This is a genomic window from Nonomuraea sp. 10N515B (assembly GCF_052245915.1).
Classification (GTDB): domain Bacteria; phylum Actinomycetota; class Actinomycetes; order Streptosporangiales; family Streptosporangiaceae; genus Nonomuraea.
Genome location: NZ_JBQQBQ010000057.1, coordinates 1 through 56,536 on the forward strand (window position 1 = coordinate 1; position 56,536 = coordinate 56,536).

Annotated in this window: 54 protein-coding genes and 5 pseudogenes; 32 read left to right on the forward strand and 27 right to left on the reverse strand. The window is 69.4% G+C overall.

Features of this window, described 5'->3' with window-relative positions; translation table 11 throughout:
* From ACTWQA_RS46705 to ACTWQA_RS46720, 4 genes are all read left to right on the forward strand, one after another.
* Positions 1-216 (forward strand): GyrI-like domain-containing protein (locus ACTWQA_RS46705; RefSeq protein ID WP_443165297.1); only part of this gene is annotated, 216 nt, incomplete at its 5' end.
* Positions 213-728, forward strand: a complete 516-nt coding sequence (locus ACTWQA_RS46710; protein ID WP_443165298.1) for a hypothetical protein — start codon at positions 213-215, stop codon at positions 726-728. The genes ACTWQA_RS46705 and ACTWQA_RS46710, both read left to right, overlap by 4 nt.
* Before the next feature lie 176 nt (positions 729-904).
* Positions 905-1,093, forward strand: coding sequence for a DUF5999 family protein (locus tag ACTWQA_RS46715; protein WP_305918780.1), 189 nt, complete (start codon positions 905-907; stop codon positions 1,091-1,093).
* A gap of 348 nt (positions 1,094-1,441) precedes the next feature.
* Positions 1,442-3,808 carry an ATP-binding protein gene (locus ACTWQA_RS46720; protein WP_443165299.1) on the forward strand — a complete coding sequence of 789 codons (2,367 nt, stop codon included), beginning with the start codon at positions 1,442-1,444 and terminating at the stop codon, positions 3,806-3,808.
* A gap of 196 nt (positions 3,809-4,004) precedes the next feature.
* Here the strand turns inward: ACTWQA_RS46720 and ACTWQA_RS46725 are convergent, their stop codons facing one another.
* Positions 4,005-4,535 carry a hypothetical protein gene (locus ACTWQA_RS46725; protein ID WP_443165300.1) on the reverse strand — a complete coding sequence of 177 codons (531 nt, stop codon included), beginning with the start codon at positions 4,533-4,535 and terminating at the stop codon, positions 4,005-4,007.
* A 555-nt stretch (positions 4,536-5,090) separates the two neighbouring features.
* Here ACTWQA_RS46725 and ACTWQA_RS46730 point away from each other — a divergent pair.
* Positions 5,091-5,342 carry a helix-turn-helix domain-containing protein gene (locus tag ACTWQA_RS46730; protein ID WP_443165301.1) on the forward strand — a complete coding sequence of 84 codons (252 nt, stop codon included), beginning with the start codon at positions 5,091-5,093 and terminating at the stop codon, positions 5,340-5,342.
* 64 nt (positions 5,343-5,406) lie between these two features.
* Here the strand turns inward: ACTWQA_RS46730 and ACTWQA_RS46735 are convergent, their stop codons facing one another.
* The gene (locus tag ACTWQA_RS46735; RefSeq protein WP_443165302.1) at positions 5,407-6,360 is read right to left on the reverse strand and encodes a radical SAM protein; all 954 of its coding nucleotides are present in this window, start codon (positions 6,358-6,360) and stop codon (positions 5,407-5,409) included.
* 152 nt (positions 6,361-6,512) lie between these two features.
* Between ACTWQA_RS46735 and ACTWQA_RS46740 the strand changes: the two genes are divergently transcribed.
* From ACTWQA_RS46740 to ACTWQA_RS46760, 5 genes are read left to right on the forward strand one after another with little or no spacing between them, the layout of a single operon-like run.
* Positions 6,513-6,836 (forward strand): DMT family transporter, encoded by a 324-nt coding sequence (locus ACTWQA_RS46740; RefSeq protein ID WP_443165303.1) that lies wholly within the window; start codon positions 6,513-6,515, stop codon positions 6,834-6,836.
* Positions 6,833-7,414, forward strand: a complete 582-nt coding sequence (locus ACTWQA_RS46745; protein ID WP_443165304.1) for a TetR/AcrR family transcriptional regulator — start codon at positions 6,833-6,835, stop codon at positions 7,412-7,414. The genes ACTWQA_RS46740 and ACTWQA_RS46745 overlap by 4 nt, the downstream gene beginning before the upstream one ends.
* A 20-nt stretch (positions 7,415-7,434) precedes the next feature.
* Positions 7,435-7,998, forward strand: a complete 564-nt coding sequence (locus tag ACTWQA_RS46750; protein WP_443165305.1) for a GNAT family N-acetyltransferase — start codon at positions 7,435-7,437, stop codon at positions 7,996-7,998.
* Positions 7,995-8,291 carry a DUF952 domain-containing protein gene (locus ACTWQA_RS46755; RefSeq protein WP_443165306.1) on the forward strand — a complete coding sequence of 99 codons (297 nt, stop codon included), beginning with the start codon at positions 7,995-7,997 and terminating at the stop codon, positions 8,289-8,291. Before ACTWQA_RS46750 ends, ACTWQA_RS46755 begins: the two co-directional genes overlap by 4 nt.
* Positions 8,292-8,333: 42 nt before the next feature.
* A complete protein-coding gene (locus ACTWQA_RS46760; protein WP_443165307.1) occupies positions 8,334-8,708 on the forward strand; it encodes a nuclear transport factor 2 family protein in 375 nt (124 codons plus the stop codon).
* Between the two features lie 74 nt (positions 8,709-8,782).
* Here ACTWQA_RS46760 and ACTWQA_RS46765 read toward each other — a convergent pair whose 3' ends face one another.
* Positions 8,783-8,953 carry a hypothetical protein gene (locus ACTWQA_RS46765; RefSeq protein WP_443165308.1) on the reverse strand — a complete coding sequence of 57 codons (171 nt, stop codon included), beginning with the start codon at positions 8,951-8,953 and terminating at the stop codon, positions 8,783-8,785.
* 464 nt (positions 8,954-9,417) lie between these two features.
* Here ACTWQA_RS46765 and ACTWQA_RS46770 point away from each other — a divergent pair, with 464 nt between their 5' ends.
* Positions 9,418-9,672 (forward strand): hypothetical protein, encoded by a 255-nt coding sequence (locus ACTWQA_RS46770; RefSeq protein WP_443165309.1) that lies wholly within the window; start codon positions 9,418-9,420, stop codon positions 9,670-9,672.
* A 326-nt stretch (positions 9,673-9,998) separates the two neighbouring features.
* Here ACTWQA_RS46770 and ACTWQA_RS46775 read toward each other — a convergent pair whose 3' ends face one another.
* From ACTWQA_RS46775 to ACTWQA_RS46790, 4 genes and pseudogenes are all read right to left on the reverse strand, one after another.
* Positions 9,999-11,012: an NAD(P)/FAD-dependent oxidoreductase gene (locus ACTWQA_RS46775; RefSeq protein WP_443165310.1), complete on the reverse strand. Its 1,014-nt coding sequence runs from the start codon at positions 11,010-11,012 to the stop codon at positions 9,999-10,001.
* A gap of 4 nt (positions 11,013-11,016) precedes the next feature.
* Complete coding sequence (locus ACTWQA_RS46780; RefSeq protein ID WP_443165311.1) at positions 11,017-11,538, reverse strand: isoprenylcysteine carboxyl methyltransferase family protein; 522 nt, start codon at positions 11,536-11,538, stop codon at positions 11,017-11,019.
* A 34-nt stretch (positions 11,539-11,572) separates the two neighbouring features.
* Positions 11,573-12,037, reverse strand: coding sequence for a 3-oxoacyl-[acyl-carrier-protein] synthase III C-terminal domain-containing protein (locus ACTWQA_RS46785; protein ID WP_443165349.1), 465 nt, complete (start codon positions 12,035-12,037; stop codon positions 11,573-11,575).
* A pseudogene (locus ACTWQA_RS46790) lies at positions 12,038-12,634 on the reverse strand (type III polyketide synthase); the annotation flags it as partial.
* 112 nt (positions 12,635-12,746) lie between these two features.
* Here ACTWQA_RS46790 and ACTWQA_RS46795 point away from each other — a divergent pair.
* Complete coding sequence (locus ACTWQA_RS46795) at positions 12,747-13,634, forward strand: UbiA family prenyltransferase (protein WP_443165312.1); 888 nt, start codon at positions 12,747-12,749, stop codon at positions 13,632-13,634.
* 22 nt (positions 13,635-13,656) lie between these two features.
* Here ACTWQA_RS46795 and ACTWQA_RS46800 read toward each other — a convergent pair whose 3' ends face one another.
* Positions 13,657-14,922 carry an NAD(P)/FAD-dependent oxidoreductase gene (locus ACTWQA_RS46800; protein WP_443165313.1) on the reverse strand — a complete coding sequence of 422 codons (1,266 nt, stop codon included), beginning with the start codon at positions 14,920-14,922 and terminating at the stop codon, positions 13,657-13,659.
* Positions 14,923-14,963: 41 nt separating this feature from the next.
* Positions 14,964-15,554: a hypothetical protein gene (locus ACTWQA_RS46805; RefSeq protein ID WP_443165314.1), complete on the reverse strand. Its 591-nt coding sequence runs from the start codon at positions 15,552-15,554 to the stop codon at positions 14,964-14,966.
* Positions 15,555-15,745: 191 nt separating this feature from the next.
* On the opposite strand from ACTWQA_RS46805, the gene ACTWQA_RS46810 reads away from it, so the two are divergent.
* From ACTWQA_RS46810 to ACTWQA_RS46830, 5 genes are all read left to right on the forward strand, one after another.
* Positions 15,746-17,722, forward strand: coding sequence for a sensor histidine kinase (locus ACTWQA_RS46810; RefSeq protein ID WP_443165315.1), 1,977 nt, complete (start codon positions 15,746-15,748; stop codon positions 17,720-17,722).
* On the forward strand, positions 17,719-18,399 hold the full coding sequence (locus tag ACTWQA_RS46815; RefSeq protein ID WP_443165316.1) for a response regulator: 681 nt from the start codon (positions 17,719-17,721) through the stop codon (positions 18,397-18,399). The genes ACTWQA_RS46810 and ACTWQA_RS46815 overlap by 4 nt, the downstream gene beginning before the upstream one ends.
* A 582-nt stretch (positions 18,400-18,981) precedes the next feature.
* Entirely contained in the window at positions 18,982-20,697 is a 1,716-nt protein-coding gene (locus tag ACTWQA_RS46820) for an enoyl-CoA hydratase-related protein (protein ID WP_443165317.1), read from the forward strand.
* 16 nt (positions 20,698-20,713) lie between these two features.
* Positions 20,714-22,243: a helix-turn-helix domain-containing protein gene (locus ACTWQA_RS46825; protein WP_443165318.1), complete on the forward strand. Its 1,530-nt coding sequence runs from the start codon at positions 20,714-20,716 to the stop codon at positions 22,241-22,243.
* A gap of 168 nt (positions 22,244-22,411) precedes the next feature.
* Positions 22,412-23,554, forward strand: coding sequence for a tyrosine-type recombinase/integrase (locus ACTWQA_RS46830; protein ID WP_443165319.1), 1,143 nt, complete (start codon positions 22,412-22,414; stop codon positions 23,552-23,554).
* A 631-nt stretch (positions 23,555-24,185) separates the two neighbouring features.
* Here the strand turns inward: ACTWQA_RS46830 and ACTWQA_RS46835 are convergent.
* The 3 genes and pseudogenes from ACTWQA_RS46835 to ACTWQA_RS46845 form a co-directional block, all read right to left on the reverse strand.
* A pseudogene (locus ACTWQA_RS46835) lies at positions 24,186-24,494 on the reverse strand (group II intron maturase-specific domain-containing protein); the annotation flags it as partial.
* Between the two features lie 30 nt (positions 24,495-24,524).
* Positions 24,525-24,716, reverse strand: coding sequence for a hypothetical protein (locus ACTWQA_RS46840; RefSeq protein WP_443165320.1), 192 nt, complete (start codon positions 24,714-24,716; stop codon positions 24,525-24,527).
* 429 nt (positions 24,717-25,145) lie between these two features.
* Positions 25,146-27,581, reverse strand: a complete 2,436-nt coding sequence (locus ACTWQA_RS46845; protein ID WP_443165321.1) for a hypothetical protein — start codon at positions 27,579-27,581, stop codon at positions 25,146-25,148.
* On the opposite strand from ACTWQA_RS46845, the pseudogene ACTWQA_RS46850 reads away from it, so the two are divergent.
* From ACTWQA_RS46850 to ACTWQA_RS46865, 4 genes and pseudogenes are all read left to right on the forward strand, one after another.
* Positions 27,577-27,777: pseudogene (locus ACTWQA_RS46850) on the forward strand (transposase); the annotation flags it as partial. The gene ACTWQA_RS46845 and the pseudogene ACTWQA_RS46850 overlap by 5 nt on opposite strands.
* A 123-nt stretch (positions 27,778-27,900) precedes the next feature.
* On the forward strand, positions 27,901-29,895 hold the full coding sequence (locus ACTWQA_RS46855) for a hypothetical protein (protein ID WP_443165322.1): 1,995 nt from the start codon (positions 27,901-27,903) through the stop codon (positions 29,893-29,895).
* Positions 29,896-29,994: 99 nt separating this feature from the next.
* A complete protein-coding gene (locus tag ACTWQA_RS46860; RefSeq protein WP_443165323.1) occupies positions 29,995-30,273 on the forward strand; it encodes an isochorismatase family cysteine hydrolase in 279 nt (92 codons plus the stop codon).
* Positions 30,274-30,462: 189 nt separating this feature from the next.
* Positions 30,463-31,815 (forward strand): MFS transporter, encoded by a 1,353-nt coding sequence (locus ACTWQA_RS46865; protein ID WP_443165324.1) that lies wholly within the window; start codon positions 30,463-30,465, stop codon positions 31,813-31,815.
* A gap of 369 nt (positions 31,816-32,184) precedes the next feature.
* Here the strand turns inward: ACTWQA_RS46865 and ACTWQA_RS46870 are convergent, their stop codons facing one another.
* From ACTWQA_RS46870 to ACTWQA_RS46880, 3 genes are all read right to left on the reverse strand, one after another.
* Positions 32,185-32,466 carry a DUF4158 domain-containing protein gene (locus tag ACTWQA_RS46870; RefSeq protein ID WP_443165325.1) on the reverse strand — a complete coding sequence of 94 codons (282 nt, stop codon included), beginning with the start codon at positions 32,464-32,466 and terminating at the stop codon, positions 32,185-32,187.
* A gap of 340 nt (positions 32,467-32,806) precedes the next feature.
* The gene (locus ACTWQA_RS46875) at positions 32,807-33,304 is read right to left on the reverse strand and encodes a GNAT family N-acetyltransferase (protein WP_443165326.1); all 498 of its coding nucleotides are present in this window, start codon (positions 33,302-33,304) and stop codon (positions 32,807-32,809) included.
* Positions 33,305-33,458: 154 nt separating this feature from the next.
* Entirely contained in the window at positions 33,459-34,400 is a 942-nt protein-coding gene (locus ACTWQA_RS46880) for an RNA polymerase sigma-70 factor (protein ID WP_443165327.1), read from the reverse strand.
* Between the two features lie 211 nt (positions 34,401-34,611).
* Between ACTWQA_RS46880 and ACTWQA_RS46885 the strand changes: the two genes are divergently transcribed.
* The 3 genes and pseudogenes from ACTWQA_RS46885 to ACTWQA_RS46895 form a co-directional block, all read left to right on the forward strand.
* On the forward strand, positions 34,612-35,376 hold the full coding sequence (locus ACTWQA_RS46885; protein ID WP_443165328.1) for an SDR family NAD(P)-dependent oxidoreductase: 765 nt from the start codon (positions 34,612-34,614) through the stop codon (positions 35,374-35,376).
* 341 nt (positions 35,377-35,717) lie between these two features.
* Positions 35,718-36,380 carry a Tn3 family transposase gene (locus ACTWQA_RS46890; RefSeq protein ID WP_443165329.1) on the forward strand — a complete coding sequence of 221 codons (663 nt, stop codon included), beginning with the start codon at positions 35,718-35,720 and terminating at the stop codon, positions 36,378-36,380.
* Positions 36,377-36,445: pseudogene (locus tag ACTWQA_RS46895) on the forward strand (hypothetical protein); the annotation flags it as partial. The gene ACTWQA_RS46890 and the pseudogene ACTWQA_RS46895, both read left to right, overlap by 4 nt.
* A gap of 280 nt (positions 36,446-36,725) precedes the next feature.
* On the opposite strand, the pseudogene ACTWQA_RS46900 reads toward ACTWQA_RS46895, so the two are convergent.
* Together ACTWQA_RS46900 and ACTWQA_RS46905 are read right to left on the reverse strand one after the other, a co-directional pair.
* Positions 36,726-37,329 (reverse strand): annotated as a pseudogene (locus ACTWQA_RS46900) (response regulator).
* 53 nt (positions 37,330-37,382) lie between these two features.
* A complete protein-coding gene (locus ACTWQA_RS46905; RefSeq protein WP_443165330.1) occupies positions 37,383-38,606 on the reverse strand; it encodes a sensor histidine kinase in 1,224 nt (407 codons plus the stop codon).
* A gap of 441 nt (positions 38,607-39,047) precedes the next feature.
* On the opposite strand from ACTWQA_RS46905, the gene ACTWQA_RS46910 reads away from it, so the two are divergent.
* The 6 genes from ACTWQA_RS46910 (at position 39,048) to ACTWQA_RS46935 (ending at position 44,246) form a co-directional block, all read left to right on the forward strand.
* Entirely contained in the window at positions 39,048-40,049 is a 1,002-nt protein-coding gene (locus ACTWQA_RS46910) for a hypothetical protein (RefSeq protein WP_443165331.1), read from the forward strand.
* A 233-nt stretch (positions 40,050-40,282) separates the two neighbouring features.
* Positions 40,283-41,206, forward strand: coding sequence for an ABC transporter ATP-binding protein (locus tag ACTWQA_RS46915; RefSeq protein ID WP_443165332.1), 924 nt, complete (start codon positions 40,283-40,285; stop codon positions 41,204-41,206).
* Positions 41,203-41,985 carry an ABC transporter permease subunit gene (locus ACTWQA_RS46920; protein ID WP_443165333.1) on the forward strand — a complete coding sequence of 261 codons (783 nt, stop codon included), beginning with the start codon at positions 41,203-41,205 and terminating at the stop codon, positions 41,983-41,985. Before ACTWQA_RS46915 ends, ACTWQA_RS46920 begins: the two co-directional genes overlap by 4 nt.
* Positions 41,986-42,005: 20 nt before the next feature.
* Positions 42,006-43,190, forward strand: coding sequence for an alpha/beta hydrolase family protein (locus ACTWQA_RS46925; protein ID WP_443165334.1), 1,185 nt, complete (start codon positions 42,006-42,008; stop codon positions 43,188-43,190).
* Between the two features lie 76 nt (positions 43,191-43,266).
* Positions 43,267-43,770, forward strand: coding sequence for a hypothetical protein (locus tag ACTWQA_RS46930; RefSeq protein ID WP_443165335.1), 504 nt, complete (start codon positions 43,267-43,269; stop codon positions 43,768-43,770).
* A gap of 23 nt (positions 43,771-43,793) precedes the next feature.
* Positions 43,794-44,246: a tyrosine-type recombinase/integrase gene (locus ACTWQA_RS46935; protein ID WP_443165350.1), complete on the forward strand. Its 453-nt coding sequence runs from the start codon at positions 43,794-43,796 to the stop codon at positions 44,244-44,246.
* 129 nt (positions 44,247-44,375) lie between these two features.
* Here ACTWQA_RS46935 and ACTWQA_RS46940 read toward each other — a convergent pair whose 3' ends face one another.
* The 7 genes from ACTWQA_RS46940 to ACTWQA_RS46970 form a co-directional block, all read right to left on the reverse strand.
* The gene (locus tag ACTWQA_RS46940) at positions 44,376-44,921 is read right to left on the reverse strand and encodes an NUDIX hydrolase (RefSeq protein WP_443165336.1); all 546 of its coding nucleotides are present in this window, start codon (positions 44,919-44,921) and stop codon (positions 44,376-44,378) included.
* 244 nt (positions 44,922-45,165) lie between these two features.
* Positions 45,166-46,368 (reverse strand): Ig-like domain-containing protein, encoded by a 1,203-nt coding sequence (locus tag ACTWQA_RS46945; RefSeq protein ID WP_443165337.1) that lies wholly within the window; start codon positions 46,366-46,368, stop codon positions 45,166-45,168.
* 123 nt (positions 46,369-46,491) lie between these two features.
* Positions 46,492-48,705 (reverse strand): SF1B family DNA helicase RecD2, encoded by a 2,214-nt coding sequence (gene recD2 / locus ACTWQA_RS46950; protein ID WP_443165338.1) that lies wholly within the window; start codon positions 48,703-48,705, stop codon positions 46,492-46,494.
* Positions 48,706-49,395: 690 nt separating this feature from the next.
* Positions 49,396-49,890, reverse strand: coding sequence for a hypothetical protein (locus tag ACTWQA_RS46955; RefSeq protein ID WP_443165339.1), 495 nt, complete (start codon positions 49,888-49,890; stop codon positions 49,396-49,398).
* Between the two features lie 106 nt (positions 49,891-49,996).
* A complete protein-coding gene (locus tag ACTWQA_RS46960; protein ID WP_443165340.1) occupies positions 49,997-50,191 on the reverse strand; it encodes a hypothetical protein in 195 nt (64 codons plus the stop codon).
* A gap of 8 nt (positions 50,192-50,199) precedes the next feature.
* Entirely contained in the window at positions 50,200-50,457 is a 258-nt protein-coding gene (locus tag ACTWQA_RS46965) for a hypothetical protein (RefSeq protein ID WP_443165341.1), read from the reverse strand.
* Between the two features lie 183 nt (positions 50,458-50,640).
* Positions 50,641-51,318, reverse strand: a complete 678-nt coding sequence (locus ACTWQA_RS46970) for a hypothetical protein (RefSeq protein WP_443165342.1) — start codon at positions 51,316-51,318, stop codon at positions 50,641-50,643.
* A gap of 281 nt (positions 51,319-51,599) precedes the next feature.
* Between ACTWQA_RS46970 and ACTWQA_RS46975 the strand changes: the two genes are divergently transcribed.
* Entirely contained in the window at positions 51,600-52,169 is a 570-nt protein-coding gene (locus ACTWQA_RS46975) for a hypothetical protein (RefSeq protein ID WP_443165343.1), read from the forward strand.
* A gap of 59 nt (positions 52,170-52,228) precedes the next feature.
* Positions 52,229-53,581 (forward strand): pentapeptide repeat-containing protein, encoded by a 1,353-nt coding sequence (locus tag ACTWQA_RS46980; protein ID WP_443165344.1) that lies wholly within the window; start codon positions 52,229-52,231, stop codon positions 53,579-53,581.
* A gap of 163 nt (positions 53,582-53,744) precedes the next feature.
* Here the strand turns inward: ACTWQA_RS46980 and ACTWQA_RS46985 are convergent, their stop codons facing one another.
* The 3 genes from ACTWQA_RS46985 to ACTWQA_RS46995 are packed head-to-tail and all read right to left on the reverse strand — an operon-like array spanning position 53,745 to position 56,429.
* Positions 53,745-54,452, reverse strand: a complete 708-nt coding sequence (locus ACTWQA_RS46985; protein WP_443165345.1) for a trypsin-like serine peptidase — start codon at positions 54,450-54,452, stop codon at positions 53,745-53,747.
* Entirely contained in the window at positions 54,406-55,221 is an 816-nt protein-coding gene (locus ACTWQA_RS46990; protein ID WP_443165346.1) for a hypothetical protein, read from the reverse strand. Before ACTWQA_RS46990 ends, ACTWQA_RS46985 begins: the two co-directional genes overlap by 47 nt.
* A gap of 14 nt (positions 55,222-55,235) precedes the next feature.
* Entirely contained in the window at positions 55,236-56,429 is a 1,194-nt protein-coding gene (locus ACTWQA_RS46995; RefSeq protein ID WP_443165347.1) for a radical SAM/SPASM domain-containing protein, read from the reverse strand.
* Positions 56,430-56,536 lie beyond the last annotated feature (107 nt).

Below are 56,536 nucleotides of genomic sequence, written 5' to 3' on the forward strand. Positions count from 1 at the left end.
GTGCAGGTTCTGCCCGGTGGTGTGTTCGCCTGTGCGACGCATGTCGGGCCTTATGAGCAGATTTCGTTGACGGCGCATGCCGTGCTGGCGTGGTGTGCCGAGCGGCGGCATGCGGTGGCTGGTCCGATCCGCGAGGTGTACGTGTCGGATCCGGCGCTCACCTCGCCGGAGGAGCTGACGACGGACGTGATGGTCGCGATGGAGGAGGAGCAATGATCCCTGAGCTGGTGACGCATGGTGCGGTGACGCGGTTGTGCGTGTCGGGTGTGGGGGAGCCGGGCGGTGCCGAGCACGGTGCGGCGATCCGGGCGCTGTATGCGGTGGCCGGGCCGATGGGCGGGCCGGGTGGGCCGCTGGAGGGCCTGTGGTGGGTGGAGGACGAGCGGCCGGGGCTGGAGGTGGAGCGGGAGTCGTGGCGCTGGCACCTGCTGCTGCCGCCGGCGGGGCCGGTGGAGGCGGGGGCGCTGGAGCGGGCGCGGGAGGCGGCGCGGGGCTCGGGGGCGGCGGTGGATCGGGTGCAGGTGGTGACGTTCACGGAGGGGTTGTGTGTGGAGGTGGTTCACGAGGGGCCGTTCAGTGAGGAGCATGTGTCGCTGGCGGTGATGGAGGAGTTCATGGCCGGGAAGGGCCTGGTGCCTCACGGGATGCATCACGAGGTGTATCTGACGGCGTTCGACGCTTCGCTTCCGCGGACGGTGTTGCGTCAGCCGGTGCGCGCGGCCGGCTGACGCTGGCGGGTGGAGGGTCGTCTCGGGTGGGGGCGGCCCTCCGCTTACGTACGTGACATAGGTACCTATATGGGGATTTATCACCTCTTTCTGGGGGTGGGTGCGGAGGCATTCTGATGGTGTGACCCGCGAGAAGGCGGGGAGCGAGGGAATCGGAAAGTTCGAGGATTCGCGTCATGTGCCAGCATCTGCCTCCATGCCCGCCCGCCGACGCCGCCGGCCGCGAGGCCGCGCGTCTGGTCGCCTACCACCCCGAGCAGGGATGGGGTCTGCTGTGCAACGGGGTGGTGTTCTTCGACGACACCGGCGAGCTGCTGCCCGATGGGCGCAGCGTCGTGCCCGTACCGGTGCTGACCGCGGCATGAGGCCGCCCACCTCGTCCGGGGCGCCGCCGGCGTCCCGGACGTTCTCCTCCACGGCGCTCTTGGCGCCCGCGGCTCTGGACGCGTGAGGTCCCCCTGCTCACGCGCACAGGGCGGCCCGATGCGCCGCGGGCCGGCCGCACGCGCGCGGCACGGATCCTCCCTCGCGATCCGTGCCGCGCGCCCTGCGGAGGCTGGTCAAGGCGGGGTCGCGGCATGCCCATGGGAGGCAAAAACTTCCTGTGGGTTTTTAGCGTGAACTGCCCCGGAAAACGGCCGGGACATAACCTGGGGGCGACGACGGGGTCACGGCGCCATGGTGACCCGCCAGGCCGCGTCGTGAAAGGCGCCATGACAACGGTGACGAACAGCGCCTCCCGGGGGCAGCACAGCGGCAGCCTCCCGGCCGAGGTGACGAGTTTCGTGGGACGTCGGCAGGAGGTGGCCGAGGTCCGGCAGCTGCTGTCCGTCTCGCGGGCGGTCACGCTGACCGGCGTCGGCGGAGTCGGCAAGACACGCCTGGCGCTGCGCGTCGCCCACGAGGTGCGGCGCGCCTTCCGCGACGGCGTGTGGCTGGTGGAACTGGCCGCGGTGGAGAAGCCGGACATGCTGACCCGGGCCGTGGCCGAGGCGCTGGAGATCCGCGACCACAGCACCACGCCGCCGATGCGGGTCCTGACCGACCACCTGCGCGACAAGCAGGCCCTGATGATCCTGGACAACTGCGAGCACGTCGTGGGCGAGTGCGCCGTGCTGGCCGACACCCTGCTGCGCGCCGCACCCGAGCTGCGCATCCTGGCCACCAGCCGGCACGTGCTGGGCATCGCCAGCGAGCACGCGGTGCCGGTGGCGCCGCTGCCGCTGCCCAACGGCAACGGCAACACGCCGCTGGAGACGCTGGCGCAGACGGACGCGGTGCAGCTGTTCACCGAGCGGGCCCGTGCCGTGGTGCCCTCGTTCGCCGTCACCGACGACAACCGCGACATCGTCTCCGGCATCATCCGCCGCCTGGACGGCCTGCCCCTGGGGATCGAGCTGGCCGCCGTGCGGCTGCGCGCCCTGTCGGCCAAGCAGCTGCTGGAGCGGCTGGACGACCGGTTCCGGCTGCTGACCGGCGGGTCGCGGGCGGTGCTGCCGCGCCACCAGACGCTGCGCGCCCTGATCGACTGGAGTCACGCCCTATGTTCGGAGGAGGAACGGCTGCTATGGCATCGAGCCTCGGTGTTCGCCGGGAGCCTGGACCTGGAGGGGGCCGAGACGGTCTGCTGCGGGAGCGGCATCGACCGCGAGGACGTCCTCGACCTGGTGATCGGCCTGGTGGACAAGTCCGTGCTGATTCGAGAAGACCATCCGGGCGGCGTCCGCTACCGGATGCTGGAGACACTGCGCCAGTACGGCCGCGAGCGGTTGCGCGAGCGCGGCGAGGAGACGCGGCTGCGGCGGCGGCATCGCGCTTATTATCGCGACCTGGCCGGCCGTGCCCGTGCGGAGGTGTTCGGGCCGGAGCAGGTGGCCTGGTTCACCCGGCTGCAGCTGGAGCACGCCAACCTGCGCAGCGCCCTGGACGGCTGGCTGACGACGCCGGCCGATGCCACGGCCGGGCTGAGCATGGCCGCCGATCTGCTGTATCACTGGATCACCAGTTATTACCTAGGTGAGGGACGGGCCTGGCTGGAGCGGGGACTGGCCACCGTTTCCTCACCTGACGACGTACGCGGCCGCGCGTTGTGGGCCGGCGGCTGGCTGGCCGTCATCCAGGCCGACCTGCCGGCCGCGCAGGCCATGCTGGAGGAGTGCCGGCGCATCGGCGAGCGCCTGGATGACGAGGCGCTGCTGGGGTACGCCGAGCTGTTCTCCGGCATGGTCGCCATGTACCAGGAGCGCCCCCAGGACGCGATCGGCTGCTACGAGCGGGCCCTGCAATGCCATCGCGCCACCGGCGACCCGGTCGGGCTGGCCCTGTCGCTCATCCGGCTGTCGCTGGCCCGCTCGTTCCTGGGCCAGTCGCAGGCGGCCATCGCCACGGCCGAGCAGGCCCTGGCGGTGTGCGAGGCCCACGGGGAGGGCTGGCACAAGGCGTACACGATGATGGCGCTGGGGGTGGAGGTGTGGCGTCAGGGGGACCTGCCGCGAGCCACCGAACTGGAGCGTCAGAGCCTGGCGTTCAACCGGTCGCTCGGCGACCAGCTGGGCGTGGGGATCACGATCGAGGTGCTGGCCTGGATCGCCGCCACGCAGGGCCTGTTCGAGCGGGCCGCGCGGCTGCTGGGCGTGCTGGAGAGCGTGTGGAGCCTGGTCGGGGCGCCGCTGTCGGGGTACGGGCATCTGGCCCGCTATCACGACGAGTGCCGGGCGCGTACACGTCAGGCGCTGGGGGAGGGGGCCTTCGCGGCGGCGGTGCGGCGGGGCGCCCGGCTGCCGTATGAGGAGGCGGTGGCGTACGCGCTGGCCGAGGACAATCCCGGCGGCGCGGAGACCAGGGAGGCGCCGGAGGCCAAGGGGGAACAGGCGCCGCTGACGCGCCGCGAGCGGGAGATCGCTCAGCTGGTGGCGCAGGGGATGACGAACAAGGAGATCGCGGCCTCCCTGGTGATCGCCCAGCGGACCGCGGAGGGCCACATCGAGCACATCCTGACCAAGCTCGGGTTCAGCTCCCGCGCTCAGATCGCGGTGTGGGTGGGCGAGCAGGCCCGCGCCGACGACGACGCGGCGTCGTGATCAGGCACCGGTTCCGGTGGCAGCATAGGGGGCCGGAACCGGCCATCGGGCGTGCTCGTGGCCCGGGCCGGCTGCCGATCAGTACGGCAGTGCCCGCCCTGACGGGGTCCGCAGGTCCAGGCCGAGCCGGATGCGGGGTTTCTTGGTGGTGCGGATCTGAATTCTGCGCACGGTACGGGTGACTCCCTTTCCACGGTCAGTGCTGCGGCGTCAGACGCAGCTCGAACCAGACGACGGTGCCGGCGGCGCCCCAGCAGCACGCCAGCCGGTCCAGGTCGGCGCAGGCGGCGCGGGAGGGCCGGACGACCGCGTGGGAGGCGCGCTGCTCGTCGACCTCGCAGCGCAGCAGGCCGTCCTCGGCCGACAGCGTCAGCTTGATCTTCTCGGCGCCGCGGGCGAGGGCGTCGGCGACGAGCCGCTCGACCAGCTGCACCGCGGTCCCCGTGGCGGTCTCAGCGGCGGTCTCGGCCAGCTGCCAGGCCGACAGCCGGGCGGCGCTCAGGCGGCGCGCGGTGCGCACGGCCGAAGGCCGGGCCGACAGCGTCCAGGTGACGGTGCGCTCCTGTCCGGCCCATCCGGCGCGCAGCGCCAGGTCATGTCCTACGGCCAGCAGGCCGTTCCAGGAGGGCAGACGCCAGGCGGGTTTTTCCCGCGACGGGTCGTCTTGAGTGAAATGCGGCTGGCACATGGTCTCCACGCTGATCCTTTCCCCCGATTGCGTGAGCATGTGTCCAGCATGCGCACCGCCCCGAAGCAGCCAATACGGGACAAATCCCCATATAGGTACCTAGATGCGGTACGTACGTAGCCCGACCGCGGAAAAACCCCGGCGGGAGCGAAGAATCCGCCACCGGCGCCGTCTCTCCCACGCCGAAGGGAAGACCCGGACCTGCGCCAGCTCATCGTGCGCACCATCGTCTCGCTCGAACGGCCACGGCGAAGGACCCGGCGGCGAGGTCAGGGCGCTGCCGTTCGAGGAGGCGTTCGACGACGACACCGCCGCGCGACCGCGTGCTGCATCGACAAGGTCGTCGTGTCCGGCACCCTCACCCCCGAGCAGACCGCGCCGTCGCACAACACCCGCATCGTCCGACGAACCGCACCTCATGCTCGGCGCCGGCGTGCTCGGCGGCGGCACACCGCCCTTCACCGGCCGCCCGCCCGCACGGCCTGCGCCTGCTCGGCGCCGCCCCGCTGCCCGGCTCCGGCCTCATCATCGCCCACCACGCCTCTACACGATAACAATACCGGTATTGATATCCCGGGGGTGTAGACTGAAGGCATGGTCCGACCTCCACTCACCCCCGAGGAGCGCCTGCGCGGCGAGCACCTCGGCCACCTGCTGCGCCAAGCCCGGGGCGAGCGCAGCATCGTCGAGGTCGCCGCCGCCGCCAGCATGTCCGCCGAGACGCTCCGCAAGATCGAAACCGGCCGGATCGCCACCCCCGCGTTCTTCACCATCGCGGCGCTGGCCGACGTGCTCGGCATCTCCCTCGACCAGCTCGCCACCCGCTCCACCCCCGCACCCACCTGACAACCCGGGGGAGCGGCGGGCAGACGGGTGATCCGCCCTCCCGCAACGTCCGGGCTCGAGGGATCTACACCAGCGCCAGCTGCGCCACCAGCGGCTCACGCCGCTGCGCCACCACCGGACCGCACCCCATCCCGTACACCCGGCACAACTGGGCGATCTGCCCCGTGATGCGCTGCTCGTAATCGGCCGACGGCAACCCCGACCGGTCGTACAACTCCTCATAACGGGCCACCAGCTGCGGATGCGCCTGCCCCAGCCACTCCAGATACCACCCACGCGTGCCCGGCGGCAGCCTGAGCACCACCGGCTCCACCGCCCGCGCCCCCGTCCCCGCGATCCGCCGCACCGTCGCCGCCAGCTGATCGGCCGCGTCACTCAGCAGCGGCAACACCGGCGCCATCAGCACCCGGCACGCCACCCCGGCCTCCACCAGCGCCGACACCAGCTCCAGCCGGGCCTGCGCCGTCGGCGCGCCCGGCTCCACCGCCCGCCGGATCCGCTCGTCCACGAACGCGATCGACACCGCCACCTGCGCCCCCGCCTGCGCCAGCAGGTCGGCGTCACGCAACACCAGGGGCCCCTTGGTGTAGACGGTGAACGGCACCCCCGCCTCGGCCAGCGCCCCGATCACCCCCGGCATCAACCGGTAGGTCTCCTCCGCCGCCTGATAACAGTCACCGCTGACCCCGACCGCCAGCTCCTCACCGCCCCAGCGCGCCAGATCCGCCCGCAACCGCGTCACCGCGTTCGGCTTCACCACGATCCGCGTCTCGAAATCCCGCCCCGCGTCCAAACCCAGCCGGCGATGCCCCGCGCGGGCGCCACAGCCGCGGCAGGCATGGGCGCATCCACGGTAGGGGGAGACCGCCCACCGCTGCGCGATGCCCGCGACGTGCGGCACCCGCTCGATCATCGTGCGGGCCTGCATCTCCAGGAAATCACCGCGCACCACCGCGCGCCGCTCGATCAGCGGACGATCGTCGGCGGCGTCAACAAGCGGAAGCGCGTCCCAAGCCACACCCTCCAGTGGAACACGTATTCGACTGCGTTTTCAAGCAGTTCGGCTCACCACGCGCCCCAAGGGTGCTGATGCACCGGCGCCGGCCCACCCGGTGCCCAAGGCCGCGATAAACTGGCACACTCGTACCAATTTCAGTCTGGGGGACACCCATGGCCTGGCTCCTGCTCGCCCTCGCCATCGCCACCGAAGTCCTGGCCACCTCCGCACTCAAACTCAGCAACGGCTTCACCCACCTCGGCTGGACCCTCCTCGTCGCCGCCGGCTACATCACCTCCTTCACCCTTCTGGCCCACGTACTCAAACTCCACCTCGACATGGGCACCGCCTACGCCGTCTGGTCAGGCGCGGGCACCGCCGCCATCGCCCTCATCGGCGCCGCCTTCATGGGCGAGGCCCTCACCCCCCTCAAGATCGGCGGTATCCTGCTCATCATCGGTGGCGTCGTCGTCCTCAACCTCGCAGGTGGCCATTGAACCCGCAGCCCGACCACCCCGGCCCCGCATCCCACCACACCACCGGCCAGGCCCGCGGCCGCCGCCGCCGCGCCGCCCTCCTGGCCGCCGCCGTCGACCTGCTCACCGACGGCGGATTCGCCGCCGTCACCCACCGCGCCGTCGCCGAGCGCGCCCACCTGCCGCTGGCCGCCACCACCTACTACTTCGCCTCACGCGACCAGCTCCTGGCCGAAGCCTTCGCCCAGCTCGTCACCACCGAACTGGACACCACCCGCGCCTGGATCGCCGAGCACGGCCTCCTCGGCCTGCCCGCCCAGGTCGCCGCCGCCGACCGCACCCGCCAGCTCGGCCTGTGGGAGCTGTACGTCCACGCCGGCCGCGACCCCGTCCTCCAGCAGATCGCCCGCCGCTGGAGCGACGGCTGCATCCACCTCATCGCCGACGCCCTCCACCTGCCCGGCACCGACCCCCGCGTGCGCCTCGTCTACACCACCCTCTCGACCCTCTGGCTCGAACACGTCGTCGAACAACGCCCCCTGGAAGACGCCGGCACCCTGCTCACCCTCACCATCGAAAACGCCTTGCACCCCCGATGACGCCTCCCTACACTGCCTGCGTGTTCCAGCCCCGCTACCCGATCACCACCGAACGCCTCCTCCTGCGGCCCTTCACCCCAGCCGACCTGGACGCCGTCCACGCCTACGAATCCCGTCCCGACGTCGCCCGCTACCTCTACTGGGAGCCCCGCGACCGCGACAGCTCCCGCACCTTCCTCGACAAGAAGATCACCCGCACCGCTGTGCGCGAGGAAGGAGACGCCCTCGACCTGGCCGTCACCCTGCCCCGCACCGGCGACGTCATCGGCTCGGTCCTGCTCATCTGGACCAGCAAGCAGCACCGCCAAGGCGAGATCGGCTACATCCTCCACCCCGACCACCACGGCCACGGCTACGCCGCAGAAGCCGCCCGCGCCATGCTCCACCTCGGCTTCACCGGCCTCGGCCTGCACCGCATCACCGGCCGCCTCGACGCGCGCAACACCGCCTCCGCCCGCGTCCTGGAAAAACTCCGCATGCGCCGCGAAGCCACCCTCATCGACAACGAATACGTCAAAGGCGAATGGGCCAGCGAAGCCATCTACGCCATCCTCGACACCGAATGGACCGCACAGGCCCCATGACCCTCCACCACCTCGCCCTGGCCGCCGACTGGCACGCCGCCCGGCAAGCGGGGGAATACCGCATCTCCACCCTCGGCCGCACCCTCGAGCAAGAAGGCTTCATCCACTGCAGCCGCGACCTGGCCCAGCTGCGCGACGTCCACACCGCCCACTACCGCCACGTCACCGCACCGCTGCTCATCCTCGACATCGACCCCGCCGGCCTCGATGTCCGCACCGAAAACGGCTACCCCCACCTGTACGGGCCCCTGCCCGTCACGGCCGTCACCGCCGTCCGCCCCTACACCGGCTGAAAACGGGGCACCGCATCACGCGCATCGGCCACAATGACCGGTATGGACACCCGCGCGGCCGCCCAGCGTTTCGCCGACACCTGGCAGCACGCCTGGACCCACCACGACGTCGCCGCCATCACCGCCCTCTACCACGACGACGCCGTGCACACCAGCATGCCGTTCCGCCCCCCGCACCACGGCAAACAGGCCATCGCCGACTACATCGCCTGGTCCTTCACCGGCGAAAGTGAACCCACCGTCACTTTCGCCATCCCCCTCGTCGACGGAGACCGGGCCGCGATCGAATTCCGCGTCCACGCCCGCGACAACGGCCGCCCCACCACCCTGGCCGGCTGCGTCTTCGCCCGCTTCGACCCCGACGGGCTCGCGGTGGAAACCCGCGACTACTGGCACACCACCGACGGCCACGCCTGACCAGGCCCGGCAACGGGGGAGCGGCTCAGCACATCAGCGGTCTTACACACCAGCGGTTTCAGCACAGCAATGACTCAGCGCACCACCCGCAACGGCGCACCACCAGGCCGCCCACCGGCCACGGCCGGCCGCATCGGCGCAGCCTCCGCACCGGCCACCGGCTCCGGACGCGCCACCTGCCGCGTCTGCTCAGCCGTCTCCGCACGCCGCTCGGCACACCCGCCGGCGCAGTACCCATTGGTCACGATCAGACGGCCCCTCAGTGCCGTATACGACTCCTTACCCGAAGCGGGCACAACCCCTTGACACACCGGGCACAATACCGACTGGCTCCCCACGTGCTGCTCCTCTCGCGGCGCGGATAGCAGAAGCTCCACCTTAAGTCCACAACCGGTGCGAAGGACAGCGAATCAACATAACGTCAAACCCGCCGTCAGGCCAGCCGACCGGCCACGGCAGTGGCGCCGCGGTGGCGGCGCATGCGGCTAAAGCGCCGCTCAGGACGCCGATCCCGCCCCGCGCAGCCCTCCGTCGAGCCTCGGATCCCGGCGTCGGGGTGTGACGGAAACAACTGTCCCATCAGACGCTGCGTCCTCAGCCGCCGAGGGAGCCCCGCCTGGAGCCACCCGCTTCTACTTGACATAATGTTCATTATCAAGCAACGAATGAACCGCCGCATAAACCCTCGAACCGCGGGAAGTCGCAGCCCATGTCACCCCTGGAGATCGCGACCCCGAGCATCATCGCGCTCACGGCCGTCATCACCGCAACCGCGATCTGGCTCATCATCGTCGCCGCACGCCTGACCCAGCGGCCTCGCAACCGCCCCAATCCGAGCGACGATCTGGTCGATCAGGCCCGCGAACTCAAAGCCCTCGGCCAGATCCAGGAAGCCGTCTTCCTGGTGCGCGGCGAAACCGGCATGAGCCAGAGCGCCGCCGCGCGCTTCGTCAACCGCCTGTGACGGTCGCGGGACGCCCCGTCGCAGGCCTGCTTCCCCGCGACCCGGGCCGCCGATGTGCGGCGCCCTCGCGCCGTGAATTCGCTCAATGATGGACATTTAGTGCGATACCAGACAGAACGCGGATTCTGTTCGGTATCACGCATATGTACCTTGCTGCCCCTCTTGTGAGAGGTCCGTCCGGCAAGGTCAAGGTCAGTGATGAACGGCATCGCCGTGCGGGATCCGGAAACGTACGAGGGGCGTCGTGAACGGTCTCGCTCGTCATCGGGTCTCCTGCCGCGACAGGTGTGCTGCGGCAAGGGCTCACCCCTCCCCCACGAACAGTGTCAGGCGAGGATCCTGACGATGCCGGTGAACAGGCCGGGCAGGCGGCGGGCGGCGGGCACCACCAGCCGGGCCGTGCCGGGGCGGCGCGTGGCCTGCACCAGCGCGCCCGTCAGCAGCCGGTGCGTGCGAGACAGCCGCAGCCACGCGCCGTCGTAGTCCTCGGGCCGGTCCTCGGCCAGGCACCTGACCAGCAGTTCGGCCGATCGTACGGCCAGGGAGAGGCCCTCGCCGGTGAGCGCGTCCACGTAGCCGGCGGCGTCCCCGACCAGCAGGACGCGTCGGGCGCGGCGGGTGCGCACGGCCTGGCGCAGCGGGCCCGCGCCGCGCACCGGGGTGACGGCCGGGCCGCGCAGGCGGCGGTTCAGGGCGGGGAAGGCGCGCAGGTGCTCGTCGTAGCCGCGCCGTATCGAGCTGAGGATGGCGATGCCGATCAGGTCCTCGGCGACGGGGGTGACGTAGGCCTCGCCGGCGCTCGACCAGTGGACCTCGACGAAGTCGGTCCAGGGTTCGATCCTGTAGTGCCGGCGCTGGCCGTATCTGCGGGGTCCGCGTGCGGGGAGGTCGAGGCCGAGGGAGCGGCGCAGCGGGGAGTGCAGTCCGTCGGCGGCCACCAGCCAGCGGGCTCGCAGCCCGGCGGCCTGTATGCCGTCTCGGTTCTGCTCGACGTGGGTGATCTTGCCGGTGATGGTCGTGACGCCCAGTTCGGCGGCTCGGCGGGCGAGTGCGGCATGCAGGTGCGTGCGGCGTACGCCCAGTCCGGGAGCGGTGGAGAAGGCGGCTCGCACGTCTCGGCGGCCGTCGAGGTAGTGGATGCCGCGGAACGCGCGTCCCTCGATCTGCACTCCCATCGCCTCGAGTGCCGTCACCCCGCCGGGCATGATGCCCTCGCCGCATGCTTTGTCCACGGGGCAGGCGCGGGGTTCGACGATGACCGCCTCCATTCCGGCCAGTGCCGCGTGTACGGCTGTCGCCAGTCCGGCCGGGCCGCCGCCGGCGACGAGCACGTCGATCACGCCGTCACCGCTCCGGGGCGAGGGTGAGGGCCGCGTTCTCACATCGGATCCGCACCACCATCAGTGCGGCGTTGAGCACGGTGAACGCCAGCGCGGTCGCCCAGGCCGTGTGGACCAGCGGCAGCGCGAGCCCCTCTGCCGCCACCGCCACGTAATTGGGATGCCGCAGCCACCGGAGCCGGTAGGGGCCGCGGGTCACCAGCGGCAGGCCGGGCACCACGATCACCTGCGTGTTCCAGCGCGGCCCGAGCGTGGTGATGCACCACCACCGCAAGGCCTGGGCCGCCATGACGAGGGCGAGCATGGGCCAGCCGAGCGGGGGAAGGAAGGGCCGCTCCCCCAGCGCCACCTCCAGGGGCGCGCAGACGAGCAGCCCGGTGTGCAGGGCCACCATCCACGGATAGTGGCCCTGGCCGGTCACGACGCCGCCGCGGGCCATGCTCCATGCGGCGTTGCGGCGGGCGACGACCAGTTCGGCCACACGTTCCAGGCCGACGAGCACGATGAGCAGCAGATACCAGGTCATGGGGCGGTCACCAGGAGTGGGGTCATGGGTGCGGTCACCAGCGGATCAGGACGAGTTCCGAGCAGAAGCCGGGCCCCATGGCGATGATCAGTCCCCAGGTTCCCGGTTCGGGCGGGCGGGTGGCGAGGGTGTCGGCGAGCACGTGCAGGACTGAGGAGGAGGACAGGTTGCCGTGGGCCGCCAGCGAGCGCCAGGTGACGTCGAGTGCGTGTGCGGGCAGGCTGAGCTCGTCGGACACGGCTTGGAGCACTTTCGGCCCGCCGGGATGGCATACCCAGGCCGTCACGTCGCTGGCTGTCACGCCGTGGTCGGCCAGGAAGGCGTGCACGTCGTGGGCCAGGTGCCGCCGTACGAGTGCCGGGACGCTTGCGTCCAGCATCACCCGGAATCCGGTGTCGCCCACCTGCCATCCCATGACGTGCTCGGAGCCTGGATACAGGTGGCTGCGGGTGGCCACGACGGTGGGGCCGGCCGCCCGGCGTCGGCTGCCGCAGGCCACTATGGCGGCGGCGCCGTCGCCGAACAATGCGCTGGCGACGAGGTTCGCGGGTGAGGAGTCGCCCCGCTGGAGGGTGAGTGAGCATAACTCCACCGACAGCAGCACGGCCACGTGGTCGGGCCAGCCGTGCAGGTAGTCGTGGATTCTGGCGATGCCCGCCGCTCCGGCGACGCAGCCCAGGCCGAAGATGGGGACGCGTTTGACGTCGGGCCGCAGGCCGAGTGCCGCCGCCAGGCGGGCGTCGATGGAGGGTGCGGCGATGCCGGTCACCGACGTGAACATGATCATGTCTACGTCGGTCGGTTTCAGTGCGGCGGCGTCCAGGGCGGCCTTCACACTCTCGAGTCCCAGCTCTTCGGCGACGGAGATGAAGGCGTCGTTGGCGGCGCCGAAGCCGTTGAGCTTGTCGTACTGGTCGATGGGCAGGGCGAGGTTGCGGTGGTCCACCTGGGCGTTGCGGTGCAGGCGGTCGAGGAGGCGCCGGTCGGCGTTGCCGGGCAGGCAGAGGCGGGCGGCCATGTCGGTGAGCTCGGCTTGTGGGTATCGGTGGGGAGGGAAGGCGCAACGGACTGCGGCGATACGGGTCATGCAGTTCTCCCTCGGCTGCCGACAACTCTCGCTCCCCGCACTTTCCCGTCCACATGGTCATTTAAGCCACGCATGGGGCGTGGGAATTCTCGGCGGCGATCGCCCGGTCTACGATCACTGTGTGACCGACCCCGGCCCCGGCCCCGGCCCTGCGGCCGCCGCCGTCGTCGTTGGGCTGGGGCGGCTGGCCGCCGGGCTGGCGCGCGCGTGCCATCCCGGCCCGACCGCGGCCGTGACCGCTCTGGTCACCGCGCTGGCCGTGGCCACGGGGCGCGACGCGGCCGGGTGCGTGCTGGCGGGTGCGGCCGTGCTGGCGGGCCAGCTGTCGATCGGCTGGTGCAACGACGCGATCGACGCCGGGCGGGACGCGGCGGCCGGGCGCGTGGGCAAGCCCGTCGCGAGCGGCGCGGTGAGCGTGCGTGCCGTCTGGATCGCCGCTGCCCTGGCCCTGGCCTGCTGCGTGCCGTTGTCGCTGGCCTCCGGCTGGTGGGCGGGCGGGCTGCACCTCGTGGGGGTGCTGGCGGCCTGGGGGTACGACGTCGGGCTGAAGGCGACCCTCCTGTCGTGGGCACCGTACGCCGTGGGATTCGGCGTGCTGCCGGCCTTCGTGACGCTGGGCCTGCCGGGTGAGCCGTGGCCGGCATGGTGGGCGGTCGCGGCCGCCGCGCTGCTCGGTGTGGGCGCGCACCTGGCCAACGTGCTGCCGGACATCGCGGGCGACCTGGACAGCGGTGTGCGCGGCTGGCCGCAGCGCATGGGCGCCACCCGCGTGCGGCTCCTGGTGCCGGTGCCGCTGCTGGCCGCCACCTGCCTGCTCGTCTTCGGCCCCGCAGGCGCCGCCGCCGCCGGCGTGGCGGGCTGGCTGGCCGTGGCCGCCGCCTCGGCTCTGGCGGCCACGGGATTGCTGCTGGCCGCCAGGTCCGCACGGGTGCCGTTCGTCACCGCCGTCGCCGTGGCGGCCGTGGATGTGGTCCTCCTGGTCGCCGGTGGCGCCTCGCTCACCGCGTGACCCGCCTGGCCTCACGCCCCGTTCACCGCCCGGCGCGCAGGGATCGGCCCAGGGATCTGTACAGCCACCGCATCCCTACGGCCAGCGCGAGCGGCGCGGGCACGGTCCCGGCCCCGAGCCCCACGTCCACCAGCAGGTCGAACACCTCCTTGCGGCGCGCGGCGGTCTCGATCGCCGCGTCGATGAAACCGGGGTACTGGGCCAGCCGGGCCAGCGCGTCGGTGGTGCGCAGGTGCCGTCCGAGCGCCCCGCGCAGCTTGTCCCGGTACCGGGTCAGTGGATCGCCCGGCGACTCCACGGCCGCCTCGGCCGCCAGCCGCCCGGACAGCAGCGCGTAGTAGATGCCCTCGCCGGTGAGCGGGTTGATCAGCCCCGCGGCGTCGCCGGCGAGCAGGACCCGGCCGGCGCCGGGCGCCGGCCGGCCGGTCGAGAGTGGCAGGTGGTGGGCGCGCAGGTCGCGGGCGGGCCGGTCGGGCAGCAGTTCGGCGAGCCTGCCGTGCAGCACCTGACGTCCGGGCGCCCCTGCCGCGCGCAGCCGGGGCAGCAGCATGCCGAAGCCGACGTTCGCGGTGCCGTCGCCGATGGGGAACGACCACGCGTACGCCGGCCAGCCCGCCTTTTGCATGGCGATGAGCTGGACATCGTCGTCCTCGGGCACGTCGGCGTAGCCGCGGACGGCGATGGCGGTGTGCTGGTCGGCGGGGGCGGCCAGGCCGATCAGGCGGCGCACGACCGAGCCGGCTCCGTCGGCGGCCACCACCGTACGGGCGCGCAGCCGCCCGTCGATGACCACGCCGGTCCCGTCGAGGGCGAGATCCTTGACGCGGTGGCGGCGTACCTCGACTCCCCTGGCCCGTGCGGCGGCCACCAGGCGGGCGTCGAACACCCGGCGCGGCACCACGTGATTGGGCCGTGCGGCCTCGGCGGAGACCCGCACCCCGCCCGGCGAGACCACGGTCAGGCGGGGGGTGGGCCGGTAGTCGTCGATGAGCGCGGGCAGCCCGAGCAGGGCCAGTTCGTCGCGTCCGTGGGCGGCGATGCCGTCGCCGCACGGCTTGTCGCGGGGGAAGCCGGCTCTGTCCAGCAGGAGCACGCGCAGTTCCGGGCGTAGTTGCGCGGCCCGCAGCGCCGCCGCCGAGCCCGCCGGTCCCGCTCCCACGATCGCCACATCCCACATGTCGTCCATGCGAGGTCTGTCCCCACCGCACGTACCGTCGGAAACGGTGGCGAGGGCGGCCGTGGCGGCCAAGGCGACGGTGAGGGCGCCTGGAACAGCTGGGGTGACCATGCCGGCCTTGTGTCGTGTACGGACTCGTGCAGGTGGCGGGATCAGGCGGACCTGGCGGCCCAGGCCAGGGCCAGGCCGCCGAGGAGGGCGGCGGGCTGGTGCGGCGGGAGCAGTATGGCGGCCAGCGCGGCGAGGATGAGCAGGACGCACGCCCCTCGCGAGATGCCGCGGCCTTTCCAGCCGGCGACGGCGAGCGCGGCGAAGCCGAGCCCGCAGAGCACCATCTTGGGGATCAGGCCCGCGAGGGCCAGCAGGCCGGGGCTGTCCCACTGGGCGTCGGTGACGGTGCCGGCGACGTCGGCGCCGAACGTCGCCATCGCCCACGCGGCCGCGGCGAGAAACGCGCAGCCCAGACCTGCGGTGACCGTGACCCAGCGGGGCATCTTGGCGGGGCCGGTGAGCGCGGGCAGGGCCAGGGCCAGCGTGATGAAGCCGATCGTGATCAGCACGTTGGCGGTCACGCACAGCGGGCTGCGGACGGCTTCGCGGCCGCTGAGGTCGGACAGCAGGAAGAGGCTGGAGATGTAGGCGGCCGCGCCGGTCGCGCCGATGAGGCCGCCGGCGATGACGGCGAAGTGAGGGGTGAGGACGCGGCTTGATGGGGCTTGCGCGTCGTACGAGGTCGTGGGCATCGGTTTCCTCCGGGGGTTGGTGGCGTCGTCAGCCAGAGTGCGCTGCGGCGGCGTGCCGGTCAGCGGCCTGCCGGCTGATCGGCGGGTTCCCCCAGGCGGCGGATCTGCGGGGCGCCTACCGTCGTGCGGGGGAAGGAGGCGTCCCCCGCTCGGCGGTATCGTGGCCGGCCGCCGGGCCGTACCCTGCGATCATGGGTGCGGCGGCGGGCGGGCGGCAGGCGGAGGCGCTGCCGCTGCGGGAGCGGTTGCTGGACCTGCTGCTCGCGCTGGCCCTGGCCGCCCTGACCGTCAGCGATGTCTTCACCTTCGATCCGGCGTCGGCTTTCCCGCAGCCCGAGCCGGATGCCGCGATGGTGGTGACGGCACTGGCGGCGGGGCTGGTGCTCGCGGTGCGCAGGCGGTGGCCGGTGGCCGTGTACGCCGTCACGCTCGCGGCCAACACCTTCTTCGAGTGGCACGGGCTGGATCCGGGGCTGATCGGCGTGTGCGTGTTGTTCGCCCTGTACGCGGTGGCCGCCTGGCGTCCCGTGCCGGTGTCGCTTGCGTGCCTGGTGGCCGCATACGCGGCGGCGATCGGGGTCATGGTGGTGCGGTCGCCGGGCCTGTGGTCGGCGGCGACCGTGCCCGAGTCCGGGTTCTTCGTGGTGGCCTGGGCGCTGGGCTTTTGCGTGCGCCGCTGGCGGCTCGGCCGGCAGGAGGCGCTGGCGCAGGCGGTGGAGGCCGAGCGGAGCCGGGCGCTGGCGGTGGAGCAGGCGGTCTTCACCGAACGGCTGCGGATCGTCGGCGACCTGCACGACATCGTCTCCCACACGCTGTCGGTCATCACCGTGCAGTCCGCCGTCGCCCGGCACCTGGCCGGCGAGCGGCCGGATCAGGCGGGGCCGGCGTTGTCGGCGATCGAGGAGGCCGGCCGGGCCGCGCTGGAGGATCTGCGGCGCATGCTCGGCCTGCTGCGCGTGCCGTCCCCCGAGCTGGATGGGCCGGCCCGTCCCCGCCACGATGGCGCTGCCGTTCCCGGTCGGCGGGAGGGGCTGCTCGACCTGCTGCTCGGGCTGGCGGTGGCCGCGGTGGCGGTGGCGAGCGTGCTCACGAAGGATCCGACCGACACCTACACCTATCCCGAGCCCGGTGCGTGGCTGGTGCTGGGCGCGCTGGGTGCGGGGCTGCCGCTGACGCTGCGGCGCCGCTTCCCGATGGGTGTGCTGGGCGTGGTGGTGGTGTCGGCTTTCACGATCGCGGCGCTCGGCTGGAACGGCGGGCTGACGTCGTTGTGCATGCTGATCGCGCTGTACACGGTCGCGGCCGGACGGCGAGGTCCGGTCGCGGTGGCGGGCCTGGCCCTGGTCTATGCCGGGATGGGCGTGCTGGCCCTGCTGCGTGCCCCGTACTTCGACCATCCGCTCGCCCTGGTCACCGTGGCCGCCGTCACCGTCGTGTGGGCGCTCGGCCGGTATGCCAGGCACCGGCGGCTGGCCAGGGACGACGCGGTCGAGCTGGCGCTGGAGGCCGAGTGGCGGCGGGCCAGGGAGGCCGAACGGGCCGTCGTGGAGGAGCGGCTGCGCATCGCGCGGGAGCTGCACGACGTGGTCTCGCACACGTTGTCGGTCATCGCCGTCCAGTCCGGTGTCGCCGGGCACCTCATCACGTCCCATCCGGAGCGGGTGGCGCCCGCGCTCACGGCCATCGAGGACGCGGCGCATACCGCCATGGACGATCTGCGCCGCATGCTGCACCTGCTGCAGCCGGACACGACGGCGGCGGCCAGCCTCGCGCCGGCGCCGGGGCTGGCGGAGCTGGAGTTGCTGGCCTCGGTGCACCGGGCCTCCCACGGCCCGATCACGCTGGAGATCGACCCGTCCGTCGCGGACGCGCCGCAGAGCCTGCGGCTGACCGTCTACCGGGTGGTGCAGGAAGCACTCACCAACGCCCGTAAGCACGCGCCGGGCAGCCCGGTGACGGTCGGCGTGCGGGCGGCTGAGGGAGTCATCGACATTCGGGTCGACGACGATGGACCGGGTTCACCGGTGGGCCGGGGCGGGTTCGGCCTGGTGGGGATGGGGGAACGCGTGGCACTGTTCGACGGGACGTTGCAGACGGGGCCGCGGCCGGGCGGCGGCTTCAGCGTCCGTGCCACGCTGTCCGCCGGCAGGGAACGGGTGAGCCCATGACGACGTCTTTGCGGGTCGTGGTGGTCGACGACCAGGAGCTGGTACGGGCCGGATTTGTCGCCCTTCTGGCGGCCACTCCCGATCTGGAGGTCGTCGGCGAGGCGGGGCAGGGTGAGGAGGCGGTTCGGCTGGTGCGGGCCACCCGGCCGGACGTGGTGCTGATGGACGTGCGGATGCCGGTGCTGGACGGTATCGAGGCGACCCGCCGGATCACTGGTGATCCGGCGTGCGCACTGACGAAGATCGTGGTGCTGACGACGTTCGGGCTGGATGAATACGTCTTCGGGGCGTTGCGGGCGGGGGCCGTGGGGTTCCTGTTGAAGGACACGCCGCCGGCCGAGCTGCTGCGGGCGGTGCGGGTGGCCGCTGAGGGGGACGCGCTGCTGTCGCCGTCGATCGCGCGCCGGCTCATCGAGGCGTTCGCGGTCACGCCGCCCGTCGTGGCCACCGGCCGGGAACTGCCGGAGCTGACCGGCAGGGAGGCCGACGTGTTGCGGCTCGTCGCTCAGGGGCTGTCCAATGGGGACATCGCCGAGCGGCTGTTCATCGGGGCGGCGACGGTCAAGACGTACGTCAGCAGGCTGCTCACCAAGCTCGACGCCACCACGCGGGTCCATCTGGTGATCCACGCGTACGAGTCCGGACTGGTGACGCCGGGAGGCGGACACCGGCCATGACCTAGAGGCGAACGCCCCGGCAACCCCGACGACGTGGGGAACGCTGAACGGCGGCCACGGGTCCCCGGTGGCGCCGCCTTGATCGTGGGAGCGTGCTCCATCGCCGTGGGGAGCTCTGGCGGCACCGTGACGCGGGTACTGATCTTCTGCGGGAAGATCGGCTCACCGCCGGCCTGGCGCAGCGCGTCGAGCCGGGCTCTGCGGCTCCTGCTGTGGGGTGCTGCACGGGCGTGCCCGGCCCGGGCCGGGCTGGCCGTACCCGTCGGCACCGCGTCTGATCACCATGACAGGGTGCCCTCACCACGGGGAGGGCGGCACCGCCGCTTGCCGGCCGGGCCGGCTGCCTCTCCGCGGGGATCTTTTGGGCAAAGCGGGTCAAGTGGGGCTGATCGGGCGAGCCTTTTGCGGCGAAGTGTCAGCAGCAGTGTGTTTTTCGTGTCAGCATCGATGCATGTATGGGCCTTATGGGACTGCCGTAAATGGCCGGGGCCGGTGGGACCGGCCTGCGGTGGCAGGTTAGACCCGTGTGCGTGCCCGTGATCATTGCCCCTCTCCCCCGCTCTCCTGGAAAGAAGTCTGGCGTTGCGTATCTTGCTGCTGTGCTCCTCCTTCAACGGCCTGACTCAGCGCGCGTGGCTGGAGCTGCGCCGGGCCGGTCATGACGTGAGCGTCGAACTGGCCCTCTCGCAGGAGGTGATGGCCGAGGCGGTGGAGCTGGCCAAGCCGGATCTGGTGATCTGCCCGTTCTTGAAGGAGCGGGTGCCGTCGCGGGTGTGGCGGAACGTCCGCACGGTGATCATTCATCCGGGGCCGCCCGGGGATCGGGGTCCGTCGTCGCTGGATTGGGCGATCGCCGAGGCCGAGCCGGAGTGGGGGGTGACGGCGTTGCAGGCGGTGGAGGAGATGGACGCGGGCCCGCTGTGGGGGTATCGGATGTTCGCGATGCCGGCCGGCGACTCCTCGGGGGCGCCGCGCAAGTCGGCGTTGTACAACGGGCCGGTGGCGGATGCGGCGGTGGAGCTGGTCGCGGAGGTGGCGATCAAGGCGGCTGATCCGTCGTTTCGGCCGGCGCCGCTGGATTACCGCTCCCCCGAGGTCCGGGGGCGGTTGCGGCGGGCGATGCGGCATGGCGACCGGGAGTTCGCGTGGGAGGAGCCGGGTGAGGACATCGTGCGGCGGGTGCGGGCGGCCGATGGGTCTCCGGGCGGCCGGGCGGTGTTGTGTGATCTGCCGGTGCGGGTGTTCGACGTGTATCGGGGTCCGGAGCTGGCCGGGGAGCCGGGGCGGGTGGCGGCGCGGCGTGAGGGCGCGGTGCTCGTGCACACCGGGGATGGGACGGTGTGGGTGGGGCATGTGCGGCTGGAGCGGGAGGGCGCGGTGAAGTTGCCGGCCGCGATGGCGCTGGGCGAGCTGGTGGCGGGGGTGCCGGAGCGGCCGGGGTACAGCGAGATCACCTATGACCGCAGTGACGGTGTGGGGGTGGTGAGTTTCGACTTCTACAACGGGGCGATGTCGACGGAGCAGTGCCGGCGGCTGGCGGCGGCGCTGCGGTATGCGGCGGCACAGGATACGCGGGTGCTGGTGGTGCGGGGTGGGGAGGTGTTCTCCAACGGCGTTCATCTGAACGTGATCGAGGCGGCGCGGCATCCGGAGCTGGAGGCGTGGATGAACATCAACGCGATCAACGCGGTGTGCCGGGAGATCGTGGGGTGTACGCGGCAGCTGGTGGTGACGTCGATCGGCGGTAACGCGGGTGCCGGCGGGGTGATGATGGGGCTGGGCGCCGATCGGGTGGTGGTACGGGATGCGGTGGTGCTGAATCCGCATTACCGGACGATGGGGTTGTTCGGCAGTGAGTTGTGGACGTATGTGCTGCCGCGGCGGGTGGGGGCGGAGCAGGCGCTGCGGTTGACACAGGAGGCGTTGCCGATCGGGGCGGCGGAGGCGGTGGAGCTGGGGCTGGCCGATCGCATGCTGGGCGGGTCGCGGCTGGAGTTCGAGCGGCGGGTGCTGGAGTATGCCGAGCGGCTGGCGGTGGATCCGTCGTATGATCGGCTGCTGGCGGGGCGGCGGCAGGCGCGGGAGGCTGAGGAGCGGCGTAAGCCGCTGGATGCCTACCGGGCTGAGGAGCTGGCGGAGATGAGCCGGGACATGTTCGACGACCGCAGCGGGTTCCGGGCGGCGCGGCGGGCGTTCGTGCACAAGGAGCGGCCGGTGGCGACTCCGGCGTATCTGGCGCGTCATCGGGAGTTGTCCGGCGCGTCGGCCCCCGCGGTCGCGGGTGAATCTCATATGTGAGATATGGTCTGCTGTTGTGGCAGATGATTATCTTGTGCGGATCGGCCGGCTGATTCGGGATGCGCGGCAGCATCGGGGTTGGACACAGCTGCAGCTGGCGGATGCGCTGGCGACGTCGCAGAGTGCGGTGAACCGGATCGAGCGCGGTAACCAGAACATCAGTCTTGAGATGATCGCCCGGATCGGTGAGGCGCTCGACAGTGAGATCGTGTCGCTGGGTTATGCCGGTCCGATGCATCTGCGGGTGGTGGGCGGGCGCCGGCTGTCGGGCAGCATCGATGTGAAGACGTCGAAGAACGCGTGCGTGGCGTTGCTGTGCGCGTCGCTGCTGAACTCCGGGCGGACGATCTTGCGGAAGGTGGCGCGGATCGAGGAGGTGTACCGGATCCTGGAGGTGCTCGCGTCGATCGGGGTGCGGGCGCGGTGGATCAACGAGGGCAGCGATCTGGAGATCGTGCCTCCGGCGAGGCTGGAGCTGGAGGCGATGGACACCGAGGCGGCGCGCCGTACCCGGAGCGTGATCATGTTTCTGGGTCCGTTGATGCACCGCACGGAGCGGTTCCAGATCCCGTACGCGGGCGGGTGTGATCTGGGGACGCGGACGGTGCAGCCGCACATGTCGGCGCTGAAGCATTTCGGGCTGGACATCACGGCGACCGGGGGGTTCTACCACGCGCGGGTGGATCGGGAGGTGTCGCCGTCGCGGCCGATCGTGTTGACCGAGCGGGGTGACACGGTGACGGAGAACGCGTTGCTGGCGGCGGCGCGGCATGACGGGGTGACCGTGATCCGCAACGCCTCGTCCAATTACATGGTGCAGGATCTGTGTTTCTTCCTGGAGCAGCTCGGGGTGCGGGTGGAAGGGATCGGCACGACGACGCTGACGGTGTACGGGCAGCCGGTGATCGAGCGGGATGTGGACTACTCCCCCTCTGAAGATCCGGTGGAGGCGATGAGTCTGCTGGCGGCGGCGGTGGTGACGTCGTCGGAGCTGACGATCTGCCGGGTGCCGGTGGAGTTCCTGGAGATCGAGCTGGCGGTTTTGGAGGAGATGGGGCTCGATCACGACCGGGGGCGGGAGTACGCGGCGGCGAACGGGCGTACCCGGCTGGTGGATTTGACGGTGCGGCCATCGAAGCTGGTCTCCCCCATCGACAAGATTCATCCGATGCCGTTCCCGGGGCTGAACATCGACAATGTGCCGTTCTTCGCGGCGATCGCGGCGGCGGCACAGGGGTCGACGTTGATCCACGACTGGGTGTATGACAACCGGGCGATCTATCTGACGGAGCTGACGCGGCTGGGGGCGTCGGTGAAGTTGCTGGATCCGCATCGGGTGCTGGTGGAGGGGCCGACGCGGTGGCGCAGTGCGGAGATGATGTGCCCGCCGGCGCTGCGGCCGGCGGTGGTGGTGCTGCTGGCGATGATGGCGGGCGAGGGCACGTCGGTGCTGCGGAACGTGTACGTGATCAACCGGGGGTATGAGGATCTGGCGGAGCGGCTGAACGCGTTGGGGGCGCGGATCGAGACGTTCCGCGACATCTGACCCTGCTCCTCCGAGGACGCCGCCTACCCAAGGACGCCCGAGGACGCCGGCTACCCGAGGACGCCGGCTACCGGATGAGGTTGCTTGATTGCCGGGGTGGCTTTTTTGTCGGTGCAGGCCGCTACCGTCGTGGCCGGGTTGGTGGCGAGGCGGAGGGGGTGGCCGGGGGTGCGGCCTGCGGAGCTCGAGCGGTTGACGGTGGCCGAGGCGGCGGATCGTTATGTGGAGCTGGTGCGGGCCAGGACGTTGACGGGAGCGCTGTCGCCGTCGACGGCGGAGGTCTATGCGCGGGATGTGGCGACGCTGGTGGAGCTGGCCGGTGCCGGGGTCGTGCTGGACGATCTGACGGGCGAGGACGTCGACGCGGTGTTGCTGGCGTTCGCGCGCAAGCCGGACGGGCGCTCGGCGCGTGCGCGGTCGGCGGGCGGTCCGGCGGCGGGCGGGCGCGCCGGATCCCGGTCCGGGCCGGGATCCGCCGGAGACCCGCAGGCGGACGGGACCGCCAGGCAAGCGGCGGCAGGACCGCCGGCCTCGGGACAGACCACCTCGGGGCAATCGGCGTCGTCGCAGGCGCGGTTCCGGCGGTCGATCTCGGCGTTGTTCCAGCATGCGACGCTGGCCGGGTGGGTGCAGATCAACCCGATGACGGCCTCGACGGTGACGGCCAAGGAACGGGGCGGGTTGCGGCCGCATCGGCGGGCGTTGACGCGGGAGCAGGCGCAGGGGCTGATCGGGGCGGCGCGTGCGTTGCCGGCTGAGCCGCCGGCGGCGGGCAAACGGCGTGATCAGCGCACGGAGTTGCGTGACGGGCTGATCGTGTTGTTGTTGTCGACGGTGGGGCCGCGGGTGTCGGAGCTGGTGCGGGCCAACGTGGAGGACTTCTTCACCAACGACGGGGTGCGCTATTGGCGGATCTTCGGCAAGGGCGGGCGTACGCGGGATGTGCCGTTGCCGGATGACGTGGCGCGGGTCCTGCAGGTGTATCTGGAGCGGGGGCGGCCGCCGGTGCCGGACAAGGCGTTGCTGTTGTCGTGGCGGGGGCGGCGGCTGGCGCGGGGCGACGTGCAGGCGGTGATCGATCGGGTGCAGGCGCGGGTGGATGCGGATCGGCGGCGGTCGGTGACGCCGCATGGGTTGCGGCATACGACGGCGACGCATTTGCTGGCCGATGCGGTGGACATGGACGCGGTGCGGCGGGTGCTGGGGCACAGCGATCTGTCGACGCTGGGGCGTTACCGTGACGAGCTGCCAGGCGAGCTGGAGGTGGCGATGCGGTCGCATCCGCTGCTGCGCGGTAAGCCGCCGCGCTGACGGCTTCGGCCACGGCGATCATCGCTCTTTACCCGGAGCGAGGCCCTGGCCGGTCTGGACGCTGCCGGGACTGGATCACTCCCCCGCCCTGTCCGGTCCGGCGGTCTTCGCCGTGCCGGGATCCGGGGTGCCGGCTCAGCCCCTGCCGGCCGGCCCGGTCACGGCCAGGCCGGCGACATGGACCGGGTTCCTGTAGTCCTGGGAAATTTTGGTCGGATTTCGCTGACCTGCATTGATGCCGGTCCCCGCGACGCGAAGCCGCGGTTCGCTCACGGTGTGGACAATGAGCGATGAGAGGCCGGAGTTCGGGTACGGCCAGGGTCGGCGGCCGCTGTGGAGCGAGCGGGATCGCGATGCCGAGCGGGGTCCGTGACATCCAGAGCACGCAGCGCGCGTCTTGCCGGTCGAACACCCTGATGGTGTAGGCGTCGAGCGGGGGTTTCACCCGTCGGCGCCGCGCAGTCCAGTAGTCGTCCAGAGTGGGGTCGTCTGGGGACGCCCGCCCTCTGACCATGGTGTGTCGTTCGATCTTTGTCCAAGAGAATTTCAGCAGGTAGGCACCCGTTTCGGGGTTGCCGAAAACCCAGCGGTCGTTGCGGAACTTGGTGAATCTTCCGTAGTGCCGATCAACGATCCAGCGGGGTGGCCTGTTGCGGTGGGTTCGAAGCGCCCACCGGTAGGTGAGCATCCACAGGTAGTGGTCCAAGGATTTGAACACCTTGGCCGAGACCACCGTCCGGTAGTAGGCGGCCCAGCCCCTGATGATGGGGTTGAGCCGAGCGATCACCCTCGTCGAGTTGGCCCCGCGCAGAGAGCGCAGTTCCTTGGCGAGCCGTTCCCGGATCCTCTTGATGGCTGCCTTGCTCGGTTTGATCAGTAGCTTGCCGACCGCGTAGCGGCGGACGTTCATCCCCAGAAAATCGAACACCTTCCGAGGCATGGACGATGCGCGTCTTGTCCTTGTTGAAGGTCAGTCCCGGGGTTTCAGCCATGCGGCGAGCCGTGCCTTGACCTGTTCGGCCTGCTGCTTCGAGAAGCAGCAGGCGACCAGGTCGTCGGCATATCTGATCACTGCCGGGCTGGCCTGTCCGAGTCGCGTCGTCTCTTTCGAGTAGCGGACTCCTGCGGCTTCCTCTAGCCCGTGAAGTGCGACGTTCAGCAAGAGCGGCGAGATTACGCCGCCCTATGCGCAGTGCTGGATTATGCGCAGTGCTGGATTATGCGCAGTGCTGGATTATGCGCAGTGCTGGATTATGCGCAGTGCTGGATTATGCGCAGTGCTGGATTATGCGCAGTGCTGGATTATGCGCAGTGCCGGCTTGCCCGGCCTGGTAGGGGCCGGACAGGCTAGCGAACGCTAACCATAACGCCGAAGATCCGTTCATGAGGCCTGGCAGGGGCCGGGCCGTGCGTGATCGGAGGTCGGCCGATGGTCGCCTTGCCTGCTAAGGCCCGGGCCCGGCGGGGTGGCCAGCTGTCGGGTGACCGCCACCCGATGACGACCAACCGCCGGTGACCGCCACCCGATGACGGCCAGCGGGGCGGCGGCCAGCGGGTGACGGTCAGCGGGTGGCTGGTGTCGAGGTGGCGGCTAGCGGACTGCTGCGATGATCCGCCCCGCCTCCCGAGCCGTGATCAGCCCAGAAGCCGCCAGCTCCGCACTCTTCCTGGCCACATGGGTAACCAGCTGCCCACCGGAATACTTCTCGTCCTCGATGAGATCCTCGACCGTGCACCCATCGGCCCGGTACCGGTTGGCGACCCCGCTGTCCCGATCCTTGATCGTGACCGTCGGCGACAAGTCCGAACGCGGACAGGCATCGACAGGCGGCGTGTAACGCAGCAGCCGAGCACCACCCTGGATGGCACCGTCGGCGTCCTTCGTGCCACTGCGGAACCAGACGTTACCGGCCCCGTCCTGCGCACTCCGGTGAACGCCCGACTCCATCGCCACCGTGACCTCCTTCGACAGCGGGTCGATCCGCAGCAGCTTCCCGTCCAGCGCGGCGTAGACGTGCTCGTCCGCGTTGAGGTGCAGTTCGTCGGGCACGCTGCCCGAGCCGGTGCTCAGCTTCACCCGTCGTACCACCTCACCGGTGGCCGGGTCGGCGAGGAAGAGCGTGCCGTCGGCCAGGCCCCACAGCAGGCCGTCCGGCCCCTCGATCAGCGAGGTGATCGTCCGCGCGCCCGGGACGGGGGTGTACTCAGAGCGCTTGGCGCCGGTGGCCAGGTCGTAGGTGAACAGCTTTGCCTCGGTCGCCCTCGGTGTGGTGCCGCCGCCGCCGTTGATCGACGTGCCGCCCCACAGCGTGCCGCCCAGGACGACCAGGGACGTGACGCCCTGGTCGGTGACGGGCGCGCGCAGGACGGTGTGGGTGCGGGTGGTCTCGTCGTAGACGGTGAGCGCGCCGCCCCACAGGCCGTAGTCGGGGGTGCTGCCGATGTAGACCTTGCTGCCGGAGGAGGCGAACGCCACGGGGCGGTTCTGGCCGTCGCCGATCAGGCGGAACAGCTCGCGCGGGTTCGTGCCCGACACGAAGGGCTGCGCCGGGTCGTAGTGCATGATCGAGCCGTTGGGGTAGACGCCGAGGTAGAGCTTGCCGTCCTTCCAGAACCACCCGTCGGTCTGCCCGGTCCGGCCGAGCTGGGTGACCGTGCCGGTGGCCGGGTCCAGGACGGCGAGGTTGCCGTTGATGAACAGGTTGGTGTAGATCCTGCCGTCCGGCCCCGCCGTGATGTTGGCGATGTCGATGGGCTGGTGCGGGAAGGGCAGCTTGAAGCGCTCGGCGGCGCCGGTGGCCGGGTCGTAGGAGAAGGCGTCGCCGCCATAGTTGCCGATCGCGGCGTAGAGCTTGCCGTCGACGAAGCCCCAGCCGACCGCGGGGCCGCCCGCGTTCACCGGGCCGGGCACCGGCTCGGGCCGGTCGGCGGCCAGGTCGTAACGCCACAGCGCGCCGCTGGAGGTGAAGTAGACGTAGCCGCCGGCGGCGGTCTTGGTGGTGCCGCGCGAGTTCATGGTGAACCCGTCGGCCAGCACGGCCCCGGTGTCCGGGTCGAGCACGAGCGCCTGGTTCTTGCTGCGTTTGACGAAGAGCTTGCCGGCCACGAGGTTGATGTCGTAGGGGTAGCTGGCGTCGCCGCGCAGGGCCTCGGGCCAGATGTCGCGCTTCTCGCCGGTGGCCAGGTCCAGCCTGATCAGGTGGCCAGCCGAGCCGATGGCCGCCCACAGCAGCTGCCGGTCGGTGTCGACGGCGACGTCCACGGTGTACTGCTGGCCGGGGAACATCGCGCCCAGGTCGCGGAAGCCGGCCGACGGCGCGTAGGAGAAGGCGTGCGCCCCGGGGTAGGTGCCGCCGTAGACGGTGCCGTCCGCCCCGGCCTGCAGGCCGTAGGCGTACGTCTCGCCGGGCACCACCTGGCCGAGGTCGGTCGCGACGTCGGCGCCGGGCTTGAAAGAGTAGAGGTGGCCGTTGGGATAGGTGCCAGCGTAGACGGTGCCGTCGGCGGTCTGGGTGATGCCCCAGCCGCCCGACGAGCCGGGCAGGGGCACGGTGTCACGCAGCTCGCGGGTCACCGGGTCCACCTCGGCCACGACGCCGGGGGTGCCCATCTGGATGGCGAAGACCGCGGGCCGGCCGTCCTGGCCGGTGCCGAAGTGGCCCTCGTGGACGGTGAGCGCGGCGGACTGGACGCCGAAGTCGGTGACGGTCCCCTGGACCGGCGAGGCGGCTAAGAAGGTGGACAGCACGACGGAGAGGATGCGCATAGCAAGGGCATAACGGGCCGGACCGTAATTGTCAACGGCCCGGCCCGCCGTTCTACGAAATGCTCCTCCCCTCCACCGCGTCCAGCAGCAGCGGCGCGGGCCCGGCGTCGCCGCGTACGCCGAAGCCGTACCGGTAACCGGCGCGCACGTCTGGGTCGGTGAGGTCGGGCAGGTGCTGCCGCCCGGCACCTGCGGCCCGCGCACCTCGAACCCGGCGAACTTCTGGGCGTTGACGTAGAAGGCCACGACGTCGGTCGGCATCAAGCCCATCATCGCCCGGCGTGGCACCCCACACGGCTCCGGCCTGGGCGTTCATCGGTGGGTGGTCGAGAGGACGATCGCGCTCCTGCACTGGTTCCGCCGCCTGCGCATCCGCTGGGAGATCCGCGACGACATCCACGAAGCCTTCATGACTCTCACCGCAGCGATCATCTGCTGGCGACGCCTCGTCCACTGATCTTTCTGTTAGGACCTCTGAGAGGCATTGACGTACTTTCGGTCCATACCGATATTCTCATGGGTGCCACAGATCTCCTGCCAACGGGCCTTTCGGTCCCGGCCGAAGATGGAGGACCCCGCTATGCTCACCCGCCGCAGCCTGTTAGCCGCCGCGATCCTGGCGCCGGGCGCCGCCCTCATCCCGACCCCGGCACGCGCCGTGTCCGTCACGCCGCTCGGCTCCCCGCTCCGGGACGTCACGCTGGTCGGCGGCGCCATGGCGCCCGGCCCGCACGGCAAAAAGGTCCTGTGGTCGGTCGCCACCGGCGAACCGGCCAAGCTCAACGCCGTGGACCCCGCCACCGCCAAGACGGTGCTCACCCAGCCGCTGACCGGGTCGCCGGGCGCGTACGCGGTCGTCGCCACCCGCGACGGCACCCTCTACGTCGGCACCTACGACACCGGCTCCCTCTACCGCCGCAAGCCGGGCCCGGACAGCACGCCGGAGAACCTCGGCCGCCCGCTCCCCTCCGAGCACTACATCTGGCGCCTGGCCATCGACGATGAGGACCGCCTCTACGGCGGCACCTATCCCGGCGGCCGCGTCTTCCGCTACGACCACCGCACCGGCCGGGTCCGTGACTACGGCCAGCTCCTGCCCGGCCTCCAGTACGTCCGCAGCATCGCCGTCTGGGGGTCCTACATCTACGCCGGGACCCTGCCGGACGCCCACGTCATCGCCATCCACAAGGACACCGGCGCCAAGCGCGAGCTCCCCCTCCCCGAGGGGCTCGGCGACGGGACCGGGCAACTCGTCAACGACCTCAACGCCTACGCCGGAAAGCTCTACGCCCGCTTCGGCACCGCGATCAACGGCAAGCTCGGCGTCTACGACATCTCGGCCGGCAAGTGGATCGACCTCATCGACGGCGTCGCCGGCCTCGACGTCTCCTCGCCCGGCCGGCGCGGCGAGGTCTACTTCACCCGGAACAACCGCCTCACCCGCTACCAGCCGCGTACCGGGAAACTCACCGCGGTCGGCCCCGACATCATGGGCCGGGTCGCCAACAACCGCGGCATCGGATGGGCCGACCTCGGCACGCGCGACTGGCCCGGCGAGACGGTCACCGGGCTCCTGTGGCGCGGCGCGCTCTTCCGGCACAACCCGATCACCGGCCGCGGCGAGCTCGTCCAGACCGACGTGCCCGGCGACCCGGTCCTCATCCTCACGCTGCACGCCGGTCAGAGCGGGACCGTGTACGCCGGCGGGTTCCTCAGCGGCTTCGCCGAGATCGATCCCGGCACCGGACAGGCGGACTATCACAGCTTCGGGCAGATCGAGAGCATCCGCGAGATCGGCGGCGCCGTCTGGATCGGCGGGTACCCGGACTCCCGGCTGTACCGCTACGACCCGTCCCTGCCCTGGTCGAGCCCCGAGTACGCGCCCGGCCCGCCGGGGACGGCCGACAACCCGGTGAAGATCACCGATCTGAAGGCGCAGCACCAGGTACGCATCCGCGCGATGACCGACGCGGGCACCGACCTGGCCTACGGCACCATGCCGGACGGGACCACGCTGAACGGCGCCCTCGTCATCGTCGACAAGACCACCCTGGCGGCAGCCGTCCACCTGCCGGTAGTCACCGACCAGTCCATCGTCAGCCTGGCCTACCAGGACGGCACGATCGTCGGCGGGACGTCGATTCACGGCGGCTACTCGACGCCCACGCCGACCCAGCCCGAGGCCCGCCTGTTCGGCTGGACCGTCTCGGCCGGCAAGACCTTCGAGATGACGCCGGTCCCCGGAGCCCCGGCCATCCCGGCGCTCCTCCCGGACTCCACCGGCCTGTTGTGGGGACTCGCCGACGGGCAGCTCTTCGCCTTCGACGTGGCCTCCCGGCAGGTGGTGCACCGCCTGCGGCTGGCCCCGGACACGGGTTCGACCGCGGGCGAGCTCGCCCGTCCGGCCGCGGACGGCCGGATCTACGCCCTGGTCCAGCGGCACCTGCTGTTCGAGATCGACCTGGCCGGCCGTACCGGCAAGCTGCTGCTCGACCGGCCGGCGCAGAACCTGGCGGTCCACCCCGACGGGCGGATCTTCTTGGCCGAGGACACCGTCCTGACGCGTGTCGAGTGACCACCACGATGTCGATCATGGACAAGCTGGACCCCCGGCGTACCGCGCTCATCCTCATCGACCTGATGACGCGCATCGTCGAGCAGCCCACGGCGCCGCATGCCGGTCCCGCCGTGGTGGCCCGCTCCCTCGACCTGGCCGAGGCGGTGCGCCTTCCACGACACCGGGCTGGAGGAGGCGTTTCGCTCGCGCGGCATCGACACTCTGATCATCACCGGGATCGCCACGAACTTCGGCGTCGAGCAGACGGCGCGGTTCGCCGACGAGTTCGGCTTCCAGGTCATCGTCCCTGAAGACGCGGTGACCGCGCTGGACGCGCGGGCCTGTCATAGCTGCTCATCGAGTGCGGCCTCATGTCGCACCACGTCAGGCAAGTAGACGCCCGCATGCCGAGCATGGCCGGGACAGGCGCGACGGTCTTCTGGCGCGCTGACCAGCGCACGGCGTATCCGTCCCCCAGCTCAGCGTCGTTGGAATTACCCACTTTCGCGGGTAGTGCGCCCCGTCTCCCATCCTGGAGCCTTGCCTTGCCGAGTCGGCACCCCCCATAGCACCAGGGAGTCACCCATGGCTGTCGAGGAACAGCGGGCGCGCGAAATATCGTTGCGCCGAGTCGCGATCGCGAGCTGTGCAGGAACGACGATCGAATTCTACGATTTCTTCATCTACGGAACCGCAGCCGCGCTCGTCTTCCCGAAGGTGTTCTTCCCCGCACTCGGACCGGCCGCCGGCACCGTCGCATCGTTCGCCACGTTCGCCGTCGCCTTCTTCGCCCGCCCGGTCGGGGCCATACTGTTCGGCCACTACGGCGACCGGCTCGGGCGCAAGCGCACCCTGATCTCCACCCTGCTACTCATGGGCATCGCCACCGTACTCATCGGGCTGCTACCCAGCGCCGAGACCATCGGCGTCGCCGCCCCAATCATCCTGGTGCTGCTCCGCATCGCCCAGGGTTTCGCCGTCGGCGGCGAGTGGGCCGGCGCCACCCTCCTGGCCGCCGAGTACGCCCCCAAGGACAAGCGCGGTCTCTACGGCGTGTTCCCCCAGCTCGGCCCTGCCTTCGCCTTCGCCCTGTCCAGCGCCACCTTCCTGACCACCAGCCTCGTCATGGGTGACTCCGACGAGGCCTTCCTCGCCTACGGCTGGCGCATTCCGTTCCTGCTGTCGATTCTGCTCGTCGGCGTCGGCCTCTACGTCCGGCTCAGCATCGAGGAGACCCCCGCGTTCAAGGCCGCCCAAGCCGCCGTTCCGGCGCAGCAGCCGAGACGCCTGCCCTTCCTCGAGGCGCTGAGAAGCCAGCCACGCGAGGTGTTGCTGTCCGCCGGCTCACTCACCATGCTTTTCACGTTCTTCTACATGGGCACCGCCTACCTCACCAGCTACGGCACCAACCCCCAGGGCGCCGGGCTGTCCCGGCCGGTCGTGCTCAGTATCGGCATCGCCGCCGCGGTCGCGTTCGGCATCGCCACCGTGCTGGCCGGCGTGCTCTCCGACCGGTACGGGCGCCGCAAGGTGATCATGGCTGCGTGCGCTGTCGGGATCGTGTGGGGACTGGCCCTTTTCCCGCTGGTCGACACCGGTGCCTCGGTCGCCTTCGCCGCCGGCCTCGCGGTCACGCTGTTGATCGTCGGGATCGCGTACGGCCCGGCCGGTTCTTTCCTGCCCGAGCTGTTCGCGCCCCGGCACCGCTACACCGGTGCGGGGCTCGGATACAACATCGCCGGGGTCCTCGGAGGCGCCGTCCCACCGTTGCTCGCCCCCGGCCTGAGCGCATCGTTCGGCGGCATCGGCATCGGCGTGATGCTGTCCGCGCTCGCCGTGCTCTCCCTCGTCTGCACCTTCGCACTCACCGAGACCCGCGGCGTGGCCATGGCCCACGAGCAGGCCGGACAGCCGCCGCTGGCGGGCGCGCTCGACTGACCCCCATGACGCGCAAGTGATCCATGGTCTCGGCCTGCGAAACTCTGCCAAGACACGGCAGCGGCAGGCAGCCCCCAGTCCCGGGCGGCGATCGAGCTGCTGGGGAACAGCCCGCGGGCAAGGCCCTCGCGCCCCGCGCGGTGCGACGGAACGGGATCCGGTGTTGACCGCCTTCGGAAGAGGCGAGCGAGAGAACTCACTGACCAGCGGGAACCGCGTTGACGCCGGATTTCGTTCCGGTACCCCGGAACCGGCGAGGGCCACCAACCTCGCCTGATTACACAAAGGTCGGAAAACCGCAGGTCAGCGAGATCTACTACGACGCCGCACGCGACGACGTCGAGTACATCTTCGGCGACTCGATCACCGCTATCTCGCCCGACGGTGAGGTGCGGTTCGACAACGCCGCGCCGCTTCGACCTCGTCGTCGGCGCGGACGGGCTGCACTCCAACGTGCGCCGCCTTGCCGGCCGGAGCGCTCTTCCACCCCAGATGTTCTGCTGCCAGCCGCAGGTGATCCGAGCGGGTGTGCGCCCGCTCGCCGTACCCCTCCAGCGCCGCTGGATCCACCCTCAGCCGCTCGGCCAGCCGCGCCACCGCCACGGGCGGCGCCGAGGTCACCTCGTCCGACACGAACCCCAGCCAGGGCAAGGTCGCCAGTTGAACGGCAAGCCCTAATCGATCGGTCCGCGCCACGGCCCCGCCCCGGGTCGATGAAAGCCACGTCGGCAGGTGTCAGGGTGAAGTACCGGATCAAATCGTCGCGGCCGATATCGGGGTACGACTGTAACCGCTCCAGCTGGTCCTCGGAGAACATCCGGGTCGACATCGACCACCTCCACACCGCAACCACCGGTCAGGACCGTACGAACGGTAGCGGAAGTGATCAACGTACGGGACCTTTTACATCAGCGCAGGTCAGCGAAATCCGACCAAATTTCTCCGGGACTACAGCAACCCCTGGACCGGCGTTGTGGACCGGCGGCGGTGGTCATGGACGGCGGTGCAGGAGCATGCCGGGCCACTCCCCCACGGTGAAGGGTTCGGCGCGGGTGAAGCCGCAGCTTTCGTAGTAGGCGACGAGACGGCCGTCATCGCCGGCGTAGCAGTCGACGCGCAGCAGGCCGACGCCGAGGCCGCGGGCGTGCTGCGCGGCCCAGTCCAGCAGGGTGCGCCCGACCTCGCGGCCGGCGTGGCGGCGGTCGATGACCAGAGCCTGGACGTAGAGCTCGGGTTCGGCGGCAGGGGTGACGTAGTCGTGGGCGGAGCCGACGACGAGGCAGCCGGCGGGAGTGGCGCCGATGTCGGCGATGCGCATGCCGCCGCTTTCGGCCCAGGTGGTGACCTGCTGGGTGCGGCGCGGGTCGCCGGTGAAGGGCCGGCTGCCCCACTGACCGGTGCGTCCCCGGGCGGTCAGCCAGGCGACGGCGCTGTCGAACATGGCCAGGACGGCGGGGATGTCGTCGGGTGTGCCTTGACGGATCTTCACGCTGCCACCGTAGGGGGTGGTGCCCGGGGCGGGCGTGCCGGGGCTCAAGGCCGGCCTGCTCCGGGGAGGCGGACGGAGGGTGGGTGACGCCGCGCGTGGCGGTCAGAGACAACAGCGCCCTGACGGGCATGGTGGCGATCGCGATCAGGGCGACTCAGCGGTGCAGGGCAGTCTCATGCTCGACCCGCGACAGTTTCTCGGGATTGCGCACGGCGTAGAGCCCGGTGATGAGGCCGTCGTCGATGCGCACCGCCATGACGGTGTCGGTCTCGCCGCCCCGCCGGAGGAGCAGCGCCGGGTAGCCGTTGACCTGGGTCGGTTGCAGCGACGCCGTGCCGGCGATCCTGCCCAGCACGCGGGCCACCTGATCGGCCCCCACGATGGGCGACAGCGCGGCCTGCACGACTCCGCCGCCGTCGGTCAACAGGACGACGTCGGGGGCGAGGATGTCGAGCAGGCTCTGCAGGTCGCCGGTTTCGACCGCGCTCTGGAACGCCTGCAGCGCATCGCGGGTCTGGGCGGGGGTGACGCTCCCGCGGGGTCGGCGCGCGGCGACGTGGGTCCGTGCCCGGTGGGCGATCTGTCGGACCGCGGCCGGGCTCTTGCCGACGGCGTCGGCGATCTCGTCGTAGTCCAGGTCGAACACCTCGCGCAGCACGAACACCGCCCGCTCGGTGGGGGTGAGCGTCTCCAGCACCAGCAGCATCGCCATCGAGACGCTGTCGGCCAGCTCCACATCCTCGGCCACGTCCGGGGCGGTCAGCAGCGGCTCGGGCAGCCAGGGACCGACGTAGGACTCCTTGCGCCGGCCGAGCGTGCGCAGCCGTTTCAGCGCCTCCCGGGCGGTGATCTTGACCATGTAGGCGCGCCGGTCCAGCACAGTGGCGTGGTCGACGCCCGCCCACCGCAGCCAGGTCTCCTGCAGGACGTCCTCGGCGTCGGCGGCCGAGCCGAGCAGCTCGTAGGCGACCGTGAACAGCAGGTTGCGGTGGGCGAGGAACACCTCGGTGGCCGGGTCCACAGCGGAGTCGATGCGGATGCTGCCACGAGCGAGGGGCCCGGCTGTGTCCGTCGGTTGCTCGCTGCGTTCGCTCATTGCTGCTTCCTGCCTGTTCGTTCTCGACCGTGCACGCATACGATCCCGGTCGCCTCCGCTTTGTGACACCCGTGATCGGTGATGCACGTCACAGCATCGCGCTGTCACAGGGATCGGGTCGCCGGGATCTCTTGCTCGTCAGGACGCCGCGTGAACGACCGCGCGGCAGGCAACTCCACGAAAACAGGCTGTCCCCGACAGGAGTTTGGTCATGAACGAGCACACCACACATCAGGTGGCGATGGTCACCGGGGCGAACAAGGGAATCGGCCGCGCGATCGCCGCGCGGCTTGCGGCGATGGGCATGACGGTGGTGATCGGCTCGAGAGATCCGCGGCGCGGCCAGGAGGCCGCTGCGGCGGTGCGCGCGGCGGGCGGCGACGCGCACGCGGTCGCCCTGGACGTCACCGACCTGACCACCGTGCAGGAGGCCGCCAGGTGGGTCGAGGAGCGCTGGGGCCGCCTTGACGTGCTGGTCAACAACGCCGGCATCACCGGCTCCGGGAAGGTCTCGCCGGAAGACGCCCACGATCAGGTTCCCAGTTCGGTCGACCTGGACATGGTCCGGGCGGTGTTCGAGACCAACGTCTTCGGGGTGATCGCGGTGATCAACGCGATGCTGCCGCTGCTGCGGCGCTCGCCGGCGGCGCGCATCGTCAACGTCAGCAGTCACGCCGGGTCGCTGACCCTCACCAGCGACCCGGACGGCCCGTTCGCAGCCCTGCTGCCGTCGGCCGCGTACACGCCGTCGAAGTCCGCGCTGAACGCGCTGACCGTGCAGTACGCCAATGAGCTGTGCAAGGACGGCATCCTCGTCAACGCCGCCGCCCCGGGCTTCGTCGCCACCGACAGCAACAACCACAGCGGGTACCTCACCCCCGCGCAGGGCGCCGCGGTCGTGGTGCGCCTGGCCACGCTGGGCACCGACGGACCCACCGCAGGGTTCTTCAGCGAGGACGGCCTGCTGCCCTGGTAGCCTTGCGCAGTCGCACCGCTGCAGCGGCCCTGATCCACGCAGGCCGGCACCACGATTCGCGCCTGCGACCTCCACCAGAACCTCGCCCTCCCCCCACGAGCCCTACTAACGGGTCCAGCCGAGATATCGGGAAAACCGGCCATGAGTCGATCTTGAAGCCTTGAACCTGACGGACGTCGGCCTGCCGTTGTTGGAGAGCGCAATGGTGAGGGAGGTCATCCAGAGCGCTGCAGCGCAATCTCGGAGGTTGTCCCGCGCGAGTGAATCGAAGCCCGGGGCGGCGAAGATCTTCGCGTGTTCGGCCTCGCGGACGGTGATCGTGCGGCTGAGAGGGCAACGCGGTGGCCGCCGACGGCACCAAGTACGACATCTACGTGGACAACCTGATCGCGGAGTTCCACATCCGGTACGGCGGCTACGGTGGCGTCGCTTACCACCACATCGCCGACAATTACATCGCGCTGTTTTCGAGATTCGTGCCGTGCGGGGTGTGGGAAGCGGTCTACATCATCGAGGGCCCGCTGGAGCAGGAGAGCGAGGCGGCGCCCAAGGAGATTCACGCCGATACGCAAGGCCAGTCGTTCCCTGTCTTTGGTTTGGCGCATCTGTTCGGATTCGAGCTGCTGCCGCGCATCCGCAACTTCCGGGACCTGACCTTCCACCGGCCCGAGCCGGGCCTGCGCTATCGGCACATCGACGCGCTGTTCGGCGAGCCGATCAACTGGCAGCCGATCGAGGATCACTGGCAGGACCTGATGAAGGTGGCCATCTCCATCCGCGAAGGCGAGTTGTCGTCGATCACTCTGTTGCGGCGGCTGCGGCACGACTCCAAACGCAACAAGATCTACCGCGCCTTCCACGAACTGGGCCGCGTGATCCGCACCATGGTGCTTCTTCGATACGTCTCCGACACCACGCTGCGGGAGAACATCACCCGGGCCACCAACATGGTCGAGTCCTTCAAACAACTTCTCCAAGGATCGGATTCGGCAACAACGGAGTGATCGCTGAGAACGACCCGGAAGAACAGGAAAAGGCGATCAAGTTCAACACCCTGGTCGCCGACCTGGTCATGTACCAGACCACGCTGGACATGTCCCTGGTGCTCACCAGCTGCGCAGCGAGGGCGAGACGATGCATCGCGCCGACGTGGCCATCATGTCCCCTACCAGGAAGACAACGTGCGCCGCTTCGGCGACTACGTCTACGACCTGAACGCACCGCTGGAGGACATGGATGTCAACCTCGAGCTTGGAGAGGAGACCGATGCCGCCTGAGAGGTGCCGTTGCCGGGGTAGCCGCCAAGTTGTCAGACAGTGGTTGACGGGGCTGGGCCGGCGCGCTTCTCGTTATCGGTCGTCATGGAGCGGGGATACCAGGCCGGCGTCGTAGGCGGCGATGACGAGCTGGACGCGGTCGCGGGCGCCGAGTTTGGTGAGCAGGCTGGCGACGTGGGCTTTGGCGGTGCCTGGGCTGATGTGCAGGTGGGCGGCGATCTCGGCGTTGGACAGGCCCCGCCCGACCAGGGTCAGCACCTCGCGTTCTCGCGCGGTGACGCCCGCCAACTCGCGCGGCCGCGGGCGGGGTTCGGGGCGGCCGGCGAACTCGGCGATGAGGCGGCGGGTGACGCTGGGCGCGATCAGGGCGTCGCCGGCTGCGACCACGTGGACGGCGGACAAGATGTCCTCCAGCGCCATGTCCTTGACCAGGAACCCGCTCGCCCCGGCCCGCAGCGCGGCGTAGACGTTGCCGTCGTCGTCGAACGTGGTGAGCAACGCGGGTGTCCGGGGCTTCGGCGGTGATGGTCTGGGTGGCCTCGATGCCGTCCATGCCGGGCATGCGGATGTCCATCACGACGACGTCGGGACGTAGCTGCCGGGTGAGCTGGACGGCTTGGGCTCCCGTCCCGGCTTCGCCGGCGATGATGACGTCGGGAGTGCCGTCGATGACCATGCGCAGACCGGCGCGGATGAGCGGCTGGTCGTCGGCGAGCACGACGCGGATGGTCAATGCGCCTCCACACGAGCGGTCCGCGCTGCGGTGTGCTGGGGCAGCGGGAGGGTGGCGGTGACGCGGAAACCGCCCTCGGGGCGTGGTCCGGCACTGAGGCGGCCGTCCAGCAGAGCGGCTCTCTCGCGCATGCCGGCGATCCCGTACCCGCTGCCGGGCGAGGCCGCAGTGGTGGCGGTGCCGCGTCCGTCGTCGGTGATGTCGACGCGTAGTTCGTCGGGCGCGTAGTCGAGGACGACCTGGCAGTGGCGGGCGTCGGCGTGGCGGACGACGTTGGTCACCGACTCCTGGACGATGCGGAAGGCGCACCGGTCCATGGCTGGGGGCAGCCCGCGTGGCTTGCCCTGGCGGCGCACGTCCACGCGGACGCCAGCGGCCGTGGTCGTCTCGGCGAGCCGGTCGAGGTCTGCCAGCCCCGACAAGGGCGCCGGTTCCGGCTCCGAGGCGGCGGGGGGCTCGCGGAGCACGCCGAGCATGTGCCGGAGTCCCTGCAGGGTCTGCCGGCTGGCGGCCTCGATCGCGGCGAGCGCGTCCCGCGCCTGCTCCGGCCGGCTGTCGATCACCCGCGCGCCTGCGCCGGCCTGGATGGCGATGACGCCGATGCTGTGCGCGACCATGTCGTGCAGCTCGCGCGCGATGCGCAGCCGGTCGGCCGTGACCGCCTGCAGCTCGGCCTGCGCACGCAGCGCCCGGCCGTACTCGCGTCGTTGCCGCAGCGCCGTGCCCGCCGTCCAGGCGACCACGACGCCCAGGCCGAGCAGGACCGACAGCGCGAGGAAGCCTGAGGCGAAGACGCGCAACCCCTGGGTCAGCAGCGCCACGTGCCAGACCGCCTCCTGGACGATCAACGTGGTGGCCGCCGCGGCCAGGCCGGTGCGGCGTGAACGGGTGGCCGTGATGAAACAGACCAGGAGATCGGCCACCGGCACCAGCGGCCAGACCCTCTCCGCGGGCTGCGCCAACGCCACGGCCAGGAGCAGTTCGGCCAGCAGCACCGCCAGCACCGCACACGGCCGCCGCCGGGCCCACACCAGAGGGAAAGCCATCGCGGCGGCGAAACCCGCGTGCATCGCACCCACAGGCAGCAGGCTCTCGTCATCGGCCAGCGTCACGGCGTACAGCAGCGGCAGGAAGGCCACGACGACACCCCAGGTGAGCACCGTCCGCACACCATGCGGCAGCCGCTGAGTTAAGGGTGGCCTGGGCATTTCATCGCGCACCCGGTCGATCGTAGTCATCGGCTTCCGCTGCGGGCATCGGCCTTGAGGGCCCTCCGCTCGGGTCCGTGCCACCAAGTGCAAAGTAGCGCTGGGCAACCGGGCACTCCCGGGTGTATTGACATAGGAAGTGCAACCGTCCGCGTCATCCTGTTAGTCGGGATGTTTCCAGAAATATCGGGCGCCGCCGGAGGCGGGCAGGAACAATGGCGGCGCATGAAGATCATATGGCGTGTGGTGGCGACGGCGGCTTGCCTGGGTGTGCTGGCGGCATGCTCGAGTGAGACACCCCGGACCGCGCAGTCCCCCACGCCCAATACTTCTCGAGCGACCACCGGTCCTGCCTCCCCCAGCGCCGCTGCCACGCCCACCACAAGCAAACCGATCGAGCAGTCCAGGCAGTGGGAGGACGTTGAGAGCCCGAAGCTCAGGTTGAGCTCCAGGATGATCGAGGTGGAAGCGGCTGGACCGCGCGACGCGTGGGCCATCGGGTCCGAAGCCGGTGCGGAGGACGACGAGGGCCGGGGCGTCCTCCTGCAGTGGGACGGCTCGACCTGGGCCCGTGTTCGGCTGCCATGGGAAAAGTACTCCATCAACGGGCTCGACGTGGACGGGCCAGATGACGTCTGGATTCTCGCTGGTTCCGAGCTCGCTCGACGAAGCGGCGGCCGCTGGACCACCTTCGAGCCGTTCGGAATCGCTGAGAACTACCGGCTCAACGACATCTCCGTGGACAAGGGCCGTGCGGTGCTGATCGGCGAAGGCCACGAGGGCCCCGTCATCGTCTACTGGGACGGCAGGAGGTTCTCGATGGACACGATCTACGACCGCAACAGGCGGCTCCACGCAGTCTCGTTCAAGAGCGGTCACACGTGGATCGTCGGCGCCCAAAGCCGCGCGAAGTGCCAGGGCATCACACCGACAATCCAGCACGGGGACCCGGCGGACAAGAACTTGATCATGGACGACAACATGCTCATCCCCATCGTGCGCGGCGGGGTACTGAAGAGCGTCTGGCAGACCGACCCCGACGACGTGTGGGCTGTGGGAGAGGTCTCCCCCGGTGAACGGGAGCGCGACTACCTGTCGGCCAAATGCCTCCGCAAGGCCACAGGCGAGGAGGAAGACGTCCCCCCTGCCCCGCTCGTCATGCACTGGGACGGCGCCACCTGGAAGCACGCAAAGCTGCCCGCCTGGAACGTCTCCCTGACCAGCGTCACAGCCGCAGGCAAGAACGATGTGTGGGCAAGCGGCACCGACCCGGCCAACAACGTCGTCTTCCTCCACTATGACGGCGAGAAGTGGACGCGGAAGGACCGCGTCGTCAGCGGTTCTGACAGCAAGGCCAACATGACCACGATCCCGGGAACGTCTGAGCTGTGGGCGGTGGGCTCCATCAACGGGGAGAGCGACGATGAGGAGGCGTTCATCCTCAGGCGGCGTTAGCCGTGCCAATCAAGGGCCGCCCCGGGCGAGGTCGATCCGCGCGATCATCGCCAGTCGCGCCATCGTGGCGCGTTGGAGGGTGTCGCGGCCTGCGGAAACGATCTACTTTGCGGCTGGTGGCACGGATCCGAGCGGAGGGCCTTGAGGCCTATGCCCGCGGGCCACCCCGCCCGCGCAGAAACCGGCCTGCGGCCAGATGCCCCGCCTGCCCGACCTGCGACACCGTTGGGCGGGTGATCGAAGTCAACCAACTGACCAAGCGCTACGGCGAGGTGACGGCCGTCAACGGCCTGACCTTCACCGTGCGGCCGGGCCACGTCACCGGGTTCCTCGGCCCGAACGGCGCCGGCAAGAGCACCACGATGCGGATGATCCTCGGGCTGAACCGGCCCACCAGCGGCAGCGCCACCGTCGACGGCCGCCCGTTCGCCCGGCATCGGGCTGGCCTCCGGCACGCCGGAGCGCTGCTGGACGCCGGCGACGTGCACGGCGGGCGCAGCGCCGCGGCGCACCTGTCCGCGCTGGCCCGCGGCAACGGGCTGCCGCGCCGCCGGGTGGATGAGGTGCTGCGAGACGTGGGGCTGGAGAGCGTGGCCCGCCGCCGGGTGGGCGGGTTCTCCCTGGGCATGCGGCAGCGGCTCGGCATCGCGGCCGCCCTGCTGGGCGATGCGCCGGTGCTGCTGTTCGACGAACCAGTCAACGGCCTGGACCCCGAAGGGGTGCGCTGGGTGCGCGGCCTGTTCCGGCGCCTGGCCGGCGAAGGACGCACCGTGCTCGTCTCCAGCCACCTGATGAGCGAGATGGAGCACACCGCCGACCGGCTCATCGTCATCGGCCGCGGCGAGCTGATTGCCGATGAGAGTGTGGCCGAGTTCGCCGCCCGAGGCACCGGCGCGTCGGTCACCGTACGCACGCCGGACACCGCCGAACTGGCCGCCGTTCTGACGCAGGCGGGCGGCCAGGTGCGGCGGGACGGCGGCGACACGCTGAGCGTCACGGGGCTGAGCGCTGCCCGCATCGGCGAACTCGCCTTCGAGCGGCGCATCCTGCTGCGGGAACTGGCTCCACAGTCCGCCTCGCTGGAGGAAGCGTTCATGGAGCTGACCGCCGAGAGCGCCGACTACCGAGCGACGTCTCCGGCCGGTGATCGGCGATGATCGATCTGCTGGCCGCCGAGTGGACCAAGTTGTGGTCGCTGCGCTCCACCCGCTGGCTGCTCGGCCTCGGCACGCTGGCCATCGTCGCTTTCGCCGTCCAAAGCAGCCTGGAGGCCTACCACGGCTGGCCCGGCTTCCCGGCGATGGAGAAGGCCAGGTTCAGCCCGTTGACCGAGGCGTTCAGCGGACTGTCCGCCACCATGCTCATGATCGGCGCAGGCAGCCTGGGCGCGCTGACGATCGTCGGCGAGTACGCCACCGGCCTCATCCGCACCACCCTGAGCGCCGTCCCGGCCCGGCACCGCGTCGTGGCCGCCAAGCTCGCCGTCGTCAGCGGCGTCATGCTCGCAACCGGTGCCCTCGTCTCGGCGGCCACCTTCGGCGTCAGCCAGGCCATCCTGTCCGGCCGCGGCGTCGCCATCTCGCTCGGTGACCCCGGCGTGCTGCGCGTGCTGGCCGCCAACGCGCTGCTCGCTCCGGTGTCCGGGCTGGTCGGCATGGGAGTCGGCGCGCTGCTGCGGCATACCGCGGCCGCCGTCGTCGCCGTCTGCGCCGTGCTGGTCATCGTGCCGACCTTCTTCCGGCCGACCGTCCACCAGTGGCTCAACGACCTGTATGCCCTGGTCCCCTTCTACGTCTGGCGCACCTGCCTGGGCCTGCCCCAGCTCCGCGACGACCCCGCCCTGCCCACGGTGGCCGGCTCTTGGGCCGTCTTCGCAGCGTGGCCGCTGGCCGCCGCCGTCCTCACCCTGCTCGTCGTGCGCCGCCGCGACGTCTGACCGCTCCCGGAAGGAATTCGATGAACACCCTGATGTCCCCGCGCCTGCTGGCCGTTCCGCTGACGGCCTGCCTCACCCTGACCACCACCGCCTGCGCCACGACGACCGCATCGGCCACGCAACCCAGCCCCGCCGCCACCACGTCGCCGGCCCCCCGGCTGGAACTGCCTCGCCCCACCGGTCCCGATCCGGTCGGCCGCGACATCCTGTACCTGGTCGACAAGAGCCGCAAGGACCCCTGGGTACCGGAATCGGGCCCACGCCGGCTCATGATCTCGATGTACTACCCCGCTCGCTCCGCCACCGGGGCCCCTGCCCCCTACCTGACCGCCGAAGAGGCCACGTCCTTCCTGCAACGCAAGGCCCCCGGCACCAACCTGCCCGCCGAGTTCATCAGCGGTATCCGCACCTACGCCCACACCGGCACGCGCCCCAAGAACGGCCGCCACCCGCTGGTGGTGGTCTCACCCGGCCTCGGCCTGCCCCGCGCCAGCCTCACCTCTCTCGCCGAGGGTCTGGCCAGCCGCGGCTACGTCGTCGCAGCAGTCGACCACGCCTACGAATCCTCCGGCACGACCTTCCCCGGCGTCGGCCTGCTCACCTGCGCACCCCTGTGCGACCAGCCCAAACCCCCCGAGGGCGGCAAGGCCACCATCACCAAGAACCGCGCCAAGGACATCTCCTTCGTCCTGGACCGCCTGACCGGCCGCCACCCCGCCTGGAAACGCGCCAACCTGATCAATCCCAAGCGCATCGGCATGGCCGGCCACTCACTCGGCGGCGACGCCGCCTCCGCCACCATGCTGACCGACACGCGGGTCAGGGCCGGGATCAACCTCGACGGCACCATCAACGCAACCCTCCCCGCCACCGGCCTCGGCAAGCGTCCCTTCCTGCTGATGGGCAGCCAGAGTGACCACAGCCCCGGCAAGGACCACACCTGGGACAACACCTGGCAGGCTCTGCACGGCTGGAAGCGCTGGCTCACCGTCGCCCAAGCCGAGCACGACAGCTTCACCGACTTGGCCATCCCGAAGAGCAAAATCGGCACGCCGTCCCCCGACACCATCGCCGCCGAACGCGGGATAGCGCTCACCCGCTCCTACGTCGCGGCCTTCTTCGACCAGCACCTCAAGGGCACGAAGCAACCCCTGCTCGACGCCCCCACCCCGGCCAACCCCGAAGTCACCTTCCACAACCCATGATCCCGCACTGCGTGATCATTCCCGGGCTACGAGCCTCACTGCATTAATCGCCGGACGAATCCGCCGTACTTCCGAGATGACGCAACCCGGGTCTCTCCGGAAGCCCGAATCCGCTTCCGAGATTACGAAGCCCCCTCCGGGCGCCCGACCGATCAGGCTGCCGCCTGCGTATGACGTCATCCTCGACGAGTACGCCGCTGCGCTGGAGCGCGCGCCGTTGTCGGCCGAGACCCGGCGCACCTACCGCTCCCGCGTGCGCATGTTCCTGTCCTGGCTGGCCGACCACACCGCCACCTACACCGCCGATCCCCTGACCGACCGCCAGGCCCGCGACTGGGCCGTGCGCGACTACCGGATGTGGCTGCTGCGCGACGGCCCCGCCAAACGCAGCCGCGTCTACGTCAACTCCGCCCTCACCGCCCTGGACGACTTCCACACCCGCCGGGGCCTGGGCAAGACCGACATCGCCCGCGAAGACCTGCCCAAGAACGCGCCCCGCGCCCTCGAGGAACGCGCCGCATCCGCTGGCTACGCGCCGGGGAGGCGCACCTGTCGCCCCGGGGCCGGTGCATCGCGCTGATCCCGTACTACGCCGGCGCCCGCATCCGCGAGGTCGTCCGCCTCGACATCGACGACGTCCAGATGTCGGCCCGCAAGGGCAAGCTGCGCCTGCACGGCAAGGGCGGCAAATTCCGCGAGGTCGACATCCACCCCAAGCTCCGCAACGAACTGCAGCTCTGGCTGGATGAACGCCCCAACTGGCCCCGCGCCGACGACAACCGAGCTCTGTTCCTCAACGCCAAGGGCGGACGGCTGACCGCCCGCGCCGCCAGCGGCATCATCGCCGGAATCGCCCAGACGGCCGGCCTTGACGATCCCACCACCGCGCACGTCCTGTGCCACACACTGGCCACCACGCTGGTCCGCGGCAAGACCGACCTGGTCCTGGTCGCCGAGATCCTTGGCCACGCCCGCCTGGAGACCACCCGGCGCTACAGCTTGCCGTCCGACAAGGACAAGGAAGACGCCCTCAAGCTGATCACAGTTGACCGCTGACCGTACGTCTGCCTGGGGAACTGGCGTCAAGATCAACTCATGGCCGGTTTTCCCGATATCTCGGCTGGACCCGTACTACGTGCACATCGACCTGGGCTCGAGCGACGCCGGCCCAGCCGCTCGGTATGTCTACTCGCCGAGGAGGGCGGCGGCGCGGTCGATGGTCTCGCACGTGTTGGCCTCTGTGGTCAACTTCCGTGCTTCAGCGAGCGAGAGCCAGCGCAGCGGCGAGTCAGGTTTCTCGGGCCGCACCGCGTCCGGCGTGTCAGTGACCAGCAGGAAGCGCAGGTCGGCATGCTCGTGGGCGGGCTCGTGCGGCGCCGCCGGTACGGGGACGATCACCAGGTGAACGGGACTCCCATCCGGCCACGGCGTCAGATCGGTCAGCCCAGTCTCCTCGGCTCCCTCCCGCAGCGCGATCTGCAACGGGTCGGACTCGCCGGCGTCGGCGTGCCCACCGACCTGAAGCCATGCCTGCTGACGTGCGTGCCAGCGCAGCAGCACGCGCCGGGTGGGCGGATGGACGACAAGCGCGGACGCGGTGAGGTGCAGCGGGGTCCCCCGTCCCCATGGGTCGGGGCCGCCGAGGAGCGCCCGGACCCGCTCGATGTCGGCGGCCTCGATCGCGGTCCGTGGTTCGGGCAGGATCACGGGGGCCTCATGTCCGTCTCTCACGAAGATCAGCTTAACGGCGGCAACCGTCAGCCGGTCCATGGGAACGAGCGATCACGCTGGTGGGCTGGTTGGGCCGCCTGCGCATCCGCTGAGGTGTCCGCGACCACATCCACGACGCCTTGGTGATGACCCTGGCCGCTGCCACCATCGGGATGAGCCCCGCCGCTACGCCGTGGTGAATCGGTGCTCGGGTGTGCCGGCCGAGCCGGAGCGGGCGCCGGTGCGCGGCAGCGGGGTGCCGGGCTCAGGCCTTGCCGTTGAGGGCGCTGCCCTTCTTCCACTCCTTGAACGGCATCTGCCAATAGCCCCAGCCGTTGTTCCACTCCAGTTCACGGTCGGTGCCGACGACTTCGACGACGTCGCCGCGCTGGACGTTGTCGTAGAACCATTTGGCCTGGTCGGGGCGGGCGTTGATGCAGCCGTGGCTGACGTTGCGCACGCCTTGGGCCCAGACGTTGTTCTTGGCGTGAACGTACTCGCCGGAGTTGGAGATGCGGACGGCGTGGTCGATCATCACGTCGTAGTAGCCGGGGTCGCCCTTCTTACGGCCGGGGGAGATCATGCGGACGGGGTTGCCACGTTCCATGGTCAGGTGGACGCCGGAGGTGGTGGTGTATTCGCGGGTGGTGGCCATGCCGGCGCTGATGCGCATGGTCTGCACGCGTTTGCCGTCCTGGTAGACGTACATGCGCTTGGTGCGGGTGTCGACCTTGCTGATCTGCTTGGCGCCGATCTTGAGGGTGGTGGTGTAGTCCTTGGTGCCGTACAGGCCCTTGTCGCCCTTGATGCCGGTGATGTGGGCGTTGAACGTCACCTTCTGGTGGGCGGGCCAGTATTTCGCGGTGCGGTAGATGGCCTTGGTGTCGTCGACCCAGCGCCAGGCGCCTTCGACGGGTTTTTCCGCGTCGACTTCGAGGGCGCGTTCGATGGTGGCCTTGTTGGCGACGGGCTGGTTGAAGGTGACGATGATGGGGGCGCCGACGCCGAGGGTCTCGCCCTTGGCGTTGGGGGTCACGTCGATGATCTGCAGGGCGCGCTGCGGTTTGGCCGTGGTGAAGGCGCTGGTGGCGGTGGTGGCGCCGGCCTTGGCGGTGACGGTGTAGCCGGTGGAGGGCTTCAACGGGGTTTTGGAGACCCATCGGGTCTTGTCGGCGTTGAAGCGGCCCTCGATCTGCTCGTCGCCGGTGGTGACGGCGACGTCCTCGAGGGCGCCGCCGGCGGCGGCGATGACGATCTTCTTGTCGGGGTTGACCTTCTCGCTGCCCTCGGCGGGTGTGATGGTGACGGTGGGTGCCTGGGGGGTGGGCGTGGTGGTGGTTTCCGGTACGCCGGGGTCGGCGGCGGTGGTGGTGGTGCCGCCGTTCGAGCAGGAGGTGGTCAGGGCGGCCGCGGCCAGCAGCGCGACAGTGGCGGCGGCCGGTCTCCTCCATATAGGCGTAACGTTCAAGATTGTCCTCTCCCCCAGGGCACCAAAGGCACCTCAAAAACCTTAATGCTCCTGCATGTAAGACGACGAATGATTTGGGAGAGTTCGGTCACATTTAGATCACTTGTTGTGGTCAGGCGCAGGTCAACGCGGCGTCAGGCGGTGCGTGAGGCCGGTGTGCCGGCGTCCCGCGCCCTTGGTGCGTACGGCCTGGGCCAGCGCCCGCCGCGAGCCGACGATCACCACGAGCTTCTTGGCGCGGGTGATGGCGGTGTAGAGGAGGTTGCGCTGCAGCATCATCCACGCGCTGGTGGCCAGCGGGATGACGACGGCGGGATATTCGCTGCCCTGGGAGCGGTGAATGGACACGGCGTAGGCGTGGGCGAGCTCGTCGAGTTCGTCGAAGGCGTAGTCGACCGGTTCGTCCTCGTCGGTCAGGACGGTGAGCTTGTGCTCGTCGGGCCGGATGTCGGTGACGATGCCGACGGTGCCGTTGAACACCCCGGCCGCGCCTTTGTCGTAGTTGTTGCGCAGCTGGGTGACCTTGTCGCCGACGCGGAAGACGCGGCCGCCGTAGCGGCGTTCGGGCATGCCCTCGACGGCGGGGGTGAGGGCTTCCTGCAGCGCGGCGTTGAGCGCGCCGGCGCCGGCCGCGCCGCGGTGCATGGGGGCCAGGACCTGCACGTCGCGGCGGGGGTCGAGGCGGAAGCGGGCGGGGATGCGGCGGGAGACGACGTCGACGGTCAGGGCGGCGATCTCCTCCGGCTCCTCGCAGGGGAACAGGAAGAAGTCCTTCATGCCCTCCAGGACGGGGTGGCGGCCGGTGTTGACGCGGTGGGCGTTGACGACGACGCCGGACTGCTGGGCCTGGCGGAAGACCTGGGTGAGCCGGACGCGGGGGATGTCGGCGGCGGCCAGCAGGTCTTTGAGGACCTCTCCGGCGCCGACGGACGGCAGCTGGTCGACGTCGCCGACGAACAGCAGGTGCGCGCCCGGGGCGACGGCTTTGACGAGCTTGTTGGCCAGCAGCAGGTCGAGCATGGAGGCCTCGTCGACGACGACCAGGTCGGCGTCCAGGGGGTTGTCGCGGTCGAAGGTGGCGTCTCCGCCGGGCCGCAGCTGCAGCAGCCGGTGGACGGTGGTGGCCTCGTGGCCGGTCAGCTCGGCCAGGCGTTTGGCGGCGCGGCCGGTGGGGGCGGCCAGGATGACGCGGGCGCGTTTGGCGCGGGCCAGCAGCACGATGGAGCGTACGGTGAAGCTTTTGCCGCAGCCGGGCCCGCCGGTCAGCACGGCCAGTTTCTCGGTCAGGGCCAGGCGGACGGCCTGGCGCTGCTCGGGGGCGAGCTCGGCGCCGCTCTGGGCGTGCAGCCAGGCCTCGGCCTTGGCCCAGTCGACGTCGGCGAAGGCCTTGAGCCGGTCGTGGCCGCTGCGCAGCAGGGTCAGCAGGCCGGAGGCCAGCGACTGCTCGGCGCGGTGGAAGGGCGGCAGATAGACGGCGGGCACCACGGAGTCTCCGGCGGGGACGGGCTCGCGCACGACGCCTTCCTCGGCGACGAGGTCCTCCAGGCAGGCGGCGACGAGGTCGGAGCCCACGTCGAGGATCTTGACGGCGTCGGCCACCAGGTTGGGGGCCGGCAGGTAGCAGTGGCCGTCGTCGGCGGCCTGCGACAGGGTGTAGCGCAGGCCGGCCTTGACGCGTTCGGGGCTGTCGTGCGGGATGCCGACGGCCTGGGCGATGGTGTCGGCGGTCTTGAACCCGATCCCCCACACGTCGTCGGCCAGCTTGTACGGCTGAGTCTTGACGACGGAGATGGACTGCTCGCCGTACTGCTTGAAGATGCGCACCGCGATCGAGGTGGACACGCCGACGCCCTGCAGGAAGATCATCACCTCTTTGATGATCTTCTGTTCGTCCCAGGCTGCGGCGATCATCTTGGTGCGTTTGGGGCCCAGGCCCGGCACCTCGGTCAGGCGTTCGGGGTGCTGCTCGATGACGTCGAGGGTGGCGGTGCCGAAGTGGTCGACGATCCGCTCGGCCATCTTCGGGCCGATCCCCTTGATGAGGCCGGAGCCGAGGTAGCGGCGGATGCCCTGGACGGTGGCCGGCAGGACGGTGGTGTAGGACCACACCTCGAACTGGCGGCCGTAGCGGGGATGGGAGGTCCAGCGGCCCTGCAGCCGCAGCGACTCCCCCACCTGGGCGCCCAGCAGCGGGCCGACGACGGTCAGCAGCTCGGAGCCGGAGCGTTCGGTGGCGACGCGGGCGATGGTGTAGCCGGTGTCCTCATTGGCATAGGTGATGCGTTCGAGAACACATGAAAGTTCGGCGACGACGACAGTATCTGCACCTTCGCCCACCGTTCAACCCCTCCCGCTGGAGCCGCTTCCGGGGTCAGAGTAGAGGAATAGCCGGACATTGGGGCTCTCGGCCCTGGCGCGCACCGGATCGAACAGCAGTCAATCGCCCGGTGGGTCAAGTAGGCGAGATACCAGGCCGCACCCTCCAACGCGGTCGGCAGCACCCACGACCAGCCGCCCAGCCCGAGCACCTCGGCGGCGAACAACATCTGCTCGCGCCAGGCGATGACGATCGGCGAGCCCATCGCTATCCCGCCGACCAGGAACGGCGCCACGTCGCCCACCCGGGCCGCCACCGCGGCGACGGCACCGCGCGCCTTGGCCCACCGGTCAGCCGACCACCGCCTTCTCGCGCAGGCCTTCGGCGACCGTGCGTGCGGCGCGGCCGTACAGCGGCGTCTGACTCATCAGGGTGCCTTCCGTGCTGCCGCGGATCAGGTCGAGCACGACCCTCGGCCAGCGTCACCCCGCGCTCGCGCCGCTCGAGCTCGCTCGGCTGCGCCGTCACCTGTCGCCGCGTCAGATCGTCGAACTGCTCATCGTCACCGGCTGTACACCATGATCGGCCGAATTTCGACAGCGCTCGCCCTGGACTCCAACGTCTCTCAGGGCGACGCGGATGTCGGCTACGCAACCGGCGGCGGCGCTGCTGGTGCGTAGCCGACTGTCACGAAAGGTCGACGCTCGCGCTCAGTTCTCGCCGCACCAGACCCTCGGGGCCGGGTACAGGGCGGTGGAGAGACTGCAACTCTTGATTTGCTTGCCGTTCTTGAGGATGTAGAAGATCGACTTGACGTGCTGGAGCTTCTGGTATTTCGTGCCGATCTTGTTCATCAGGAAATGATTCGAAGCGCCGCCTGCACCTGCGCTGTAGCTGTAGACCTTGTATCCCGGCGATGGCGTGCTGAACGAAGAAGTCTTGTTCTCGCTTGACTTCTTCAGGAATTGAGAAGAATTGCCCACCCGCTTGTAGTAGGTGTAGATCTTCACGCGGCAGTTGCTTGGCTTTGCCGTGTTCTGGGCGGTGACGTCGAACTCGTAGGTATACGTCGAGTTGACCGGAATTTCCACGTTGAGCCGCATGTAGTAGCCACAGGCAGCTGCTGCATGCGCGGGCGCGGCTCCCATGGTCAGCGCACCGGTCATCAGCGAGGCGGCGGCGAGCGAAATGCCTATTCTCTTCATGGCAATGAAAATCGCAGATGTGCTGAGAAACGGGCAAGCTCCGACCGTGGAATGCGTCGTCAAATATACCGCCGACATACCGCATAAATTCCCGATGGCCAATTCGTTAATTCTTAATGAGCAAAGCGTGTCGGTTGAGCTGTGCCGTACAGAAGATGCCGATCAGGGAGAGGACCCCGAGCAGCGCGGCCACCGGCCCATAGAGCGCCGACATCGCGAACCTCATGGCCAGCATCGCCAGGTAGATGACGAAGACGCTCCCGGTGTCCGGCACGAGGAACTGCGGGATCGGCAGCACCATCACGCCGATCAGCCGGCGATGACCATGCGGTGCGCACCGACCTTGTCGGCGTAGAACGAGAGGACCGGCGTGACGAGCAGTTCCAGGAAGGCGGCCAGCGACATGCCGTTGAGCAGCATCTCCTCCGACAACTGATGCTCGCCCGTGCCGTAGGTGAGCAGGAACGTCGTGGTCACGTAATAGCCGCCGGTCGCGGTGGCCAGCGCGAAGACGCCGATCAACACCGTCCTCCACGACTTCTGCATCACCTCGCGCACGGGCAGCACGTCGGCGACTGTCCCACGACACCGAAGCTTGGTCGTGTGTCACCCAAGATTGAGTGCCGAGAGATCGGGTCTCAAGGGGAAGCCGCTGGGTGGGCATGCGAATGCGTTCCGATACCACATGCGTACGAACACGGGTGTCACCTGGCTGAAGTTGATTCACGTTCAGGGAATGTTGGTACAGCTTCATAGGCGATTGCCCGGCGCCTGGGGCAGCCCTCCGACCCATCCCCAAAAATGCAGAATGATCCCCAGCATGACCGGCACCATCGTCGCGGCCCCGCTCCATTCCCCCGGCGGCATCTGGAATCCGCCGAGCAGCCCGCCGAAAACCGGAAGGCCGATGCAGAACCACGGAGGGAATGGGAAACCATCGACCCGCTCCGGTGCGCGGTCCCCGACGGGCCAGCCGAGGTAGGACCACCGACGCAAGCGTCCTGCGGGGATGATGCGCGTGCCTTCTGGAAATTCCACGATCGCGCGCCGCGCGAGACCCTCGCCGATCCGGACCAAGAGGATCTCCTCGTCGGCCATGTCATCCAGCCACGGATGCCACATGACCCGCTGCCGATAACCTCTGCCGCCGTCCAGCGGAGTAAGCCTGAGCATGGGGCACCGGACCAACCCTTTACGGGTCGCGACATGTGCACGCACCAGCCACTCGACAGGCTCAGCCGACGCGGCCTTCCGGTTGAGAATCCACCGTCCCACCCAAGCCGACAGGCACCAGAGGAGGACGGCGCCGATGACGGCGGGAAGTGCGAAATCCTCCTCGGCGATCTGGACGGCCGCACCGACCGGCAGCCCGAGACAGAGGGCGGTCAAACTGACCGCGGTGACGTGACGGCTTCCGTAGAGGGACACCTGTGCTCCATCTCAATGGCCTTCCCGTACAACGCTCCAGAACAGGCGAACGTCCCCGGCGGAGGAAAGACTGAACCGGCCTTGTGGTACCAGAAGTCGCTTGCGATCGCGCCCCTCGTTGATCAGCAACTGGCATCAGAACTCGCTGAACACGGCACCGGAAGTCATGCTTATAGCGACGCTGGGGTCATCAACCTTCGGTGACAATGATCAGCCTTCGGTGTCACAGGACATCGGGTGTCCTCCGGTGTTCATGAACCGGCGCCGCTACTATCGAACGCATGAGCGAGATGCGCCGCCGGAAGGTTGTCGCCGAGTCACGCATTGCCGCCTGCGCCGTGATCGCGGCCGGCGAGACGTTCCCCACCCTGCTGTGGCAGGACCGCGCCTTCGCGAACGCGGTCCTCCGCCTGGCCAACCTCGCCGAGCAGGCCGAGGACGAGCAGCTGCAGCAGCTGACCGACGAACTCCTCGCCCTGTTCCACGTCGTCAGCGAAGCGCTCGTCAACCACTACGGCCCGGCGCTCGCCGCGCATGCCGAACGCCTACGGATCAGCGCCGAGGAGGTGGAGGAACGCCTCTACCCGGCGCTGCCGCCAGACGAGGCCGACGACGCCACCCGCCGCGCCTACGCCAACAGCATCTACGGCGCCACCGACCGGCTCCGCAAGGCCGGGTTCACCAGCCTGGGTCAGGACCGTGGTCACGTCCTGCACGACATCATCCGCATCGTGTGGGTCGTCGCCCAGCGCCGCGCCGACATCGACGCCTTCCTCAACCGGCTGGAGGAGCTACGCGCCGACCTGGATCCCGCAGTGTTGTTGAGTGACGAGGCAGACATCATGACGTAACTCAGAACTCCGGGCAATCGTGATGTAGCAGCGCTGCAACCCACGCTGATGGGCTCTACATGGGCGAGGTGGACAAGCCAGGCAAGGATCGGCAGGCGAGCGATCCGCCGCATCCGGCGGCCTTCCCGGGGCTGCGGCTGATGAGAATCGGCACAGCGCTGGCGCTGGTGACTGGATCTGCTGTGGTGCTCCTGACTGTGGTCATCGTTGGCGGACTGACGTTACTCGGTGTGCAGGGCCTGAGGCCGGAAGCACGAGTCAGCGCCGCTACGCTATTCGACCTGCTGAAGATCTCGTTTGCGGTGGTGGCCGGGCTTGGCGGCCTGGTGGCGCTGGTGGTCGCTTACCGGCGTCAGAAGGTCGCCGAGGCGGCCCAACAGGTGAGCGAGCGCGGTGAGGACCGCGCACACCGGGCCGAGCAGCGGGAGGCCACCAAGCTGCACAATGTGCGCCGGACCTGCATCGACGTCCTGTGCGCGTACCTACGCATGCCATACACTCCCGACCCCGACAAGGCTGCGCCCGAGACCGACCGGCTGGCCTTCGCCGGACTGCGCGAAGTCCGCCACACCATTGTTCGGCTCATCACCGCCCACCTCCGCGAGAACGCCCCAGTCTCCTGGCAGGGATACGACTTCTATTTCACTGGCGCCGTCTTCGACGGCGGCGACTTCGTCAGTGCAATGTTCTCCGGCGGCGAAGTCTCCTTCCGGAACACAACCTTCTGCGGACCCGAGGTGATGTTCTGGGGCGCGACGTTCTCTGGTGGCCGTGTCTTCTTCTATGACGCAACCTTCTCTGCCGGCGAGGTGTACTTCGCCGACGCCAAGTTCTCCGGCGGATATGTGTCCTTCAGCGGTGCGGAGTTCTCCGGTGGCGCAGTGTTCTCCGACGGCGAGGTGAGGTTCTCCGGGGTGAAGTTCTCTGGCGCTGGCGTAGGTTTCGAAGCCGCGACGTTCTCAGGCGGGATCGTCTCCTTCGCGCCCGACTCGCAGTTCTCTGCCGGGGAGGTGATCTTCGACCACGCCACGTTCTCCGGTAGCTCGATCCCTTTCATCAGGGCCAACTTTTCCGGTGGTCGGGTCTCCTTTCGCCACGCGGAGTTCACCGGCAGCCGAATCAACTTCGAGGGCTTAACGTTCTCTGGCGGTGAGGTCTCCTTCGACAAGGCGACCTTCTCTGGCGGCCAGGTGGACTTGAGCTCTGTGCGTTCCTGGGCGGTGCCGCCGGTCGGATTGCCACTGCCGAGGCCGCCCGGGTCTGCTGCTGCCGGACGAGTACGAGGAGTACGGCGCAGCGGGAGCTATCGTGCCGCACCCGAGTGGCCACGAGAGCGGAGAGGGTGCCGTCGAGGGTCGGGAGGATACTTTGTGAGAAGCAAATATCTCCAGAGCGAGCAACGCTTGCGTTAGGGGTATTCCACCCTCCGAGGCCTCGTGCAAAACAAAAGAGCCCCCGCTCACCTCCGAAGAGGTGAGCGGGGCTACTCATATGTCCAGCGGCGGCCCGTTGAACCCGGCCGGGGCCGCGCAGGGCGCCGCCTCACAGCCAGCGTGACGGCTGCAATAACTCCTTCTACGCCCTCCTTGCCAGTCCGGCGTTCACCAGATCGTTGAGGATGGCTGTTATTCGAATGCCTTCATTGCGGAAATGCGTAGATCGGGAGTTGGGTTCGGGGATCCAGCCTCCGCTATGGTGCAGGGCGACGATCTGCCACTTGTCGTTGAACACGGGAGCACCGGAGGAGCCGGGCATGGTGTCGGTCAGATACTGGACGACCTGCGGGCCCACCGCCATGACCTGGTTATCGGTGCACGCGATCTGTTTGTGCTGGCCCATGGGGTGCTGGAGAATGTTCACTCTGTCGCCCACCCTTATCGGGTGGCTGGCATCCACAGGGATGAACCCGTACTTTTCCCCTGGGTTTCCCTCGATGCCGATGATCGTAAAGTCCAGCGGCGCGCTCGTGTAGAAGGCGATGTCCGGGCGGCAGGCGAACTGCTCTGGCTGACGAAGCCGCCCCAACGGATCCAGTTCGTAGTTGAATCGGACGCTCGCGTTGACGCCCTCATCCAGGGAGCGGATGACGTGGTTGTTGGTCATCATGATGTTCGGCGCGATGAGGAATCCGGTCCCCACCTGATCGAGCACAGTGATCTGGCATACCGGCGAGGCCGCCTTGACCCCCATCGCTAGAAACACCACGGGCCGAAGATTGTTGTCGCCGATCAGTTTCTCAAAGATATCCGGCTCGGCGGCTACCGTGCCAGCGCGGAGAGCCACGTCCGTTGAGGACGTCGTGCTTGGGCGGTCCTGGAGCCAGTTCACCTGTGGACCTTCGAAAGGCCGCAGGCCAGGTGGGACCAAGAGATTCTTGCTGGGGTCGCGCCGGTCGTGGTTCAGTACTTTTGCGCTCCCCCACCTCCTTTTGGGGGGCTGTCACGTTCGACGCCGCCGATATCTCACGACCGATTTTCTGTTGTTGTGCCTCCAGCTGGTCCGCCAGTTGACGAAGCGTGTCCACGAACTTGCCTAGGGCCTCCAAGGAGGGAAGTCTGAGCACCAGCTGCTCGCCGCCGGCGGACTCCTGCAGCTCCGCACCGGCTCCACCCGCCACGGCGATCGCGACGACCACGGTAGTGGCGGACTCCTGCATCTCCGCAGCCGCTCCACCCGCCACGGCGATCGCGACGACCACGGTAGTAGCGGACTCCTGCATCTCCGCAGCTCCACCGGACGCAATTGCGATAACCACCGTAGTGGCGGACTCCTGCGGCCCACCGTCACCTCCGCCGGTGTAGCCGATGGCGGTCACTACTGCGCTCGCGGCCAGGCTCCTGAGGAACGATGCGTGGTTCGAGATATCGGCGGTGAGCAGGCCGCCAAATTCCTTGGCCGACACGTCCACACCGTTCTCCTCGAGCAGCTCGATGGTCCCTGCGAGGAATCGAGCGCGGGCAGCGGGACTCTCGTTCAGGCGCTCCGCTAGTTCTTCGAGTTCGCGGTTCTTAGGCATTTCTCTTTCCCTTGAATAATTCCAGTCGAGGCTCACTGCCCCGTGCCTTTTCAACGGCTTGACATGAAGGCGTCCTCGACGACCTGCTGTGCCGTCTGCAGGCCACTCTGCCGCACGACGCCGGACAGTATCCGGACGATGCGCTCGCGCTCCTCTTCTGCGAAGACTCGGTGAACCGCCCGGCTCGTTTCCCCGTCACTCATGATCAGATTGCACAGATGACATGGGCCTACGGCAGTTGCGGGGTCGGGTAGGTTTCGCGCCAGCTCAGGATCGCGCTCTTGGATGAACTCGTACAACTCGGAGAAGCCGCCGCGCTTGATCATGCGCAGGAAGAGAGAGCCTTCAATGCGGTCCCATATTTCACTCAATGGAATGTCATAGACATTTCCGTACGAGATTCCGGGAGTGTCGCGGTTGTATACAGAGCAGCAGGGGTAAACCTCGCCATCCCAGAAGACCGTGACATCATGGTATATGCGCTTGTAACAGGTGCCGTTCGCCTGGATGCGCGTATTCGGATAAGAGCCCGGCGCGAGGCGCTTGTTTTTCGCTCTTCCCACCTTGGGAAGGACGACGCGGTTAACAAAGTCGACACTTGTTTCCCGAAACTCGGGGAAGATTTCCTCCAGCCGAGAAGTATCGTCGTAGAAACTGCCGCATATGACTGCATGGATTCCCAAGTCAAGTAGCCTAGATACGACTCGGCGGACGTTGTCACGCGGCACCCAGCGTTCATGACTGGGGTCGTAACTTACGGTGAAAACCGACATCCCACGGTCCGCCAGTGGAGTGATGTATCGTTCCACCGCGCCAGCGTCGACCGCCCAGTCACAGGCGGATATCATCGAATAGCGGAGACCATGGCTGGACATTCTCTCAGTGATCTTTATAATGTCATCGAAGAATGCGAGTGGTTCGCCGCCGGTAAAACCGCATTCCGAGAAGACCTCTAGTTTTGCGGCCTGGTCCACCAGATTCAGGGCCAGGTCGAGATCCATCGTCTCGGCGCGTCTAGGGCCACAGGAATAGCAACAATAGTCGCATGCCAGCGGACATTTCATCGTATAGTTGAGAATGAATACGTTCATCTTGGCGACTTCGATCTTCATTCCCTGGAGAGCGGCCTGTGTTGCCTCCATCTGCTGGTTCTGGATGGAGCGTGGCTGGCTTTCCTCCCAGATCGGCACGTCCCTTTCAGCGCTTCTGCGCTGGTTTATGTCGACGATGGGCAGCTGGCGCATACGGGTGCTCCTCGTTCGGATGGCAAAGGTCGCCGATCGATCGACGAATGCTTGGGCATGCGGCAGCGGTCGGCGTCGTTTGAAACCAACGGACCCACTGTTAAGCA

Bases quoted from the DNA above. Each gene is read 5' to 3' on its own strand.
- ACTWQA_RS46710 (WP_443165298.1), top strand. From the start codon at position 213: ATGATCCCTGAGCTGGTGACGCATGGTGCGGTGACGCGGTTGTGCGTG.
- ACTWQA_RS46715 (WP_305918780.1), top strand. From the start codon at position 905: ATGTGCCAGCATCTGCCTCCATGCCCGCCCGCCGACGCCGCCGGCCGC.
- ACTWQA_RS46720 (WP_443165299.1), top strand. From the start codon at position 1,442: ATGACAACGGTGACGAACAGCGCCTCCCGGGGGCAGCACAGCGGCAGC.
- ACTWQA_RS46725 (WP_443165300.1), bottom strand. From the start codon at position 4,535: ATGCTCACGCAATCGGGGGAAAGGATCAGCGTGGAGACCATGTGCCAG.
- ACTWQA_RS46730 (WP_443165301.1), top strand. From the start codon at position 5,091: ATGGTCCGACCTCCACTCACCCCCGAGGAGCGCCTGCGCGGCGAGCAC.
- ACTWQA_RS46740 (WP_443165303.1), top strand. From the start codon at position 6,513: ATGGCCTGGCTCCTGCTCGCCCTCGCCATCGCCACCGAAGTCCTGGCC.
- ACTWQA_RS46755 (WP_443165306.1), top strand. From the start codon at position 7,995: ATGACCCTCCACCACCTCGCCCTGGCCGCCGACTGGCACGCCGCCCGG.
- ACTWQA_RS46760 (WP_443165307.1), top strand. From the start codon at position 8,334: ATGGACACCCGCGCGGCCGCCCAGCGTTTCGCCGACACCTGGCAGCAC.
- ACTWQA_RS46770 (WP_443165309.1), top strand. From the start codon at position 9,418: ATGTCACCCCTGGAGATCGCGACCCCGAGCATCATCGCGCTCACGGCC.
- ACTWQA_RS46780 (WP_443165311.1), bottom strand. From the start codon at position 11,538: ATGACCTGGTATCTGCTGCTCATCGTGCTCGTCGGCCTGGAACGTGTG.
- ACTWQA_RS46800 (WP_443165313.1), bottom strand. From the start codon at position 14,922: ATGGTCACCCCAGCTGTTCCAGGCGCCCTCACCGTCGCCTTGGCCGCC.
- ACTWQA_RS46805 (WP_443165314.1), bottom strand. From the start codon at position 15,554: ATGCCCACGACCTCGTACGACGCGCAAGCCCCATCAAGCCGCGTCCTC.
- ACTWQA_RS46810 (WP_443165315.1), top strand. From the start codon at position 15,746: ATGGGTGCGGCGGCGGGCGGGCGGCAGGCGGAGGCGCTGCCGCTGCGG.
- ACTWQA_RS46815 (WP_443165316.1), top strand. From the start codon at position 17,719: ATGACGACGTCTTTGCGGGTCGTGGTGGTCGACGACCAGGAGCTGGTA.
- ACTWQA_RS46845 (WP_443165321.1), bottom strand. From the start codon at position 27,581: ATGCCGACCGACGTCGTGGCCTTCTACGTCAACGCCCAGAAGTTCGCC.
- ACTWQA_RS46855 (WP_443165322.1), top strand. From the start codon at position 27,901: ATGCTCACCCGCCGCAGCCTGTTAGCCGCCGCGATCCTGGCGCCGGGC.
- ACTWQA_RS46860 (WP_443165323.1), top strand. From the start codon at position 29,995: ATGCCGGTCCCGCCGTGGTGGCCCGCTCCCTCGACCTGGCCGAGGCGG.
- ACTWQA_RS46865 (WP_443165324.1), top strand. From the start codon at position 30,463: ATGGCTGTCGAGGAACAGCGGGCGCGCGAAATATCGTTGCGCCGAGTC.
- ACTWQA_RS46880 (WP_443165327.1), bottom strand. From the start codon at position 34,400: ATGAGCGAACGCAGCGAGCAACCGACGGACACAGCCGGGCCCCTCGCT.
- ACTWQA_RS46885 (WP_443165328.1), top strand. From the start codon at position 34,612: ATGAACGAGCACACCACACATCAGGTGGCGATGGTCACCGGGGCGAAC.
- ACTWQA_RS46910 (WP_443165331.1), top strand. From the start codon at position 39,048: ATGATCGAGGTGGAAGCGGCTGGACCGCGCGACGCGTGGGCCATCGGG.
- ACTWQA_RS46920 (WP_443165333.1), top strand. From the start codon at position 41,203: ATGATCGATCTGCTGGCCGCCGAGTGGACCAAGTTGTGGTCGCTGCGC.
- ACTWQA_RS46925 (WP_443165334.1), top strand. From the start codon at position 42,006: ATGAACACCCTGATGTCCCCGCGCCTGCTGGCCGTTCCGCTGACGGCC.
- ACTWQA_RS46930 (WP_443165335.1), top strand. From the start codon at position 43,267: ATGACGCAACCCGGGTCTCTCCGGAAGCCCGAATCCGCTTCCGAGATT.
- ACTWQA_RS46955 (WP_443165339.1), bottom strand. From the start codon at position 49,890: ATGAAGAGAATAGGCATTTCGCTCGCCGCCGCCTCGCTGATGACCGGT.
- ACTWQA_RS46960 (WP_443165340.1), bottom strand. From the start codon at position 50,191: ATGGTGCTGCCGATCCCGCAGTTCCTCGTGCCGGACACCGGGAGCGTC.
- ACTWQA_RS46975 (WP_443165343.1), top strand. From the start codon at position 51,600: ATGAGCGAGATGCGCCGCCGGAAGGTTGTCGCCGAGTCACGCATTGCC.
- ACTWQA_RS46980 (WP_443165344.1), top strand. From the start codon at position 52,229: ATGGGCGAGGTGGACAAGCCAGGCAAGGATCGGCAGGCGAGCGATCCG.
- ACTWQA_RS46995 (WP_443165347.1), bottom strand. From the start codon at position 56,429: ATGCGCCAGCTGCCCATCGTCGACATAAACCAGCGCAGAAGCGCTGAA.